Raw genomic sequence first — 55,527 nt, forward strand, 5'->3', positions numbered from 1 at the left:
CCCCAGCGGTCGGTGCGCTTGTTGGTGGCGGCGGCGATGAACTCGTTGACCAGGTAGCCCTCGGAGCCCATGATCTCGACGCCGTCGTAGCCGGCCAGCTTGGCGAGGCGGGCGGCACGGACGAAGTCCTCGACGGTGCGCTCGACCTCGATGTCCGTCAGCTCGTTCGGTACGAAGGGGCTGATGGGGGCCTGGATGGCGCTGGGGGCGACCAGGTCCTTGTGGTAGGCGTAGCGGCCGAAGTGGAGGATCTGCATCGCGATCTTCCCGCCCTCGGCGTGCACGGCCTCGGTGATCACCCGGTGCTCGGCGGCCTCCTCCTCGGTGGTGAGGCGGGAGCCGCCCTCGAAGGGGCGGCCGGCGTCGTTGGGGGCGATGCCGCCGGTGACGATCAGACCGGCGCCGCCGCGGGCGCGCTCGGCGTAGAAGGCCGCCAGGCGCTCGAAGCCGCCCGCGTGCTCTTCGAGGCCCGTGTGCATCGAGCCCATGATCACGCGGTTCGGCAGGGTGGTGAACCCGAGGTCGAGCGGGCTCAGCAGGTGCGGGTACGGGCTCATGGGTGGGCGTCTCCTCGCGCGGGGGTGATGAACCTGTTCTAGCGAGGAGGGACGGGTTTTGCAACTAGGTGCATAACCGAGGAGGAGCCCGCGCGGCCGCCGCCTCCGCCGGGAGCCCGCAACCCCGGGCCCGCACCCCCACCCCCTGTGGCGCAGTTCACGGACGGCCCCGGCACGGGTAGCGTCTGCCGGATGATCGATCGGCACTCGGTGACGGTGAACGGGATACGCCTGTCGTACGAGGTCTCCGGCCCTCCCGACGGCGACCCGCTGCTCCTGCTGCCCGCACTCGGCGAACGCGCCGGCGACTGGGCCCCCGTACGGGAGGCCCTCGACCGGGAGCGCCGGGTGTACGCCGTGGACCTGCGCGGGCACGGCCACAGCGACCGGCCCGGCGCGTACTCCCTGGAACTCATGCGGGACGACGTCATCGGCCTCCTCGACGCCCTCGGCCTGGACCGGGTGGACCTCGTCGGCCACTCCATGGGCGGGGTCGTGGCCCACCTCGTCGCGCAGGCGCGGCCCTGGCGGGTGGTCCGGCTGGTCCTGGAGGACGCCCCCGCGCCGCTGCCCCGGGAGGCCCGCCCGCCGGTCCGCCCCGAGGGGGAGCTGCCCTACGACTGGGAGATGGTGCTCGCGGTACGGGCCCAGCTCGACCGGCCGGACCCCGCCTGGCTGGCGGGCCTGGGGCGGATCACGGCCCCGACCCTGGTGGTGGCGGGCGGCCCGACGAGCCACGTGCCGCGGGAGCACATCGGCGAACTGGTCCGCCGCATCCCCGACGCCCGCCTGCGCACCCTCCCGGTGGGCCACCTGGTCCACACCGCGGCGCCGCGTGCATTCGCCTCGGTGGTCACGGAGTTCCTCGGGGAGCTCCCGGACGCCGAAACGGCCCGGCGGTGGCTGGCCGAGGACGGGATCACCCAGACCGGCGAGGAGACCTGGTACGACGCCGACCCCCCGGCCGCCACGCTGACCCGCGTTGACGTCGCGGAGGGCCTCGGCTGCATGGCGTTCACCGACGGGGCGCTCGACGCCGCCGGCCGGCTACGCGTGGCCATGGGGCTGATGGAGGTGCTCGGCGACCACATCCTGGTGATCGGGCAGATCCACCTGGCCCACACCGGCGCCGACGGCCCGCTTCCCGCGGAGGCGCTGTGGGGCGGCTACCGGCGGCGGCTGGAGGCCGCCCCGGAGTGCGAGGCCCTCCTCGCCTCCCTCTGGTACACCTGGTTCGAGGACCACACGACCTCGGCGGAGGCCTTCACCGAGGTCCTCGGCGCGGACCGCGAGCGGCTGGTGCCCGGGGCGCCGGAGCCGCTGCTGCGCCGGGCCCGCCGGGTCCTGGAGAACTCCGGCCCGGTCCCGTGGGGTGCCAAGGCCCCCACCCTCCGGGCCGCCGCCGGCGTCCCCGGGCTGCGGCACGCGGTCTTCCGCGCCCTCCTGCTCGGCTACCACGACGTCTACGGGGGCCTCGACCCGGCCGAGGCCCTCGTCCTCCTCGACCGGCTGGACCTCCCGGCCGGCACCCCGCACGCGGCGCCGCTGCGCACCGTACTGGCCGCCGGACACCGCAACCACCGCCAGGACCCGGAGGTCTGGAAGGCCGCCACGGGGACCGCCGCGGGCACCGGCGCGGGCGCTACAGGTCGATCGAGCGGAACTCCTCCAGCACCGTGAAGCCGGCGCTGTCGTACAGCCGCATCGCGACCTCGTTGCCGCCGAAGACGTTGAGCATCATCGCCTCGTCGCCGCCCTGCCGGGTGGCCCACTCGCCGACGGCCATCGCGGCCCGGCCGTAACCCCGGCCGCGGTGCTCCTCGTGGACCTCCAGCGAGAAGCCGAAGGTCACGCCCGGCAGGAAACCGTGGTTCACCCAGCCGGTGCCGATCACCTGCCCCTCGGCCTCCATCGCGTAGAAGGCCTGATCAGGGGTCCGGTACCCCTGCGGGAGGTAGCGGGCGAAGTCCTCGTCGGACTTCGCCTTCGCCTGTTCCGGGCTCAGCGCGCCGGACCGGACGATGTCCGCGACGTACGCGGCCTGCTCCTTGGCCAACCAGCCCGGGTACTCCTCCTCGGTGAGCCGGCGGACCGTCAGGCCCGCCGGCAGCTGCGGCCGCTCGGCCGCGGCGCGGATCATGTTCCGCCCCCGCAGGGGGTAGTCAGCGAAGGCTCCCGGGCCGCCCGTGAGGCGCACCTCCACCCGCTCCGCGCCGCGCTCGGCGCACCACCGCTCGGCCCACGGCCGCCCCCGCACCGCCGTCAGGTCGTGGATCCGGCCGAAGGCGGCCCCCGTTCCCCCGCCGTCCCCGTCCCCGTCCCCGTCGCCGCCGGCCAGCTCGACCGCGATCCAGCCGGTGCCGTCCGTGGCCACGGTCCAGTCCTCGATCCCCCGCACCGCCCGCTCCCGCAGGGCCCCGGCCAGTGGCTCCGAGCATCCTGCGGCCCGGTAGGCGGCCAGCACCCGGGCCTCGAAATCGGCACGCCACACGTCCCGGTCAGGGACGATCTCTATCCCGTTCATGCGGACACCCTACTCACGGGGGCGGCACAGGCGGACCGTGACGATCTGGAACGGGCGCAGGGTGAGGACGGTGGTCCCGTCGGCGGCCGGTGCGGCCACCGCCGTGCCGTCCAGGGGGCGTTCGAGGAGGTCGCTCTCGACCGCCGCCGTGATCGGGAAGGCCGGTGTGAGGGCGGCGGTGGCGCGGCCGCCCCGGGATTCGTAGAGGCGGACGATCACGTCGCCGCTGCGGTCCTCGGCCAGCTTGACCGCCTCGACGACCACCGCGTCCTCGTCCACCGCGATCAACGGGGCGACCGGGCCCGCGCCGGGGACCACCCGCTCCGGCAGGTTCAGCGCGTGCCCCTCGCGCACCGCGTCCTCGATCCGCGCGCCCGGCGCCAGCGAGAAGCGCAGGGTGTGGACGCCCTGATCGGTCTCCGGGTCCGGATAGCGCGGGGCCCGCAGGAGGGAGAGGCGGACCGTGGTCGTCTGCCCGCCGTCCGGCCGCACGTCGCGCGTCACGTCATGGCCGTACGTGGAGTCGTTGAGGACGGCGGCGCCCCATCCCGGCTCCGCCACGTGGATCCACCGGTGCGCGCAGATCTCGAACTTGGCCGCCTCCCAGGAGGTGTTGGTGTGGGTGGCCCGGTACACGTGCCCGAACTGGGTCTCGGAGGCGTACCGTTCGGCCTTCACGTCCAGCGGGAAGGCGGCCTTCAGGAACTTCTCCGTCTCGTGCCAGTCCACCTCCGTCACCATGTCCACCGTCCTGGCCCCGGCCCGCAGGGTGATCGACTGGACCACCGACGAACGGCCGAAGGACCGGCCGACGCGGATCGTCACCGCGTCCGGTCCGGTCTCCACCAGCGGCGGCGCGTCCACCTCCACGAGGTCGGTGACGTTGTTGCGGTAGAAGGCGTCGATGTCCCACGCGTCCCACATGTTCGGGAAGTCGGGGTGGATCTGGAGCAGGTTCGCGGCCCGTCCCGGGGCCACCGTCTCGCGGTCCGCCTCCAGGTCGTACGCGGACACGATCAGTCCGCGGCCGTCGATCCCGACCAGCAGCCGCCCGTTGTCCAGGACGTGCCCGCCACCGGGCCGCTCCCGCACGGCGACCGGCCGCCCGGGCGCCACCGGCACGCCCGCGCCGCCCGCCGGGACGCCGCGCCGGGTGTGCGGGGCGCAGTTGAAGACCAGCTCGGCGGTGCCGTCCCCGGCCAGGGCCAGCTGCGCGGCCAGGACGATCGCGCGCAGTTCCTCGCGCACCTGCGCGTACGTCGCGCGCGCCTCCCGGTGCACCCAGGCGATGGAGGAGCCGGGCAGGATGTCGTGGAACTGGTGGAGCAGGACGGTCTTCCAGAGGCGTTCCAGGTCCTCGTACGGGTAGCCGAAGCCGGGCACCCGCACGGCGGCCGTGGCCGCCCACAGCTCGGCCTCGCGCAGCAGGGATTCGCTGTGCCGGTTGCCCTGCTTGGTCTTGGCCTGGGAGGTGTACGTGCCTCGGTGCAGCTCCAGGTACAGCTCGCCGGCCCAGACCGGCGCGTCCGCGTACTCGGCGTGGGCCTTCTCGAAGAAGGCGTCGGGGCGTTCGATCTCCACGCGCGGGGAGCCTTCGAGGTCGCGCTGGCGGCGGGCCCGGGCCAGGTGCTCGCGGGTGGGGCCGCCGCCGCCGTCGCCCCAGCCGAAGGGGGCGAGCGAGCGCGAACCCCGGCCCTTCTCGCGGTAGTTGCGGGCGGCGTGCGCGAGCTGGGCGCCGCCGAGGTCGCTGTTGTAGGTGTCGACGGGCGGGAAGTGGGTGAAGACGCGGGTGCCGTCGATGCCCTCCCACCAGAAGGTGTGGTGGGGGAAGGCGTTGACCTGCGACCAGGAGATCTTCTGGGTCAGGAACCAGCGGGAGCCGGAGAGTTTGACGATCTGCGGCAGGGCGGCGGTGTAGCCGAAGGAGTCGGGCAGCCAGACGTTGCGCGTCTCGATGCCGAACTCGTCGAGGAAGAACTTCTTGCCGTAGAGGAACTGGCGGGCCATCGCCTCGCCGCCGACCATGTTGGTGTCGGACTCCACCCACATGCCGCCGACCGGTACGAACTGCCCGTCCGCGATCTTCTTCTTGACCCGTTCGAAGAGCTCGGGCCGATGGGTCTTGATCCAGTCGAGCTGCTGGGCCTGCGACATGGCGAAGACGAACTCGGGGTGCTCGTCCATCAGGGCGACCATGTTGGACGCGGTCCGCGACACCTTGCGCACCGTTTCGCGCAGCGGCCACAGCCAGGCCGAGTCGATGTGGGCGTGGCCGACCGCGCTGATCCGGTGCGCGGAGGCGTTCGCGGGGGCGGCGAGCACCGCGGTGAGGCGGGAGCGGGCGGCGGCGGCCGTGCCGGGGACGTCGTCGAGGTCCACCGCGTCCAGTGCGGAGTCGACGGCCCGCAGGATCGCGTAACGGCGGGCGTCGGACCCGTCGAGCTGGGTCATCAGGTCGTACAGGACTTCGAGGTCCTGGACGAGTTCCCACACCTCGGTCTCGAAGACGGCGAGGTCCATCCGGGCGATCCGGTACAGGGGCCGCTCGCCGCTGGTGAGCCGGTCGCCCTCGTACGTGGGGGCGTGGTCGACGAGGACCGGGTTGGAGGCGGCCTCGACGTACCACTCGACGCGTTCGCCGCCGGCCGCAGCGTCGGCCACCCGCACCCAGTCGTTGTAGGGGTTGAGCGCCTTGACCTCGCTCCCGTCGGCGCGGTGGACCAGCCCCTCGCACTGGAAGCCCGGCATCATGCGGTCGAAGCCGAGGTCGAGGACGGCCTCGACCGTACGGCCCGCCCAGTCGGCCGGTACGGAGCCGGTGACCCTGAACCAGGTGGTGCCCCAGGCCGGGCCCCAGGCGTCGCCCGCCTCGCAGGGCCGGTAGGGGGCGGCCAGGGCCTCGGCGACGGGGACGGGCTCGCCCGGGGCCTCCCAGCGCTCGACGGTCAGCGGGACCGGGCGGGTGCGGACGGCGGGCTTGACGCGTTCGTGCAGGACCCGGCGGAGGCGGTGTTCGGTGATGTTGCGGTCGTCGTGCATGACGGCGGCTCCCGTGGACGGAGGGTCGGACGGCGCGGACGGCGCGGACGGCGCGGACGGGCAAAAACGGCGCGGACGGCAAAAACGGCGCGGTCAGATCTTGACCGCTCCCTCGCCCACCCCCTTGAAGAAGAAACGCTGGAGGGCGAAGAAGAGCAGCACCATCGGCAGGAACGCGGCCATCGCCCCGGCCGCGATGATCCTCTGGTCGCTGGTGGTCGTGGCACCGGCGAGGGTCTTCAGGCCGAGCTGGAGGGTGTAGTGCTCGCTGTCGGTGAGGACCAGCAGCGGCCAGAGGAAGTCGTCCCAGGCGCCCATGAAGCTGGTGAGGCAGACGACGGCGAGGGCCCCCTTGGCCGCCGGGAGGAAGACCCGGGTGAAGCGGGCCCACTCGCCCGCCCCGTCCAGGACCGCGGCTTCCTCGATCTCCCTGGGGACGGCCAGGAAGGCCGCGCGCATGATCATGATGTTGAGGACCGAGACCGCTCCGGGCAGCCAGACCCCGATCAGGGTGTCGACCAGGCCCATCTCGCGGACCGTGAGGAACATCGAGATCATCACGGACTCGAAGGGGAACATCAGGGTGGCCACGAGGAGGGTGAAGACCGTCCTGCGGCCCTTCCACCCGGCCCGCGAGAGGGCGTAGCCGCCCATCGCCGCGAAGAGCATGTTCGAGGTGACCGCGAGGAGCGCCACCGTGAGGGTGTTGCCCACGTACTGCAGCAGCGGGAAGGACTCGGCGACGCGGAGGTAGTTGTCGAGGGTGGGCCGGGAGGGCAGCACTCCGTCGTAGACGTTCTCGGTGCGGCCCCGGAGCGAGGTCAGGAACTGCCAGACGATCGGCCCGAGGACGACCCCGAGCATCAGCAGCAGCGTGGCGTACCGGGCGGCGAGCCCGAGCAGCCGGCGCCGGCGGGCCTCCCGGGAGGGGGCGGGCGCGCTCACTCCTCGTCCCCCTTCGACAGGCGGCGTCCCAGCAGGCTGAAGACCAGGGTCAGCAGGAACAGCAGGATCGAGAGGGCGCAGGCGTAGCCGGTCTCCCCGGAGAAGCCGAGACCGACCTGCCGGATGAGGAACGGCAGGGTGCGGGAGCCGCCGCCGGGGCCGCCGCTCTCGCCGCCCAGGATGTAGATCTCGGTGAAGACGCGCAGGGCCGAGATGGCGGAGAGGGTGCCGACCAGCAGCATCATCGGCTTCACCTGCGGGACGGTGATGCTGAAGAAGCGGCGTACGGGACCGGCACCGTCGAGGGCGGCCGCCTCGTGGAGCGCTTCGGGGACGTTCCCCAGGGCGGCCAGGTAGAACACCATGTAGTAGCCGAGGCCCTTCCACACGGTCACGATCATCGCGGAGACCAGCAGCATGGTGCTGTCGGTGAGGAAGGGGACCGGTCCGGAGATCACGCCGATCCGCTCGAAGACCGTGTTGACCAGCCCGTCGCTGCGCAGCACCCACTGCCAGATCAGGCCGACGACGACGGCCGAGGCGATCACCGGGGTGTAGAAGGCGGAGCGGAAGAAGCCGATGCCGGGGACCTCGGTGCGGACGAGGACCGCGAGGGCCAGCGGCAGCAGGACCAGGCAGGGCACGACGACGGCCAGGTAGAGCACGCTGTTGCCGGTGGCCATCCAGAAGTCGGGGTCGGCGAGGGCGCGGGCGTAGTTGTCGAAGCCGACGAAGGAGCCGCCGCGCAGGATCTGCGCGTCGGTGAAGGAGAGGACGACAGTGTTGACGAAGGGCCAGAGGCTGAACAGGACCACCATCAGCAGCCCGGGGGCGAGGAACAGGTAGGGGGTCCACCACCTGCGGTGGGGCAGCCCCGTGTCGGCCCCCGTGGCCCGGTCGGCCGCGGGCGGGCGTCCGTCCCCGCGGGCGCCGCCGCGGGCCTCGGCCCGGGCCGGGGTCAGGGTCACTTCCGCACCGCCGCGGCCAGCAGCCGGTTGGCCTCCTCCTGGGCCTTGCGCACCGCCGTCCGGGGGTCCTCGTCACCCTTGACGGCCTTCTGCATCTCGCGCGCCACCGCGTCGCCGACCTGGCTGGTCCACTCGACGGGCGTGTTGGCGTCCAGGTCCGCGGTGGCGAGTTGCCCGGCGCCGATCGCGCGGGCGAGGGTCTCGGCGTCCTTGCCGTCGCCCCGGTCGGAGAAGTACGGGTCGGCCAGGCCCTTGGCGTTGGAGGGGTAGATGGTGGCCTTCTTGGAGAACTCCACCTGGTTGGGGCCGTTGGTCACCCACTTGGCGAACTCGGCGGCGGCGTCCGGGTGGCGGGTGTCCTTCCTGATGCCGAGGGACTGGGCGTAGATGCCGATGTGGCCGAGGGTGCCGGTGACCGCGCCCGCGACGCGGGTCTGCGCGTAGACCTGGGGGGCGTTCAGCCTGATGTCCTTGACGAAGCCCGGGGAGCCGGGGCCGAAGACCAGCTTGCCGCCGCCGTAGAGCTGGTTGATGTCGTCGGCCTTCAGGAGGGACTCCTTGGGCATGGCGCCCTTGGCGTAGAGGTCCTTCATCCGCTCCGCCCACGCGACGGCCTTGTCGGTGTCGAAGGTGAAGCGGTCCCGCGAGGCGTTCAGGAGCGGGACGCCCATCTTCTGCCAGTCCCCGGGCAGCCGGCCCTTGGGGTCGGCCATGAAGGCGGAGTACCGGCCGCCCGAGCGGGCGGCGATCTGCTCGGCGTAGTCGAAGAACTGCTCGACGGTGGTGGGGGGCTTGTCCGCGTCGAGGCCGGCCTGGCGGAAGAGGTCCTGGTTGTAGGTGAGGATCTCGGGGGTCACGTACCAGGGGTAGGCGTACACGCCGTCGCCCTTGCCCGGGAGTCTGAACTGCTCCCAGGCGCCGGGGACGTAGTCCTTGGCGACGGCCGCGTCGAGCGTGGCGACGTCGGCGAGCATGCCGCGGTCGCCGAGCAGCTGGAAGGAGTCGGTGGAGAGGTTGACCACGTCGGGGAGGGCCCCGGCCTGGGCGTCGGCGACGAGCTTCTCGTTGTAGCCGTCGCCCGGGACGTCCTCCCACTTCACCTTGACGTCCGGGTACTTGCGCTCGAAGGAGTCGATGACCCCCTGGACGTATCCGGTGTACACCGGCTTGAGCTGGAGGGTACGGAAGGTGATCTCCCCGGCCACCCTGCCGGTCTTCTCCGCCTCCTTGGTGTCCCCCGCGCCGCCGAGGCCGCAGGCGGAGAGGGAGAGGAGGGATCCGGCCACCAGCGTGGCGAGGGCCGTACGGGTCAGCTGTGAACGAGTCATCGTCGCCGCCTTCCGGGGGAGTTCCGGCCTCGCTGCCGGAACGCTCCGCCCACGCTGTCCGGAAACCGAGACCCCGTCAACGAGCCCGAAAGCCCGCTGGCCGACGGCACATACGTCCCGAAACGAGACGGGTGACCTCGCCGGCTCCTTCAGTCCTTCACCGGGCACGGCATCGACCTGGACTGATGCGCTTTAGTCCAAAGGGCTCCGACGAACACCTGCCTTCGGTAACGAAAATGATGGGGCGTCAATGTTTGACTTCTTATCGATGGTTGTCCCAGGCCGGTACTAATGCGCTTTATCCCCGGGCTCCCGAAACCGCTTTACCCGCCGGTACGGCCCGTCCGCCCGGCACCCCGTACAAAACACCTTGTGCGGAGCCCGGCCGCCGCCTAGGTTCGTGGCCGAACCACGGCGTGTAGCTCAGCAGCAGAGCACCGGGCTTGCTTCCCGGAGGGCGCAGGGGCAGGACCTGCCACGCCGGCCATGAACGCACACGCTGACCAGCAGCTCCCGCACCCGTCCCCGTCCGTCTCCGCGTCCCCGTCCTACGCGGCGGACCGGCTCGCCCGGGCCCTGCGGACCTCGCTCACCCACGAGGACGCGGCCACCCGCGAGCGGGCCGGGGCCCGTGCCTGCCAGTGGCGGGACGTCCTGTCCGGCATGGCCGGGGGCACCCTGTCCATCGGATCGCGGACCCCCGTCGCCGCGCTGCCCGCCTGGGTCACGCCGGAGGTGGTCACCGGAGGCTTCGCGACCGGCTCGGCCGCGGCGGGCGGGCCGCTGCTGCCCCACGAGAAGGAGACCGCCCGGCGGGCCGGCGTACCGGCGACCCGGTCGGACCTCTTCGCCCACCACCTCACCGAGGACGGCCTGCGCGACCTCTGGTCCCTGCTCGACAGCGGCCACTACGAGGTGCACGCGCCCGAGGAGGCGGCGCTGGCGACGGTGGCGTGGCTGGTGCGCGCCGGCCGGTTCGACTCGGCCGCCGAACTCGTCGCGGAGATAGGCCCGTTCGCCGACCGGCTGCGGTTCGCCCCGCGGCCCGCCGACCGGCCCGCGCCCGGCGCGGACTGCATGCACCGCCGCACCGCGGGCGAGGCCGCCGCCACGCTGGCCCGCCGGGGGCCCCACCCGCAGGTGGAAGCGCAGCGCGAGGCCCTGTCCGTGTGGCGGCCGTTCGAGGACGAACTGCTCGCGCACCGGCTGGCGGCGGCGGGGCCGGACGCGCCTCCCCCGGGCTGGCGCGCCGAGGGGGCCGCGCTGCTGTCCCGGTACACCGCCCTCGCCGCCACGCACACCCGCTGCACCAAGCACCGGGACCCGAAGTCGAACGCGGCGATCCTGCGCCGCGCCCTGCGGGAGGAGCTCGCGGGCCGCGCCCTCGCGCCCCGCCTGGCCGGGCTGCTGCGGGTCGCCGTCTCCTCGATGGTCGCCAAGCGCGGCGTACCCGGCTCCCCCGGGCACGCCCGGCTGCGCCGGGCCCGGGCCGAGCACGCGGCGCTGCCCTCGCACCACGCGCTGGCCGCGCTGGTGCTGCGGCGGATCGCCCCGCTCGACGGGGAGCGCGGGATCCCGGACCCGGAGGCCGCGGTGGCTCCGGTGAGCGAGCGCGAGGCCGCGGAGACCGGGCTGCCCGTGGGCGCGGTGGTGCCGCCGGCCGTCGCCGCCACCGTCCGCGGCGCGCTCAGCGCCCCGCTGGAGGTGCTCGTGGAGCGGGGGGTGGTGCCGTCCGCCGAGGTGCTGGCCTCCCTGGTGCCGCAGCTCGTCGCCACGGTCACCGCCGAACGCTACGCCGACGGGCCGCTGCGGACCCTGATGGCGGCGACGTACCGCGCCTTCCGCCGCCGGCGCTCCCTGCTGCTGCTCGACCTGCAGAGCCAGGTACGGATCGGGGAACTCCCCTGGGTCCGGGCCGTCTCCGGCCACCTCGGGGACGGGGCGGCGGACGGGGAGCCGGCCCGGGAGGCCCTGCGCCGGCTCGGCGAACTGGCCGTGTGCGCCTTCCCGGCCACCGTGCTGCCCAATCCGCTGGTGCGGGAGCTGGGCGAGCTCGCCCGGCGGGCGGAGCTGGGCGCGCCGTTCGTGGAGGAGCTGGCCGCCGACATCTTCATGGGGACCTTCAGCCCGAAGTTCCTCGTCGCCGCGCGCATCGCCGCCGACCTCCTCGAAGGGAGCCTGTACGCGCGCTACTACGGCATCGACTACGCGGCGGTGCGCCGGATGGCGATCGCGCAGGCCACCGACGGTGCGCTGCGCGGCCACCCGGCCCGCACCGCGCCGGAGTTCGCCGCCCTGTGCGCGCGGCGGGCGGGTACCGCGACGCAGGGCTGGTCCACGGCGGCGAACGGCACCGTGATCGAGCAGGCCCAGATCCTGACCACGCACAACCTGGCCACGCTGGCCGCGCGGGCCCGGATCGCGCCGCCGCCCGGCTGGGCGCGCCTGGCGCGGGACTGCTTCGAGGCCGTGTGCCGGCTGCTGGCCCGGGTGGAGGGCAACCCGCGGCCGATGCCCACGATCAAGGACGCGGCGTACGCGTGGCGGCAGATGCTGTTCCACCTCTCGCTGTGCGAAGCGGCGGAGCGGGAGGCGGCCCTGGCCTGGATGGAGGCGGAGGGCGCACGCCGGTCCGGGCACGTACGGACCCTGCTGGCCCCGGCCCTCGCCGGGCTCCGCCTGGTCGCCGACGGCGGTTCCTTCGGCGCGGACGGCACCGCCGACGGCGGCCGGGCCCGCCGGCTGCTGGGCTGGAGCACCGCCCGGCACTGGATGCGGGGCAGCCGACTGCCCGGGTAGCCGGCTGCCCGCGGGGGCGGGAGCGACGGCAGGGGGTCAACTCCCCTCCGGTGGGCGACGGAACCTCCGGGACGCCCGGGCGGTCAACCCCGTGCACCCGGTACGTCCACCGTCCGGGTGGTCGGCGCGTCCGCCGTCCCGGGAGACCGCCGGGCGGGGCGGCCGGTAACACGCGGAGCGGGCGGCCGGCGGGGCATCCCGCAGGGCCGACCCGAACGGATCATGGGTTTTGCCTTGATCAACGCAATGTGATGCATTGATCACCCACTGCTTCCGTCTGCTCCGTGAAGGAACCCCATGCGTACGGTCCGCGAGTCGGTCCTGGACGTCCTGCGCACCCGCGGGATGACCACGGTGTTCGGGAACCCGGGCTCCACCGAACTGCCCATGCTCAAGCACTTCCCCGAGGACTTCCGCTACGTACTGGGCCTGCAGGAGGCCGTCGTCGTGGGCATGGCCGACGGCTTCGCCCTCGCCTCCGGCAGCACCGCCCTGGTCAACCTGCACACCGGCCCGGGGACGGGCAACGCGATGGGCGCGATCATCAACGCCCGCGCCAACCGGACCCCGATGGTGGTCACCGCCGGGCAGCAGGTCCGGGCGATGCTCACCATGGAGGCCCTGCTGGCCAATCCGCAGTCCACCCTCCTGCCCCAGCCCGCGGTCAAGTGGGCGTACGAGCCGCCGCGTCCGGCGGACGTGGCCCCGGCCCTCGCCCGCGCGGCCCAGATCGCCGAGACGCCGCCGCAGGGGCCCGTGTTCGTCTCGCTGCCGATGGACGACTTCGACGTGGTGATCGACGAGGCCGAGGACCGGGCCGCGCAGCGGACCGCCGCGCGCACCGTCACCCACGCGGCCGTTCCGTCCGCCGAGGCGGTACGGGCGCTGGCCGCCCGCCTGGCGGGTGCCCGCAGCGCCGTCCTCGTCGTCGGCAACGACGTGGACGCCGGCGGGGCCTGGGAGGCGGTCGTGGACCTGGCCGACCGCACCGGACTGCCCGTGTGGTCGGCGCCCACCGAGGGCCGGTGCGCCTTCCCCAAGTCCCACCCCCGCTACCGGGGGACGCTGCCGCCGGCCATCGCGCCGCTCGCGCGCTGCCTGGAGGGCCACGACCTGGTCCTCGTCATCGGCGCGCCGGTGTTCTGCTACTACCCGTACGTCCCCGGCGCCTACCTGCCCGAGGGCACCGAGCTGGTCCAGCTCACCCGCGACGCCGAGGAGGCGGCCCGCGCCCCCGTCGGGGACGCGCTGGTCGCCGACCTGGCGCTGACCGTACGGGCGCTGCTGGCGGAGCTGCCGGAGCGGCGGACCCCCGATGCCGCGCCCCGCATCGAGCGGGCCGTCTCCTACGCGGAGACCGACGGGGTGCTGACCCCGCTCGCCGCGATGTCGGCGATCGCCCAGGGCGCCCCCGAGAACACCCTCTGGATCAACGAGTCGCCCTCCAACCTCGGCCAGTTCCACGACGCGACCCGGATCAGCACCCCCGGCTCCTTCCTCTTCACCGCGGGCGGCGGCCTGGGCTTCGGGCTCGCCGCCGCCGTCGGGGCGCAACTCGGCGCCCCCGACCGGCCGGTGGCCTGCGTCATCGGCGACGGCTCGACCCATTACGCCGTCCAGGCGCTGTGGACCGCGGCCGCCTACCGGATCCCGGTGACCTTCGTCGTCCTGAGCAACCAGCGCTACGCCATCCTCCAGTGGTTCGCCCAGGTCGAGCGGGCCCAGGGCGCGCCCGGCCTGGAGATCCCGGGACTGGACATCACCTCGATCGCCACGGGTTACGGCGTACCGGCCCACCGGGCGACCGGCGCGGGCGAACTCACCAAGCTCGTAAGGGAGTCGGCGCTCCAGCAGGACGGACCGGTGCTCATCGACGTGCCCGTCGCCACCGAACTCCCCTCGATGTAGCCCCAGCCCAGCCCCAGGCTCCGAGGCCACCCCCGCAGTCTCCCCGCACGTCCCGGAAGGCCGGCATGCCCCCCACCACCGACACGCCCCTCCTGCTGTCCACGCTCCGCTCCGCGCTCCCCGACGAGGCCCTGCTCACCGACCCGGCGGCGCTGGCGGCGCACTCCCGGGACTCCGCGCCCTTCTCCGCCTGCGGGACCCCGGCCGTCGTCGCCGTCCCGCGGACCGCCGAGCAGGTCGCGCACGTCATGCGCACCTCCTACGCGCTCGGCGTGCCGGTCGTACCGCAGGGCGCCCGGACCGGTCTCGCGGGCGCCGCGAACGCGGTCGACGGCTGCATCGTGCTGTCCACGGCCGCGATGGACCGGATCCTGTCCGTCGACCCGGCCAACCGGCTGGTGCGCTGCGAACCGGGGGTGACCACGCGCCGCCTGGCCGACGCCGTCGCCGAGCACGGGCTGACGTACCCGCCGGACCCCGCCTCCTGGGAGCGGTGCACCATCGGCGGGAACATCGCCACCGGCGCGGGCGGCATCTGCTGCGTGAAGTACGGGGTGACCGCCGACTACGTCCTCGGCCTGGACCTCGTCCTGCCCGACGGCCGCCGGCTGCGCACGGGCCGGGACACCGTCAAGGGCGTCGCCGGCTACGACCTCACCCGGCTGGTCGTCGGCTCCGAGGGCACCCTGGCCGTGGTCGTCGGGGCCACCCTGGCCCTGCGGCCCGCCCGGCCGCCGGCCCTCTCCCTCCTCGCGCAGTTCCCCTCCCTCAAGGCGGCCGGCGAGGCCGTCGCCGCGATCACCGCCGCGGGCCACACCCCGTCCGCGCTGGAACTCCTCGACCGGGCCACCACGGAGGCGGTCGTGGACCTCGGCCGCCACCGGCTGCTGCGCACCGGGAGCGCCGCCACGCTGATCGTGGAGAGCGACAGCGCGGACCCCTCGGCGGACCTGACCTCCATGGAGCTGCTCTGCAAGGAGGCCGGGGCCGACCACATCACCGCCGCCGCCACCGCCGAGGAGGCCCGGGAGATCATCGAGGCGCGCCGCCTGGTCAGTCCGGCGCTCGCCGCGTACATGGCCTCCCGGGGCGGTGGGCTGACCGCCTTCATCGAGGACGTGGCGGTCCCGCGGTCCGCGCTGGCGGAGCTGGTGGGGCAGATCGAGCGGATCGCCGGGCACCACCGGCTCCAGATCTTCACCCTCGGCCACGCCGGGGACGGGAACCTGCACCCCACCGTCGTCTTCGACGAGTCCGACCCGGACGAGTCGGCCCGCGCCCGGTCGGCCTACGACGACATCATGGAGGCCGGCCTGGCCCTGGGCGGGACGACCACCGGGGAACACGGCGTCGGCACCCTGAAGCGGGACTGGCTGGAGCGCGAACTGGGCCCGGTTTCCCTGGAGTTGCAGCGGGGCCTCAAGCGGCTCTTCGACCCGCGCAACCTCCTCAACCCCGGAAAGGTGGTCACGGCATGACCCAGTCCGCCGAGACCGGGACCGGGACCGAGATCGGGACCGCCGGGACCGGGGCCCGCCCGGCGCCCTCCCCGCTGCCCCCCGTCCGGGCGGGGCTGGCCGAGACCGTCCGCTTCGTCGCCACGCACACCCTGCCCGTGTTCGTCCGGGGCGTCGCCAACCCCCGGTTCGGGGTGATGTCCCTGTACTCCCGCGTCAACCAGCCGGCCTGGTCGAACGCGACGCTGCGCGCCATGAGGGCCCGGCACCGCGGGGCACCCGTCATGGTGCGCGCGCTGTCCGGCGAGATGCTGGTCCTGCTGGACCAGGCCGACGTCCGGCGGTTCTTCGAGGAGCCGGTGTCCACGCTCGCCATGGACGCGAAGGACAAGTACGACAGCCTCTCGGTGTTCGAGCCGACGGGCGTGATCTGCTCGCACGGCCCGGTGCGCGAGGACCGGCGGCGGGTCAACGACCACGCGCTCGCCGCCGACCGGCAGGTGCACCCCTCCTGCAAGGAGTTCCGTACGGTCGTCGAGGAGGAGTGCCGGCGGCTGACCGAGCGGAGCGTCGTCGGCTTCCCGCTCTTCTGGAAGACCATGACCCGCATCTCCCGGCGGGTGGTCCTCGGCGACCAGGCCGCCGAGGACCAGGAGCTGTCCGACCGGCTCGTGACCCTGCGCGGGCACGCCAACTGGATGGGCCGCCGGCGCCCGGAGGCGGCGAAGGCCCTCTACGCCGAGGTCGAGGACCGGATCGCCCGGTACGCGGCCACCGCGCCCGCCCACACCCTGGCGGCCCGCGCGCTGAGCGAGCCCTCCCCGGACGGCACGGACCCGCTCGGGCAGGCCCACCACTGGCTGCTCGGCGTGGACCTCGCCGCGCCGGTGGTGCTGCGCACCCTCTTCCTGCTGGCCCACCACCCCGCGGAGCAGGAGGCTGCGCACGCCGACGCGGCGGCCGGCACGGAGGGGCTGCCGCGGCTGCGGGCCTGTCTGGAGGAGTCGGTCCGGCTGTACCCGATCGTCCCGGACCTGGTACGGGTCACCCGGACCGAGACCGAGTGGCGCGGGGTGCGCTACCCGGCCGGGACCAACGTCCTCGTCCCGATGGGCTTCCACCAGCGCGATCCCGAACAGGTCGACGGCGGCAACCTCTTCGCGCCCGGCCGCTGGCTGGTGCCGGACGTGCACGGGGACACCCGGGTGGCCCCGTTCAGCCACGGCGGGGCCCGCTGCCCGGGCGAGCACATCGCCCTGCTGCTGACCTCCCTGGTCTGTGCCGAGGTGCTGCGCGGCCACCGCATCACCGCGGCCCGCCCGGCCCTCGACGTGGCGCGCCCGCTGCCCGGGATCCTCGACACGGCCGCCCTCCGCCTGCGCCTCACCCGCCGCTGAACCGACCCGTGAGCCAGGGCCCGGGCGCCCCGGAGGCGCACCGGGCCCCAGAGAGGGAGTGCCATGTCCCCAGCCGTCCCGTCCGTCACCGAACCGGACGTCGCCTCGTTGCACGCGGTCTGCGCCGAGCTGGCCGAGGCCGCCGACGCCGTGCGGGAGGCCGCCCGTTACGCCTCCCGCGTCGCCCTGGGCCCGCGCCCGCCGGCCGCCGCGGCCGGACCCCGCCGCCGCCGTGGCGACCGGCGGGAACTGGTGTCCGCGCTGACGGACCCCCGGGGCTTCGGCTGGGCCCCGCACGGCCGCCATCCGCTGGCCGGGGCGCTCTGGCTGGCGGGCGTACTGACCAGCAGGGAGAGCCTGGCGGTGAGTCTGGCCGTCGAGGGGCTCAAGGCCCGGATCCGGGCGGCGTCGGTGCGCCACCCGGAACTGCTGGAGAACCCGACCACCTCCAGGGTGCTGCGCGCCATCGACGAGGACCGGCAGGCCGAGGCGGTACGGGTGTTCAAGACGCTGCTGACGGAGAAGGGCGCCGAGTACGCGCTGGCGCTGCTGGCACCGTCCTTCGCCGACATCATGGCCTGGAACGCGCTGACCGACGAGAACCCCTTCAACGACAACGCGGGCTGGCAGATCGCCACGGGCCGCCCGCTGACCTCGGACTACTTCCTCGGGATCAGCTCGGCGCTCTGGTCGGTGCTGGACCGGGGCGCGGGACGGGCCGAACCGCACACCGCGTCGGCCGAACTGCTGGAGGGCCTCGACACCTCCGGCACGATCGTGGGCTACGTCCGCAACATCGGGCGCATCGGCACCGGTGGTCTGCTGCTGGTGCAGCAGGTGGCCGGGCCGGACGGCGTGGGCCGCTACGTCGTCCAACTGGCCGGCATGGGCGCGGCGTTCAACGCGCAGGGCCCGCAGGACCTGGTGGGCGCCATCGACGCGGTGGCCTCCCGCGAGACCCCGTACACCCGGGCGGTGGTCAAGGCGCTGCGCCGGCTGGTGCCCTCCGGCACGGAGGTGGCCCTGGTGGGCCACAGCCAGGGCGGGATCACCGCCATGAACCTGGCGTCGAGCCGGGACTTCAACGCGCTGTACACCGTGACGCACGTGATCGCGATCGGTTCGCCCGTCGACCACAAGCGGGCCGCCGACCCGCGGACGCGGGTGGTGTCCCTGGTCAACGAGCACGACATCGTGCCCAGCCTGGAAGGGCGTTCGGCGGTCTCCCCCTACGCGCCGCCCGCCGGGTTCACCGAGTTCACCTGGGCCGACGACACCCACGCCTTCCCGCTGTGCCACGCCGCCGAGCGGTACGCGCACAACCTCGAACACGACGTCCCGCACGCACGGGCGCACGTCGACTCCGAACTCGCCCCGTTCCGCGGCCGGGTCACCGGCACGCACCTCTTCACCCTCCACGACCGCTGAGGACCCCGATGACCGAGACCACCCCCCGGCCCGCCGAGCAGAGCGCTCCCCCGCCGCCCCCGCGGGCGCAGGAGCGGGACGGGAGCACGGACGGCGGGCCGCCGCTGCCCGGCCGGCCCCGCCGCACGCCCCCGCCACCGGAGCCGTACGGGCCGCCCGGGGTCCTGGAACGGCTGGAGTCCGCCGCCTTCTCCCTGATCAACCGCAGCTACGAGTGGCACGAACTGCCCGCTCCGATCGGACTGCTGAACCTGGCGGTGCTCCGCGAGGACCTGCGCCGGCACAATCTGCACGACACCTTCGGGGCGGGCGGCGAACGGGACCGGCGCCCCACCGAGCAGCCGGCGCCGTACCGTTCGTACGACGGCTCGGGCTACGACCCGTACGACGTGGACATGGGCCGGGTCGGCACCCGGCTGGACCGCAACGCGCCGCTGCACATGGCCTTCCCCGACGGGGAGGACCTGATGGCGCCCAGCCCCCGCGAGGTCAGCCGGCAGCTGCTGGCCCGGCGGGGTTTCGTCCCGGCCCCGACGCTGAACCTGCTGGCCGCGGCGTGGATCCAGTTCCAGAACCACGGCTGGGCCAACCACGGCGACAACGAGGAGGCCGAGCCGTTCACCGTCCCGCTCGCCGCGGACGACGACTGGGCGGAGCAGGGCGGCGGCTGCCCGATGCGGGTGAACCGCACCCGCCCCGACCCCGTCTCCCACACCACGCCCTCCGCCCCGCCGACGTACGAGAACACGGTCACCCACTGGTGGGACGGTTCGCAGATCTACGGCTCGGACGAGGCCCGCTGCCGCTCGCTGCGCACCGGGGAGCACGGGCACCTGATCCTCGACGACGGCCGGCTGCCCGCCGACCCCCGGCCGGGGATGGGCTGCCTGGACGCCACGGGCATGAACAGCGACTACTGGGCCGGGCTCTCGCTGCTGCACACGCTCTTCGCCAAGGAGCACAACTCCATCTGCGACCTGGTCCGTTCGCACCATCCCACCTGGGACGACGAGCGGCTCTTCCACACGGCGCGGCTGGTGAACACGGCGCTCATGGCGAAGATCCACACGGTGGAGTGGACCCCGGGGATCCTCGACACCCCGGTGCTGCGGCATTCGATGAACGCCAACTGGCACGGACTGCTGCCGCGCTGGGTGACGCGCCGGTTCGGCCGGATCGGCGGCGAGGCCCTGAGCGGCATCCTCGGTTCGCGCACCGACCACCATTCCGCGCCGTTCTCCATGACGGAGGAGTTCGTCTCGGCGTACCGGCTGCACCCGCTGATCCCCGACGAGATCACCGTCCGCGACCACCGGCGCGGCGAGAAGCGGGACGTCATCGGTTTCGACGACATGCAGGGGGCCACGACCCGCACCTCGGTCGACGCCTACGGGACGAGCGACCTGCTGTACACCTTCGGCGTCACGCACCCCGGCGCCCTGGTCCTGCACAACCACCCGGACGCGCTGCGCAACCTCAAGCGCCTCTCGGGCGAGCACGTCGACCTCGGGACCGTGGACATCCTGCGCGACCGCGAGCGCGGGATCCCCCGGTACAACGCCTACCGGCAGATGCTGCGCAAGCGGCCCGTGACCTCCTTCGAGGAGCTCACGGGCGGCCACCCGGGCGACACCCCGCTGCTGCGGGAGCTCTACGACGGCCGGCTCGACCGGGTGGACACCCTGGTCGGGAACCTCGCCGAACCGCGCCCGGCGGGCTTCGGGTTCAGCGACACCCTCTTCCGGATCTTCATCCTGATGGCCAGCCGGCGCCTGAAGAGCGACCGCTTCTTCACCACCGACTACCGGCCGGAGGTGTACACGGCGGAGGGGCTGCGCTGGATCGACCGGAACTCGATGGTCACGGTGCTGCTGCGGCACCACCCCGAACTGGCGCCCGCGCTGGCCGGGGTGAGCAACGCCTTCGCGCCGTGGAAGGAGCGGTCGTGAGCGGGCGGCCCGATCCGGCGGAGGGGCTGCGCGCCCACGCCGCCGCGCTGCGCGACCGGGCCCTGCGGCTGCGCGGCGCCTGTGAGCGCCTCGACTGGAAGGGCGCGCAGGCGGACGCCTTCCGGGCCCGGGTGGACGAGCTGGCCCTGCGCTGCGACACGGCCGCGGCGGGACTGTCCCGTTCCGCCTCCCGGCTGGACGGCCGGCCGGGAGGCGGGTGACGCCCCGCCGAGGGGCCTACTTCATGCGGTACTCGGCCTTGTCCGCGAGCTTCCCGTCCTTGAAGCAGAAGCGCAGCACGTCCTTGCCGCCGTCGTCGGTGGAGAGGTACCAGGCGCACGTGCTGCCCGCGGGCTCGGCCGGACCGCCCTCCTTGAGGGTCTCCTTGACGAAGCTCTCGCCCGAGGGCAGCTTGCCGCGGACCTGGTCCTCGGGGTCGCCGACCTTGGCCTCCGTGAAGACCTTCGGGTCGACGAGGGTCTTGTCGGCGACGTCGACGACCTTGGAGACGCCGAACAGGAGCGCGGCCGCGAATCCGATCCCCACCACCAGCGCCACGCCGCAGCCGATCAGACATCCCTTGCGCTGAGCCATCGCCCGTTTCCTCCGTGCCGTCGCGTTCCGGCGTTTTCCGCCGTCGTGCCGACCTTCGCAGCGGGCGGGGCGTGCCCGCTGTCCCCCAAAGTCTTCGGCCGCCGCGACGATCGTCGTTCGAGGTCGGGTACCCGGGGTCCGTGTATACAGGGTGGGAAGGACGATCCGGACGAACCGAGAGGAACCCACTGTGAGTGAGACCATCGAGCCCCTGATCGTCGTCGGGGTGGACGGTTCGGCCCACTCGAAGGAGGCGCTGCGCTGGGCGGTCGGCCAGGCCAGGGCCACCGGGAGCCGGGTGCACGCCGTCATGAGCTGGCAGTGGAACACCAATCCGTTCGCGGTGGGCACCGTGGAGCAGGCGGAGCTGGTGTCCGCCGAGGAGGGCGCGCGGCAGCGGCTGGCGGACACCGTCGCCGAGGCGGTCGGCACCTCGCCCGGCGTCCCGGTCTTCCGCCGGGTCGAACAGGGGCCCCCGGCCCAGGTCCTGGTGGAGGCTTCCCGGGAGGCGGAGCTGACGGTGGTGGGCACGCGCGGGTACGGCGGGATCAAGGGCGCCCTGCTGGGCTCGGTGAGCCAGCAGGTCGTCCAGTACGCCGCGAGCACGGTGGTCGTCGTCCGCGACGAGCAGGCCCCCGAGGGGGCTTGAGCCCGGCCACGGCACTAGGCCGTCCGGGCCTCCGCCGGTTCCCGCAGGTCGGCGGGGTCGGTGTTGGCGCCGCACAGGACGACGGCGACGCGCTCGCCCAGGGGCCGCTCCGCGGTGCGCAGGGCCGCGAGGGCGGTGGCGGCCCCGGCCTCGACCGCGATGCGGTGTTCCTCCCACAGGGCCCGGCGGGCGGCGGTGATGGCCTCGTCCGGGACCAGGACCGAGGTGGCGTTCCCGGCGCGGGCGGCGGCCAGGGCGTCGGCAGAGACCCGGGTGGCGCCCAGGGAGTCGGCGGCCACGGAGGAAACGGGGACGTCGACGGGGCGGCCCGCCTCCAGGGCGGCGTTCAGGGCGCGGCAGTGCTCCGGCTCGGCCGCGACCACCCGTACGCCGTGCGCGCGGGCAGCGGTGGCGACGCCGGCGAACAGTCCGCCGCCGCCGACCGCGACGACGACGGTGTCCAGGCCCGGCAGGGCGGCCCGGACCTCCTCCAGCAGGGTTCCGGCCCCGGCGGCCACGAGGGGGTGGTCGTAGGCGTGGCTGCTCAGGGCTCCGCTGCCGGCGGCGAACTCCCGGCAGGCGGCGAGCGCTTCGGCGTAGCGGTCCCCGACGAGCCGTACGTCGGCGCCGTAGCCGCGCAGCCGTTCCACCTTGACGCGCGGCGCGTTGACGGGGAGGAACACGGTGGCGGGAACCCCGTGCGCGCGGGCCGCCCAGGCACAGGCGAGGCCCGCGTTGCCGCCGGAGGCGATGGTGACCCCGGCGGCGGGCAGGGCGCCGGCCTCACGGTGGGCCGCGAGGAAGTTGTGGGCGCCGCGGGCCTTGAAGGAGCCGGTGTGCTGGAGGTACTCCAGGGCGTACCAGACCCCTTCGGCGGCGGGCACGACGGCGGCGGGGCGGATCGTCCCCGCCACCCGTCGGGCGGCGGCGCGGACGGCTGCGTGGTCGAGCTGCTGTTCCATGGTCGGACTGCCTTTCAGACGGCGGGCCGGGCGGCCTCGATGAGCTGGCGCAGGGCGCCGTAGTACACCTCGTGGTCGGTCAGCGGGGGCAGGACTTCGGCCAGTCCGCCGGAGAGCACCGGGAACTCGGCCGGATCCAGCGCGGCGAGCGCGGCGCGCGAGGCGGCGGTGACGGCACCCGGGTCCCGGTGGTCGACGAAGGCGGCGCTGCCCAGGGTGAGCAGGTACATGCGGCGGTAGACGGTCATCGCCTCGGCGGCGCTCATCCCGGCGGCGACGCTGTCGGCGAGGGCGGGTTCGACGAGGCGGGCCAGCAGCTGGCGGCCGAGCCAGGGGCGGCCGCCGCGCAGCACGAGGAGTCCGGGGTGGGCGGTGAGCAGCCGGTACAGGGCCCCGAACCGCCGCTCGGTGGCCTCGGCCCAGTCGGTGCCGGCGGGGATCTCGGGGAGCTGGGCGGCGAGGTGTTCGGTGCACAGGTCCAGCAGTCCGGCGAGGTCGGCGCAGCGGCGCTGGACGGTGGCGTGGGAGACGTCGAGCCGGTCGGCGAGGGCGCGGAAGCTGAGGGCCCCGGGGCCTTCCTCGTCGAGGATGCGCAGGGCGGTGAGGGCAATGGCCTCCGGTGTCGCCCGGTCCAGGGCGGTGGATCTCCTCGGCATGAGATACAGCGTATCAGCCGGTGGCACATACGCCGTATCACCGAGTCGGCGACTCCCGGTCCCGCTCCCGACTGCACCCATATTGCTGGTCATCGACGCGGAAACATCGACTTATGTTGACAGCGGGTAGTCGCACCGCTGCACTGGGCGCACGAACGCCCCCGCCGTACGCCACCACGCCAAGGAGACCCCGTGCCGTCTCGCCTGCGCGCCTCGCTCCCCTGTCTGACCGCGGCCGCCCTGCTCGCCCTCGCGCTCTGCCCAGCCCCGGCGGCCGCCGGGCCGACGGCGACCGGGGACACCCCGCTCGCCCTCACCCCGCCCATGGGGTGGAACAACTGGGCGCACTACATGTGCGAAATCGACGAGGCCACCGTGGTCGCCAACGCGGACGCGCTGGTCTCCAGCGGGCTCGCCGCCAAGGGCTACGACACGGTGACCGTCGACGACTGCTGGATGGAGAAGAGCCGCGACGCCCAGGGGAACCTGGTCGTGGACACCGCGAAGTTCCCGCACGGCATGGCCTGGCTCGGCGCGTACCTGCACGGCAAGGGGCTGAAGTTCGGCATCTACGAGGACGCCGGATCCCTCACCTGCGAGCGCTACCCCGGCAGCGGCGCCCCCGAGGGCGGCGGCGCGGACCACTACGCCCGCGACGCCCGGCAGTTCGCGTCCTGGAACGTGGACTACGTGAAGATGGACGGCTGCAACCTGTGGGTGCCGCCCGGCAGGACCAAGGAGGAGGCCTACCGCGACGCCTACAACTCCGTCGCCCGCGCGCTGCGCGACAGCGGCCGCCCGATGGTGCTCTCGGCCTCCGCACCCGCCTACTTCCAGCAGGGCGAATGGGGCGGCTCCGACTGGCACAAGGTGCTCGACTGGGTCGGCGAGACCGGCCAGTTGTGGCGCGAGGGCCGCGACATCAAGGTGTACAAGCCGTCCTCCCCCGCCACCTCGCGGTGGAGCTCCGTACTCGGCAACTACGGATACAACCGGTGGCTCGGCCGCTACGCGGGCCCCGGCAACTGGAACGACCCCGACTTCCTGATCGCCGGCGCCCCGGGGCTGACCGACGCGGAGAGCCGCAGCCAGGTCGGGCTGTGGGCGATGATGGCGGCCCCCTTCATCCTGTCCTCCGAGGTCTCCGAACTGACCCCGGGCGGGCTGGCCGCCCTCGGCAACACCCGCCTGATCGCCCTCGACCAGGACCCCATGGGCCGGCAGGGCGCGGTCGTCTCCTCCAACGCCACCTTCGACGTGCTGGTGCGGCCGCTGGCGAACGGCGACCGGGCGGTGGCCGTGCTCAACCGCTCCGCCGCCGCCCGGGACGTCTCGGTGCCGCTCGCCGACATCGGGCTGCGCGCCTGCACGGTGGACGCCGAGGACCTGTGGAGCGGGCGGACCGAGGAGGTCTCCGACGCGTTGACCGGGCGGCTCGCCGCACACGACACGGCGCTCTGGCGGCTCACCCCGCACGGCTGCGCCGAGGCCGTGCCCACCGGCCAGCTCAACGGCCTCGGTGCCGCGTGCGCCGACGGGGCCAACACCACCGGCGTCGGCGCGGTGGTCCTGGCCGGGTGCACCGCCGGAGGCGACCAGCGCTGGACGCTGGGCGGCGGCGGACGGGTGCGGCTGGACGGGAAATGCCTGACGGCGGGCGGGGGCGCGGCCGTGGAGCTGGCCGAATGCGCCCCCGGGCGCCAGGCGGGGCAGAGCTGGCACCACCGGCGCGACGGGGCCCTGGTCGAGGAGACGAGCGGCCAGTGCCTGACCGCCCCCGCCGCGCCCGCGACGGCGGACGCCGTGGCCGAGCGACTGCGGCTGGCCCCCTGCGGTGACCACCGCGCCGACCAGGCCTGGTCCCTGCCGGTCTGACGGGTCACTACCGCCGACTCGGGAGCGCCCCCGGGTCCGGATACCTCACTTAATCCGGAAGCGCTCGCGACACGCCGTATCGCTCACCCTCCCGGGGGATTCGTCCTACCCGGACGGGGGAGATCGGATCCGGGGACTCCCTCGCGGTGGAGGCGCTGGGTTGACTGGCCCGGACGTGCCGGGGGCGGCCGCCGCGGCGGCCGCCCCTTTCCGACGCCCACGGGCCAGAGGCCGACAGGAGTGCAGCGAGATGTCCGAGACCGAGCAGGAGCGGCCCGCCCCGGCCACCGCACCGGGTACGGCGGGTGACGCGGGCGGCGCGGCGACGCCCGCGGCGTCGGCCCTGGAGCTGCTGACCCTCCTGGTGGGCGGGCCCGACGGCCCCGCCGACGCGCGGTTACCCGGGCCCGCCGCCCCTGCCCATCCGGAGCGGCTCACCGACGGGGTGGTGGAGCTGCGCAAACGCGGGGAAATGGCCACCCGGCCGACTGGGCCTGAGGCCGGGGACCGCCTGGCGGAGATGGCCCGCCGGGCGGCGGAGCGGGCCGGCCGGCCCCGTGCCTGAGCGCCCCGCCGGACCCGGCCGCGTACGGGACCGAGCCGCCGGCGCGGCGGCTCCGAATCGTCCATGGGGCGTACGGGGGTCGCAACGGCCGCGCCCCTCACGGAGGATCGGTGCGTGAACGACATGACACGGGCCCGGGCCGACGAGGATCTGGCCGCCGCCCTCGGCAGGGTAGCCGGGGGTGACGAGGCGGCCTTCGTCTCGGTGTACGAGGCGGTGAGCCCGGCCGTGCTCGGCGTGACGAGCGCCGTGCTCCGCGACCGGGCGCAGGCGGAGGAGGTGACCCAGGAGGTGTTCGTCGAGGTGTGGCGCACCGCCGGGCGCTACCGCCGCGAGCGGGGCGGCGTACGGACCTGGGTGCTGACGATGGCCCACCGGCGTGCGGTGGACCGGGTGCGCTCCGCGCAGGCCTCGGCCGACCGGGAGCGGCGGGCGGCGCGGCTGGAGGCGGCGCTGCCGGAGTTCGACGAGGTGACCGAGGCCGCGCTGGAGCACGAGGAGCGGGCGCGGGTGCGGCGGTGCCTGGCGGGGCTGACCGACCTCCAGCGGCAGTCGGTGGTCCTGGCCTACTACCGGGGGCGGACCTGCCGCGAGGTGTCCGAGTCGCTGTCGGTACCGCTGGGTACCGTGAAGACGCGGCTGCGGGACGGTCTCCTGCGGCTGCGCGACTGTCTCGGGGTGAGCGGCTGATGGGCACGGAGAACCCGCACGAGGCGACGGCGGCGTACGTGCTGGACGCGCTGGCGGAGCCGGAGCGCGCCGCCTTCGAGGCACATCTGGAGACCTGCCCGGACTGCGCCCGTGAGGTACGGGAGTTCGCGGCGACGGCGGCCCTGCTCGGCGCCGCGGCCGCGGTGGAGCCCCCGCCCGCGCTCCGCGGGGCCGTGCTGCGGCGGATCCGGGAGCTCCCGGCCGGTGCGGAACCGGAGCCCGGGGCGGCCCGGGGCGCCGGTCCCGAAACGGAACCGGCGCCGGAACCGGAGCCGGGGCCGGCCCGGCACCGGGCCCCGCGGCACCGGGCGTGGTCCCGATGGGCCCTGGCGGCCTGCCTCGCGGTGGCGGCCGGGCTGGGCGGGGTCGCGGCCTGGCAGTACCAGCGGGCGGACACCGCGCGGCAGCAGGCCCGGGCCGCGGAGGCGCGGGAGGCGGCGCTGGCCGGGGTGCTGTCCGCCCCCGACGCCCGCCTGGCGTCCGGCCGGATCCCTGACGGCGGTACGGGGACCGTGGTGCTCTCCCGTGAACGGGACGGGGCGGTGTTCGTGCCCTCGGGGATGGCGGCGCCCCCGGCGGGGCGGGTCTACCAGCTGTGGTTCGCCGGTCCTGGCGGCATGCGCCCGGCGGGCCTGATGGACCCCGCCCGGCCCGGTGCCCCGGCGCTGCTGGCGGGCCCGGTGGGCGGGGCCACCGGGGTCGGCGTCACCGTGGAGCCCGAGGGCGGTTCCGCCGCCCCGACGACGGCTCCCCTGGTCCTCCTGGTCCTGCCCGGCGCCCGGACCGCGTAGCCGGCCCGGCAGGTTCCGGTTCCGGCGTCCGGCGTCCGGCGTCCGGCGCGGAACAGTGGAAGGGTGGGGAAGGACCGGCTCCGCGCGGCGGTGCGTGCCCGCCGGGAGCGTGCGGTGGAGGTGAGCGGCGATGGAACCCGTGGAACGTGCGCGCGGTGCCCGCCCGCTCTGGCCGGCCGGAGCCGTCTGCGGGCTCGTGGCGGCGTTCGCCGGACTGGCGGTGGCATCGCTGGCGGCGGTGGCCGTCCGGCCCGAGTCGGCCCCGCTCACCGCGGTCGGCGGGGCCGTGGTGGACCGTACGCCGGCCGCGGTCAAGGAATGGGCGATCCGGACCTTCGGCACCTCCGACAAGCCCGTGCTGACGCTCGGGATCACGGTGGTGCTCGCGGTCCTCGCCGCCGCGACGGGCGTGCTCGCCGTGCACCGGCTCCATACGGGCCTGGCGCTCGCCGGTGCGGTGGGCGTCCTGGGGGCGGTGGCCGCGCTCGGCCGCCCGGAGGCGAGCTGGCGGGACGCCCTGCCCTCGCTCGCGGGCGGGGCGGTCGCGGCCGGAGTGCTGTACCTGCTGGTGACCACCCTGCGGCGGCCCCGCCCCGCGCCGGGGCGGCCCGGCGGCACCTGGCCCATGGACCGGCGGGGCTTCGGCCGGATCGTGACGGCCACCGTCGCCGCCTCGGCGGTGGCCGGCCTCGCCGGGCGCCGCCTCGGCGCCCACGGCTCGGCGCGGGCCACCGCCTCCCGGGCGGACCTCGTCCTGCCGCCTCCGGCCGTCCCCGCGCCGCCCGTACCCGCCGGGGCGGACCTGCCGATCCCCGGCCTCTCCCCGTTCATCACCCCCACCGGGGACTTCTACCGCGTGGACACCGCCCTGGTCGTCCCCCGGGTGGACGCCGGCACCTGGCGGCTCACGCTCCGCGGGGACGGGGTCGCCCGCCCCCTGAGCCTGGACCTGCGGACCCTGCTCGCCCGGCCGCTGGTCGAGCACGACGTCACCCTGACCTGCGTCTCGAACGAGGTCGGCGGCCCGTACGCGGGCAACGCCCGCTGGCTCGGCGTCCGCCTGGCCGACCTGTTGCGCGAGGCGGGTGTGCGGCCGCCCTCCGAGGGCGGCCCCGCCGACCAGTTGGTGGCCCGCTCGGTCGACGGGATGACCATCGGAACGCCCGTCGAGGCCGTCATGGACGGCCGGGACGCGCTGCTCGCCGTCGGGATGAACGGCGCGCCGCTCCCCTTCGCGCACGGCTTCCCGGTCCGGATGGTCGTACCGGGCCTGTACGGGTACGTGTCCGCCTGCAAGTGGCTGACCGAGCTGCGCCTCACCACCTTCGCCGCCTACGACGCGTACTGGGTGCGGCGGTCCTGGGCGCAGCAGGCCGTCGTCAAGACGCAGTCGCGGATCGACACCCCGCGTCCCTTCGGCCGGGTGTCACCCGGGCGGGTGATGGTGGCCGGGGTGGCGTGGGCGCAGCACCGGGGGATCTCCCGGGTGGAGGTGCGGGTCGACGACGGGCCGTGGAGCCCGGCCCGGCTGGCGGCGGCCGACGGCGTCGACACCTGGCGGCAGTGGGTGTGGCCCTGGGACGCCGTTCCCGGAGGGCACACGCTCCAGGTCCGGGCCACGGACGGCTCGGGACGGACCCAGACGGGCACCCGCTCCGGAACCCTCCCGGACGGGGCGACGGGCTGGCACACGGTCACCGTGGACGTCCGCCCGCTGTGATCCGGGGCGGCCGGGGACGGCGGCGGGTCCGTCCCGGCGCCCGCGGCGACACGGCGCGGGCCCGCGCCCCGGGCCCGCGGGCGCCGTACATTGAGGGCCCCGTCAGGACGCCGCGAGCCTGCCGTCCCGCCCTCCCGCACGTCAGGAGCCGACGCCGTGGAGCTGACCAGTACCGCGTTCCTCGTCACGCTGATCGCGGTCACGGTGCTGGCCGTGCTGCTGGCGCTGCTGCTGTGGAACCGGGTCCCGGGGCCCGCTCCGGTGCGGTGGACGGCGCGGGTGCTGATGATCGGGCTGTGCCAGCTGACGGCGATCTGCGTGGTCGCCGCGTGGATCAACGGCAGCTTCGGGCTGTACGCCTCGTGGGACGACCTGCTGGGCACCGGGAACGGGCAGGACGCCTCCGCGATGACGGGGCCGCCGGTCGGCCGGGCCAAGTTCACGCAGGGCGCCGACGGCACCCTCAGCACGTACGTCCGGGGCAGTCACTCGAAGCTCGCCGGGCAGGTGATCGTGTGGACTCCCCCGGCCTACGACGCGCCGGGGGCGGACCGGACCCGGTTCCCGGTGGTGATGCTGCTGCACGGCTACCCGGGTACGCCTCGTTCCTGGATGGACCTGGGGTCCATGCCCGGGGCGCTGGAGCGGCTGGTCCGGCTCGGCGAGGCGCGCCCGTTCATCCTGGTGATGCCGGAGATCTATCCGGGCGGGGTGAACACCGACTGCAGCGACACCCCGCAGCGCAAGATCGCGACCTGGCTCGCCCGGGACGTGCCGGACCTGGTCGCGAAGAACTTCCATACGCTGCCCGAGCCGAAGGGGTGGGGGCTGATGGGCGTGTCGACCGGGGCGTTCTGCGCGGCGAAGCTGCCCTTGCAGTACCCGAAGGTGTTCCGGGCGGGCGCGGCCCTGGACCCCGATCCGCTGACCGGGGACGCGGGGGTGCTGGCCGATCCCGGGCTGCGCGAACGCAACAGCCCGGCGTGGCTGCTGGGGCACACCAAGGGGGCGGACGTCGGGCTGTTCCTGGCCACCTCCGCCCAGGACAAGGAGAGCCCGCCGCGGCAGCTGGCGGACTTCGCCCGCGCGGCGCGGGGCACCGGCGTACGGGTGAAGACGCTCGTCCGCCCGGCCGGCGGGCACAACTTCCAGACGTGGAGCGGGATGTACCCCGACGCCCTGGGCTGGCTCAGCACCGAACTCTCCCCGCCCGCGCCCGCCTCGTAGGGCGGTACGGGACCCGCCGCGGACCGGTCAGGCCAGGCGGACCGGGAGGGCCTCGACGCTGTTTCCGATGAAGCTGCGCTGGTGCGGGAGCGCGGCCTCGGGCACCGCCAGGTCGAGGCCGGGGAAGCGGGTGAAGAGGCGTTCCAGGGCGATGGTGGCCTCCAGCCGGGCGAGGGGCGCCCCGACGCAGTAGTGCGCGCCGTGGCCGAAGGAGAGGTTGCGGGCGGCGGTGGGCCGGGTCAGGTCGAAGCGGTCGGCGTCGGGGCCGTGGAAGGACGGGTCGCGGCCCGCCGCCGTGTAGCCGGCGAGGACGGGGGTGCCCTGCGGAACGAGGGTGCCGGCGACGGTGAGGTCGCGGGTGGGGTACCGGAAGGGGAACCAGCTGACCGGCCCGTCCCAGCGCAGGGTTTCGTCCACCACGTCCGACCAGGTCGCCTTGCCGTCCATGACCAGGGCGAGCTGGTCCCGGTGGGTGCACAGGGCGCGGACGGCGTTGCTGATGAGGTTGAGGGTGGTCTCGTGGCCCGCGACGAGCATCAGCCGCATGGTGCCGATGAGTTCGGCCTCGCTGAGCCGGTCTCCGTCCTCGTCGCGTGCGGCGATCAGGGCGCTGGTGAGGTCCTCGCCGGGGGCGGCCCGGCGGGCGGCGGCGATGGTGGCGATCAGCTCCACCAGCTCGCGCACGGCGGCCATCACCTCGGCCGGGGTGGTGTCGGTGGAGATGATGACGGTGTTGGAGAGGTGGTGCAGGCGGCCCCGGTGCTCGGGGTCCACGCCGAGCAGTTCGCAGATGACGCTCATCGGCAGCGGCAGCGCGAAGTGCGTGCGCAGGTCGGCGACCCCGTCGGCGGATCCGGCGGCGGCCGCGGCGAGGTCGTCGAGGAGGCCGTCGGCCAGGTCCTGGACGCGCGGGCGCAGCCGCTCCACCTGACGGGCCGTGAAGGCGTTGCCGACGAGGGAGCGCAGGCGCCGGTGGTCGGCGTCGTCGGCGGTGTGCATGCCCTGGGCGTTGGCGAAGACCCGCAGGGGCCAGTCGGCGGGGATGGTGCCGTCGTGGAGGGCGGGGAAGTGGCGGGCGTCCTTGGCCACGTCGGGGTGGGCGAGGAACTCCTTGAGCGCCTCGTGTCCCAGGACGACGGCGCCGGGCACCCCGCCCGGGAGGACGACCTCCGCCACGGCGCCCTCGGCGCGCAGCCGGGCGTTGAGCGCGTGCGGGCAGCCGCCGGCGGGGTCGATGACGTGCCGGGGGGAGGTGTGCGGCGACAAGGCGGTCTCCTGGTCAGATGGACGACTACCGGCCAACAGTGCGGCCTGAAGGGGCTGTTGTTCAAGCGGTCCGCCCGCTTCGCCCGGGATGCCGTCGGGCCGACCCGCCCCTGCATTCCGCTGTACGCATGCCGCGTACAGCGTCCGCAGGCGGATAAGGTGGGCTCATGTCCCCCTCAGAGCAGCAGTCCCCCGCCCCGGTCCCCGTCCCCTCCGTCTGGACCCGGCCGAGGCGCCAGAAGGAACAGGCCCCGCTCAGCCGGGAGCAGATCGTCGCGGCGGCGGTGCGGCTGCTCGACGCCGAGGGCATCGAGGCGCTGAGCATGCGCAAGCTCGGCACGGAGATGGGCACGGCCGCCACCTCGCTCTACCGGCACGTGGCCAACAAGGACGAGCTGATCGAACTGGTCGTGGACGAGGTCTACGGCGAGCTGGAGCTCCCCGAGGCCGGCGGTCCGGACGGATGGCGCGCCTCCCTCTCGCACAGCGGGCACAGCCTGCGCGACATGGTCCTGCGCCATCCCTGGGTGGCCTCGGTCCTCGGCCAGGTGGGACTGGCCCACCTGGGCCCGAACCTGATGCGGATGTCCGAGCGGATGCTGCGGCTGGCCAGGACGGCCGGCTTCCCGCCCGGCGAGGCCGACCTCGCCATGAAGGCGGTCATCTCCTACGTCATCGGCGCCACGACCAGCGAGGCCTCCTACCTCTCGCTGCTCGCCCGCAGCGGCATGAGCGAGGCCGACTGGCTGCGCTCCCTGGCGCCGGCGGCCCAGCAGGCCCTCGACGAACACCCGCTGACGCAGGACCACTACGCCACCCAGCGCGACCGGGACCCGGCGCGGCTGCGCGAGGAGAACTTCGACTACGGGCTCCAGCGGGTCCTGGACGGCCTGGCGACCCGGATCGACCGGGACTGACCGGGCGCCGCGGCCGACCGGGCGCCGCGGCGGACCGGGCGCCGCGGCCGGTGCGGCGCTACGGGAAGGTCAGTTCGCGACCCTCGCCGAGCGGGGCGAAGAACCGCTCCACCGCGGCCGGCCGCACCTGGAACAGCGCCGCCGGCGACCAGCGCGGGCGGCGGTCCTTGTCGATCACCTGCGCGCGGATGCCCTCCACCAGGTCCGGCACGGACAGGGCGGCGCTGGAGACCCGGTACTCCTGCTCCAGGACCCGCTCCAGGGAGTCCAGCGCACGGGCCCGGCGCAGCGCGGCGAGGGTGGCCTTGAGCGCGGTGGGGGACTTGGCGTGCAGGGTCTCGGAGGCCTCGCGGGCCGCCGGCAGGCCGGTGCCCAGCAGCCGGGAGTGGATCTCCTCGACGGTGTCCGCGGCGTAACACCGGTCGATCCACTCCCGGTCGGCGGCGAGTCCGCCCGAGCCGCCCGAGCAGGGGGCGGGGAGGGCGTAGCGGTCCACGACCTTGTCGGCGGGGGCGCCGTCGGTGCCCTCGGTGAGGTCCCGGACGAGTTCCTCCAGGAAGTCCGAGGGCACGTACCGGTCGGCGAGCCCGCACAGCAGGGCGTCGGCCGCGCCGACCGCGGCGCCGGTCAGGGCGAGGTGGGTGCCGAGTTCGCCGGGGGCCCGGGAGAGCAGGTAGGTACCGCCGACGTCGGGGACGAAGCCGATGCCGGTCTCGGGCATCGCGACGCGGGAGCGCTCGGTGACGATGCGGACGCTGCCGTGGGCCGAGAGGCCGACGCCGCCGCCCATCACGATGCCGTCCATGAAGGCCACGTAGGGCTTGGGGTAGCGGGCGATGCGGGCGTTGAGCCGGTACTCGTCACGCCAGAAGTCGAGGGACCCGGTGGTCCCCGCCTTCGCGTCCGCGTGGATGGCCCGGATGTCTCCGCCCGCGCACAGGCCGCGCTCCCCGGCGCCGCGGATCATGACGTGGTCCACTGCGGGGTCCTGTTCCCAGGCCGTCAGCGCCTCGGCGATCCGCAGCACCATGGGGTGGGTGAGGGCGTTGAGGGCCTTCGGGCGGTTGAGGGTGACCACCCCCGCACGGCCATGGGTCTCGATCACAACGGTGTCGTCTTCGATCATCACACCGGTCAGTATGTCGTCTCGACTGTAGGGAGAAGATCATTTCTGACGACCTCGATGATCTTTCGGGATGTACGGGGATCTGGGGGGTGTACGGCCGGTTCGCGCCAAACCCTCCGCACGGCGGGTGCAGGCCCGGCGCGTGCCCGAAGGCGCGCCCGAAGGGCTCGGCCAGGATCCGGTGACGGCCGTGGCGAGGGACGTCGGCCCCGGTCCGGGAGTCGGGGCGATCGCGGCCGGCGAGGGCGCACCGGGCCGCGGACCGGCCGTTTTCGGACCGGCGGCCCGTGCGCACCACCCGGTGCCCCCTCGGGAGCGGGACCGGTCCGCCGGGGTGGTCCCCGCCCGGCGACGTCAGCCGATCCAGTGAATGCGGACCCTCTTTCCCCCGTTCCTCCGCCGGATATGGAGCCCTGGCCGCCCGGGACTCAGCCCCGGGGCCGGGACCGGTGGTCCCGCCAGGCCGCGAGGGCCTCGGTGCGGGAGCCGTCGGGGTGGCGGGAGTGCCAGTCGCGCAGGAACCGGTTGAACTCGAACTGGGCGCCGACCGGCTGGGGTTCCGCGGCCTGCCGGCGGGTGGCGTGCCAGTGGGCGACGGCCTCGTCCAGGGTGCGGCCCGCGCCCTGGGCCACGTAGTCCCTCATGAAGGCGTCGAAGTGGAAGCCGGGGCCGATCTCCCGCACGAAGAACTCCCGCAGGACCTGACTGCACCGCTGCCCCTCGGGGATCACCGTGCCCCCGTCGACGGGGGCCGCCAGCCGGCGGCCGGCGCGCCGAGGGGTGGCCGCGGGCGGCGGGGGCGCGTGCCCGTCGAGCGCCGCGGCGAGCCGTCGCGTGAGCACGGCCTTGCCGCCGCCGGCCGGGACGCCCAGCCGGCGGGCCAGCGCGGTCAGCTCTTCGAGGGTCCAGTACCAGCGCAGCAGTTCGGCCCCGCTCAGCTCCGGGCCCGGCACGGGCCGGACCTCCCCCACACCCTGAATATTCGTACTCATGTTCCCATCCTAGGGTGCGGGCAGATGGCACGGGCACGGAAGGATCATCAGGATGCCTTGTAAGTTTGCCTGTCGTTCTTTAGGGTCGGGGTATGACATCGCGACCATCGGGACCGCAGCCGCGCGCCGGGATCCACGACATCGCCGAGGAGCTCCAGCTGGCCGTGGGCATGCTGGTGCGCCAGGTGCGGGCCTCGGCTGCCGGGGGCGTCAGCCTGTCGCAGATGTCCGTCCTCAAACGGCTCGACCGGGACGGGGCGGCCACCGCGGCCGATCTCGCACGGGCCGAGAAGATCCGGCCGCAGTCCGTCATCGCCACCGTGAACTCCCTGCGGGCCGAGGGGTACGTCACCCGGACCCCGCACCCCACCGACGGGCGTCAGCTGCTCGTCTCCCTGACCGACCGGGGGCGCGCCCTGGTGCGCGAGCGCCGTGAGGCCGGGCACGGCCGGATCGCCGAGCTGATGGCGGGCCGGCTGACCGCCGAGGAGCAGCGGCTGCTGGCCGAGGCCGTGCCGCTGCTGCGCCGCCTGGCCGAGGACTGACCGGCCGCTCCCCTCCCCAGTAACCCTGCGAACAGCGACCTAGGAGCCCGAGCATGACCACCTCCCCCTCCACCCTGACCCTGGACTCCGGCACCGCGCTGGTGCTGATCGACCTCCAGCGGGGCATCCTGGGCCTGCCGACCGCCCGTCCGGGCGAGGAGATCCTCAAGAACGGCATCGCGCTCGCCGAGGCCTTCCGCGCCCACCGGCTGCCGGTGGTCCTGGTCAACGTCGCCTGGTCTCCCGACGGCGGCGACCTGCCCACGACCGACGTCGACACCCCCGGGCCGGCCACCGCCCCGCCGCCGGCGTTCTCCGAGATCCCGGACGAGCTGGCCGCGCTGGGGGACGTACGGGTGACCAAGCGCCACTGGGGCGCCTTCACCGGGACGGAGCTCGACCTCCAGCTGCGCCGCCGCGGCATCCACCGGATCGTGCTGGCGGGCATCTCGACGAGCATCGGCGTCGAGTCCACCGCCCGTACCGCCTGGGAGCACAGCTACGGGCTGGTCTTCGCGGAGGACGCCACCGCCGATCTGGACGCGGCCTCGCACGCCCACTCCTTCGACAAGATCTTCCCCCGGCTGGGCCGGGTCAGCTCCACCGGCGAGATCATCACGGCGCTGGACGCTCTGGGCTGAGCCCGGCGGCCGGCCAGGGCACCTCCAGCCAGACGCACTTGCCGAGCGCTCCGGGCCGCGAACCCCAGGCCCGGGCCAGCCGTTCGACGATCAGCAGTCCGTGGCCGCCCGGCCGGGCCGGGTCCGACGGGAGCCCGTGCCCACCGGGCTCGGGCGGTGCCGGATTGGTGTCGGTGACCTCGATGCGCAGCCGCTCGTCCGTACGGTCCAGCACCAGCGCACCGGGCCCACCGCCGTGCAGGCAGGCGTTGGCCACCACCTCCGAGACCAGGAGCAGGACGTCCTCCGCCGCCTCCCGTACGGCCTCGCCCTCGGCCGGCAGCCACTGCCAGGCGGTCAGCGCCCGGCGGGTGAACTCGCGGCTGCGGGTGACGGGGTCCGGGAGCCCGTCGAGGACCAGGAGCCAGTTCCGGTCCGCCGACCCGCGCTGCCCCATGGCCCTTCGCTCCCTCTCGCTAAGAATGGTCCGGCCGCAACGCCCGTGCCACGTCCGCGTGGACCGGGAAGACGCCGTCGGCGCCGGTGATGCGGAACATCCGGGCGACCGGCCCGCTGAGCCCGGCCAGTTCCAGCCTGCCCCCGGCCTCCTGGACCGAGAGCCGGGCGTGCAGCAGGGCGTTCAGTCCGGTGGAGTCGCAGAAGTCCAGCCCCGCCATGTCGACGACCATCCGGTCGCCGGGCGCCAGCGCCGCCTCCAGGGCCTCGCGCAGGGGCTCGGCCGTGTCGTGGTCGAGCTCACCGGCGAGCGTGAGGACGGTCACCCCGTCCACCCTGCTCACCGCGACGGCGAACCGCCCGTCCTCCGGTTCCGACACCATCCGACATCACCTTCCGTCCCGCTGGACCTGCACCTGCCCGGGTGCGGCCGATCCATGCACGGCTCCCCCGGGCGGAGCGCTGTCCGGGGCCCCGGACAGCGCCGAGGGCGCCGCCGCCGGGCAGTACCCCGACCCCCCGGGCCACGCATACCATACAAAACCGAACGGTCGGGTGGCACATGCCAGGGGATTTCCGGTTTCCCGCCTTGGATGATCCACCTAGACCGACACGCCCGCAGGGGCGGGATTTCGTAGCCGGAACCAGTCGCCGATCAAGGTCGCCGCTGGTTGACTGGTGCGGACGCCCCGCCCGGACTGCTTGGCGGCTCTCGCAGCCCGGGACGGCGTGACGAAGGAAGCCCCTGTTCGCCGATCAGCGGTGTTCGACGGACAGGGGGCTTCCGACCCGGCTCACACCAGCTCGGGCTGCGCCTCGCGCCGCGGCTGGGGAAGGCGCACCGAGGCCGCCTCGCGGTCCCAGAGCCTCGTGGTCCGTACGTAGCCGTAGATCACCGAGAGCATCGACAGGATGATCAGCGGTCCGAAGAGCCAGGGAAGCCCGGCCATCTCCACCGACAGGTAGCGGTACGAGGCCAGGAGCGCGGCGAAGACCGCGGCGCCGTAGCCGACGATCCAGGTCGCCGACCGGTCCCAGCCGTGGTCGATCGCGCGCAGCGCCGCCTCGATGGTGAGCGTGAAGACAACACCGGCGACGATGTCCGCACCGTAGTGGTAGCCGAAGCCCAGGGTCGCGCCGAGGGTGGCGACCAGCCAGAACGTGCCCGCCCACCGCAGCGCCCTGGGGCCCTTGCGGGAATGGACGAATATCGCGGTGGCCCACGCCGTGTGCAGACTGGGCATGCAGTTGCGCGGGGTGATCTCGTCGAAGGGCATCGGGGCCGGGGTGCCGAGCGGCGGCGGCGTGTTGGGCCACAGGTCGGCCAGCGCCCAGTGCCCCCCGTCGGCGCCGTAGGCGAGGATCGGCCCGACCACCGGGAAGATCATGTAGATGCCCGGCCCGAGCAGGCCTATGACCAGGAACGTGCGCACCAGGTGGTGGCCGGGGAAGCGGCGCTCGGCGGCCACGTGGCGCAGCTGGTACAGCGCGACGGCGACCGCGGCCACCGCGAGCTGGATGTAGACCCAGTCGAGGACGTGGTGGCCGACCGAGCCGGTGGCCTGCACGATCCGGCCCGCCAGCCACGACGGGTTGCCCAGCGCGTGATCGGCGGTCGCCACGTACTGGTCGAGGACCATGGGGCGGGTCTTGGACGTGATCAGCAGCCAGGTGTAGCCGGTCTTGCGGCCGGCCACCAGCAGCAGGGCGAGTCCGACGCCCTTCAGCAGCAGCGCCCGCTCCCGGCCGGTGCGGCGCGTGACGGCGATGACGGCGCAGCCCAGGGTCACCCACAGCGCGCCGTTGCCGGCCATCATCTGGGCGCCGACCATGCTGCGCACGATCCAGAAGACGAGGTCGATGCCGACAGCGGCGCCGAGCGCGATGAACCGCTCCCGCCAGGTGAGCACCACCATCATCAGCGCCATGCTGACGTACAGCACCGTCCCCGACCTCGGGGCGAATATCACCTCTTGCGCCTGGCTCGTGATCGGTCCGGGTTCGCCGTAGTGGCGCGCGGCGATCTCCAGCGCGATGAAGAATCCCAGGGCCACCACACCGACCGCGGCCCACAGCATGACGCGCGGTCGACGCCATTTCTTAGATATCAATTTTCAACCGATTTATATGTTTTCCAACGCCGTCGTTATGAGCTCGAACATGTTAACGGAAAGGGTGCGTTTCCCTGATGACGGGCTGGACGTCAGATGAACGCCTGCCCGATCGGGCAGGCGTTCCTCACGCTTTCGCGAGGTAGGCGGGGGCGGCCCACGCGATCGTGTCGACCGCGAGCCAGGCGGCACCGGCGACGGCCGTCGGCGTCACCCCGGCGAAGGCCCTGACGTCCTGGTGGAGGTGCGACTGGTCGGCGTAGCCGGTCTCCGCGGCCACCCGTCCCGCGGCGAGCCCCGCGGCGAGCCGGTGGGCGGCGTCGTCGAAACGGACGAGCTGGGCGGCGCGCTTGGGGGTGAGGCCGATCTGGGAGCGGAACCGGGACCACAGCCGCTGACGGCTCCACCCGACCTCCGCGGCCAGCCGTTCGACCCGGACCCCGCCCCGGTGCGCCACGAGCCGTCCCCGGACGAAGGCCACCTCGGGGTCGACCGTGCGCCCCGCCTCGTACCGCCGGGCGAGCGCGGCGTCGGCGATCTCGAACCGCTCCCGCCAGGATCCGGCGGCGCGCAGCCGCTCCTGGAGGCGCTCGGCCTCGCGGCCCCACACGTCGCCCAGCGGGACGACCGCGCCGCCCAGCTCCGCCGCACCATCGAGCACGGCGTGCGCCACCGGCGGCGACAGCCTCAGCTGCAGGCACTCGATGCCGCGGCCGCGGCCGTGCACGCCGCTGGGCGCGAGCCCGACGACGACACCGCCCTCGTGCCGCCCGCCGCCGTCCTCGACGGCGAGGGGGCCGCCGCCGAGGTCGAACGCCACCGTGACGGCCGGGTACGGGACCACGCTCAGATCGACGGGGTCCGCGGTACGGGCGCGGAATCCGGCCATGTCGACGCCCGGTAGCAGACCGGGCCGCGACGGGCTGGTGATCTCCCACAGCCCGGCGGCGTCACGGCGCGGATCGGCGGCCCCCATGTGGTCAGCGTACGCCCGGAGTTGGCGACATTCGTCCAAGACCCCCGCCCCGGGGGCGGCCACCGTGGAGCCCAGGACAGTGCCCCGTACCCGAGAGGACCGCTCATGACGCACTCGCCGGTCGACCCCTTCACCCCGGCCGTCGAACTCGCCGCGGCCATCAGCCGCAAGGAGGTGAGCCCGGTCGAGGTGGCCGACTGCTACCTGCGCCGGATGGACGGGCTCGACCCCCGGCTGAACGCCTTCTGCCACCGGGCCGACGCCGACGTCCGCAAGGCCGCGGCCACTGCCGCCGACGCGGTGGCACGGGCCTCCTCGCCCGACGACCTCCCGCCCTTCCACGGCGTCCCGCTGCCCGTCAAGGACTTCCTCGACGTGGCGGGCTGGCCCACCACGTACGGCTCCGCCGGCGCCGACCGGACCCCGGCCGCGGCCTCGGACCAGTTCGTACGGCGCTTCGTGGAAGCGGGGTTCGTACCGCTCGGCAAGACCACCACCTCGGAGTTCGGGTCGCTGCCGTTCACCGAGAGCGAGGCCCTGGGCATCTCGCGCAACCCGTGGGACCCGGGGCGCACGCCCGGCGGCTCGTCCAGCGGTGCGGGCGCCGCCGTCGCCGCCGGGATGGCGCCCCTCGCCCACGCCGAGGACGGCGGCGGGTCGATCCGCATCCCCGCCTCCTGCAACGGCCTCGTCGGCCTGAAGCCCACGCGCGGCCTGGTCGCGCGGGCGGCCGTCGTCGTGGAGGGCCTCGCCGCCAGCGGCGTCCTCACCCGTACGGTGGCGGACACGGCGGCCACCCTCGACGTGCTCGTGCGCCACGACCCGGCGGCCTGGTGGTCTCCTCCCACCCCGCGCGGTTCCTTCGCCGAGGCGGCGGGCAACGACGCGCCGGCCGGACTGCGCGTCGGAGTGCTCACCGACTCCCCCGTGGCGGGCATCCCGGTGGACCCGGCCTGCGCAGCGGCCGTCGAGCTCACGCTGCGCGCGCTCGAAGCGGCCGGCCACCGGATCGTCGACGCCCGGCTGCCGCTGCCCGCGACCGACGAGCTGGTGGCGTCGTTCACGACCCTGTGGAACGCGCTCCCCTGGTCCGGCCGCCGCCCGCCCGTCGACCTCGACCTCGACCTCGGTCACGACCTCGACCTCGGCCTCGACCCCGGTCACGGCTGACCCGCGGCCGACCGCGGCGCGTCGTTCAGCGCGGGACCACCCAGCCCGGCACCCAGGTCCCGGGGGCGTCGCGGCCTGGGCGCGTGGCGGCGAGGTGGGCGCGCAGGGCGGCCAGCGCCGGGTGGGGGTTGTCGCGGTGCCACAGGAGCGAGTGCGGGTAGACCGGGGTCGGGTCGGTCACCGGGATGCGGCGCAGGCCGTGTCCGGCGGGCCAGACGACGCGCGTGTGCTCGCCCATGAAGGTGGCCAGGGCCGGGGTGTCGGCGACCGTGTCGAGGAGTGCGTCGGAGCCGAAGTTGGGGCCGGTCGCCTCGATGGTGAGGCCGAACTCCGCGGCGAGGTCGTCGTAGTAGGCGCCCCACTCGGTACCGGGGACGATGCCGGGCATCCAGATCCGGTGCCCGGCGAGTTGCGCGAGGCCCACCGACCGGGCGCCCGCCAGGGCGTGGGCGGGGCCGGTGAGGAGCTGGAGGGGTTCGTCGAGCACCCGGACGGACTCGATCTCCTCGGGCAGGGGCCGGCCGGGCACCCCGACGGCGCGGAAGGACGCGTCGACGGCACCGGAGCGGAGGGCGGCGACGGCCGTCTCGATGTCGAACAGCATCACCACGTCGAGCTCGGTGCCGGGGTGCGCGCGGTGGAAGTCACGCATCATGCCCGACGGCGCGACCCGTGAGGCGATCACGTCGACGCGCAGCGGCCGGCGGCCGGGGCGCACGGACGCGACCGCGCGCTCGGCGACGCGCAGCAGCTCGCGCGCGTGGGGCAGGAACGCCTGCCCGTCGATGGTGAGCTCCGCACCGCGCGGGGTGCGGGTGAACAGCCGTACGCCGAGGTCGCGCTCCAGCGAGGCGATCCGCTTGGAGACCGCCTGCTGGGTGACCGCCAGCCCGGCGGCGGCCTCCTGGAACCGGCCCGCCTCGGCGGCGGCGACGAACGTCCGGATGGTGTCGAGGTCCATGCCGGCACCCTATGGGCACAACCCGTGGTTGTGGGCGGGCGGCCCAGTGGTTGTTTGACCCCGTGTACGGCTTCGGCCTTTGATGCTTCCGGTCGCGGATCGGTTGTACGGGTGGAGCGAGGGGGAGGTCGGCCATGGGGAGCGGGCAGCGGCTGGGGCGGCGGTTCGGGTGGCTCTGGGGAGCGTACGGAACGAGCGCGCTCGGCACCTGGCTCGCCTTCGGCGCCTTCCCGCTGATCGCCGTCCGGGAGCTGCACGCCGGGCCGGCCGAGGTCGCCGCCCTCTCCTGCGTGGGGGCCGCGGTGGGCGCGGCGGCGGCGGTGCCGCTCGGACCGTGGGTGGAGTTCCGCCGCAAGCGGCCGGTGCTGATCGCGACGGACCTGGTGCGGTGCGGGGCGCTGCTGACGGTCCCCGCCGCCTTCGCGCTCGGCGTGCTCACCTTCGTCCAGCTCCTGCTGGTCTCGGCCGTCGTCGCGGCGGCCGACATCGGCTTCCGCGCCGCTTCCGGCGCGTACCTGAAATCGCTGCTGCCGGGCGAGGACCTGCTCGTGGCCAACGCCCGGTTCGAGTCCACCGCCTGGACGGCCACGATCGTCGGACCGCCGCTGGGCGGCGTGGCGATCGGGCTCCTCGGTCCGGTGGCGACCGTGACGGCCGACGCGGTCAGCTACCTGCTCTCGGCCCTGGGCATCCGGGCGATGGGCGGGCACGAGCCCCCGCCGGGGCGCCGGGAGGAGGCCGGGCGCATGCGGGTCGGTGACCTGCTCGACGGCTGGCGGTACATCCTCTCCGACGCGGCGCTGCGGCCGCTGTTCTTCAACACCGTCCTGTTCAACGGCCTCGTGATGGCCTCCCAGCCGCTCCTGGCCGTCCTGATGCTCGGCCCGCTCGGCTTCGCACCGTGGCAGTACGGCCTCGCCTTCGCCGCGCCCTCGGTCGGCGGGCTGCTCGGTTCACGGCTGGCCCGGCCGCTCGTCGCCCGGTTCGGACAGCACCGGGTCCTGTCGGTGTCCGGGGCCCTGCGCGCGCTGTGGCCCGTGGGCCTGGCCCTCGTGGGCCCGGGCACCGGGGGGCTGCTGCTGGTGATCGGCGTCGAACTCGGTCTCATCTTCTGCTGCGGGGTCTTCAACCCCGTCCAGGCCACCTACCGCCTCCGGCGCACCGCGACCGACCGGGTCGCCCGCACGCTGTCCGCCTGGGCGGTGACGACCAAGGCCTCGACGGCGCTCCTGACGGCCGTCTGGGGCGTACTGGGCACCCTGCTCGGCCCGCGCACGGCCATCGGACTGGCCGGCGCGGTCCTCCTGGCGACCCCGCTGCTGCTCCCCCGTCGCACGGCGGCCCTTCCCTCCGGACCCGCGCGGCTCTCGTAGGGCCGACCAGCGCCGCCGTCCGGTAGCGGTCCAGCGCTGGATGATCGTCCGGTGATGCCGGGCCCACGGCCCCTGTTAGGACCGCGTCAACGGTGCGCGGGACGTGGTCGTACTGGACTTCGAGTCGCTGCCGGCGCCGTACGAGACGGGCTTCGCCCGGACCGTGGCCGTCGGGGACGGTCCGGAGCGGCGTCGTCTCGTGGGCGACCTGGCCGTGGTGGCCGACGCCGCACGGGAGGCCTTCCGCGCGGACGAGGGCATCACCGGGCGGGAGCTCCACGCGCGGATCAGGGCCCTGGCGGCCGAGGCCGGCCGGACCCCGGGTGCCTGGCACGCCGGGAGGCTGACCGGCACCCCTCCGGCCACGCACGCGGAGACGACGCGGCCGGAGGCGTTCATCGGCCCGGACGACGACCGGCCGCTGCGCCGCACGCTGGAGGAGGGGTGGCGGGCCCACTGGATCCTGGAGATCCACCTCGTCGACGAGGCCCACGGCCACGCCGGCGTCCACACGGAACTGCTCGACCTCGTCTGAGCCGGCGGATCAGGCGACGGCGAGGGAGACCTCGGTGGCCTTCACCAGGGCCTTGGCGGCGGTGCCCTCGGCCAGGCCCAGCTCCTTGGCGGCATCGGTGGTGATGGCCGCGGTGATGTCCTGACCGCCCTCCAGGCGGACCTTCACCGAGGACATGACCTCACCGGCCGTTATCGAGGTGACGGTGCCGGCGATCTGGTTGCGGATGGACAGGCTCATGAAAACCACGCCTCATCGGAATTCTCGAAATTGCGGAGGCCTTTCACGCCGCGCCGGAGGAAAGATTCCGGACTCACGGTGTCCGGACCAGCATCGCGGTCAGCACCAGGCACAGGAGGGCGAGGTATCCCCCGGCGTGGAGGCGGTCCGCGATCCGCGGGGGCCTTCGGCGCAGCAGGACCACGACCGGGAGCGCGCCGAGCAGGAGCAGGGCGGCGGCGCCGAGGTCGACGGACCCGAAGGCCGACATCAGCGCCCGGGTGTCCGTCCCCTGGGCGGTGGCGAGGAAGACCGCGCACGCCGGGGCGCTGACGCAGGCGGTGAGGGGGTTGGCCAGAGCCGCCGTGACGCCCATCGGGAGTCCCGACCGCCGCAGCAGCGGAACGGTCATGACGCTGCCCCCGACGCCCAGGAACGCGGCCACCGCGCCGATGGGCAGGCCGGAGGCGGCGGGGACCGCGAACGCCCGGCGCCCGGCGGCGGCAGCGGCGGGGGCCGGACGCAGGAACCCCGGGCGGGCGAGTCCGTCGACGACGGTGACCGCGAGGTAGACCACGAACCCCCAGTGGATCAGCCGGGCCGGCGCGGAGCAGGCGGCAACCGCGCCGCCGAGCCCCCCGATCCCGAGCAGGACCAGCAGCGGAGCGGTCCCCCGCAGACGGCGCAGGACCGGCCGGGGCGTGGCCGCGGTGGCCACCACCGCGTTGACGACCATGACCAGAGACGAGGTCGCCACCGCGACGGTCGCCGCGGCCGGGCCCGCGGCGGCGTCCACCCAGACGATGACGGGGACCGTGACGAAGCCCCCTCCGAAACCGAACACCACGGTGGTCAACCCGGTCAGGACCCCGACGACGACAAGAACGAGAGCACTCATGGACCCAGTCCAGTCGAGACGACGGGTGCCGACGATCGAGCGGGAGTCCGATCCCTTCGAGTTTCGGCCATAGGCTCCCGCCATGCGCAACGTTCCCCTCGCGCGCGTCGACCACCTGCCCGCCGAGGTGCTGCCGATCGCGACCGACTATCCGCCGGACACGCTCCTCGCCTGGCACGAGCACCGCCGGGCGCAGTTCCTGTACGCCGCGACCGGCACGATGCTCGTGGAAACCGACGACGGGGCGTGGACCGTCCCGGGCGAACGCGCGGTGCTCATCCCACCGCGGACCCGCCACCGGGTGCGGATGCTGGACACGCAGACATCGAGCCTCTACGTCGAGCCGTCCGCCGTGCCGTGGTGGCCCACCGCCTGCCGGGTCGTGGAGGTCCCGCCGCTGCTGCGGGAACTGCTGCTCGCCGCCGCCGACCTGGACGCGGACTACGCCGCGGACCGCCGCGGCAGCGCGGTGATCGCGCTGATCCTCCTGGAGACGGCCGCCCTCTCCGAGGTCCCCCTGCACGTCCCCCTCCCGCACGACCAGCCGTTCTCACGGTTGTGCCGCGACTACCTCGCCCACCCCGACGTGGCGGTGACCAACACCGACTGGGCACGTACCGCGGCCATGAGCGAACGCGTGTTCACCCGGCGCTTCCGGCACCTGACGGGGACGAGCCCCGCGGCCTGGCGGTCCCGGGCCCGGCTGCTCGCCTCGATCCCCCTCCTGCGCCACAGGACCGTGACCGAGGTCGCGACCCTGCTCGGCTACGCCTCCCCGGCGGCCCTCTCCTACGCGTTCGCCCGCGCCTTCGGCGTACCACCGTCCTCCATGAGGCACCACTGACGGCCGTCCCGCCGCGCGGCACGGCCGCTCCTGGGGAACCAACCGACACCGGCGGTCCGCCCGGCCGGCGTGATCCTGCGCCGCCCCATGGAGCTCCACGCCGACCGGTAGGGCAAGCCCCCGAAGCCGGGTTCCCGGGAAGAGACCGCATGGTCGTTCTCTCGTCATGGACCGGAACCACGGTCGTCGGCACGCTGCCAGGCGTGATAGCCGGCGATTGCCGTCGGCAGGGTCGGGTAGATGCGGTTCGCCCCGACCTCTGCGGTGAGACCGTACGCGTCGAGGGGTTCGCGAAGCTCCTGCTTCACACGGGCGAAGGCGAACACGATGTCCCGCTGGACGAGTTCGGAGCGCAGGGCCTCGACGGCGTCGAGGGCGGTGATGTCGACCTCGACGTTGGCCTCGGTGTTCAGGACGAACCAGTGGACCGGTCCGTCCTGCTCATCGACGGCCGCCACGGCGCGGCGGCGGAAATCCTCGGCGTTCGCGAAGAACAGCGGGGAGTCGTACCGGTAGATGAGCAGGCCGGGGATGGTGCGGGCGGTCGGGTAGTCGTCGATGTCGTGCATGCCGGCCAGGCCCGGGACGATCCCCAGCACGGCATCGTGCGGACGGGCAACCCTTGCGAGCAGATCGATGACGGAGAGGGCCACGGCCACCAGCACGCCGTACAGGATGCCCAGGGCGAGGACGCCGAGGGTGCAGCCGATGGCCAGGAGCAGTTCGCGGCGACGGAAGGCTGCCAGCCTGCGGAACTCGCCCACCTCGATCAGTCGTACGGCGGCGTAGACGACGATCGCGCCGAGGGCGGCTGACGGGGTGTGGGCCAACAGCGGGCCCAGGAAGAGCAGGACGGCGGCCACACAGGCGGCGCCGACGAGGGAGTACACCTGGGTGCGTGCGCCGGCGGAGTCGGCGAGGGCGGTGCGGCTGGCACTGCTGCTGACGGGAAAGCCGTGCAGGACTCCGGCGCCGATGTTCGACACGCCGAGCGCCAGCAGCTCGCGGTTGGCTGCCAAGGGGTGCGGATCGTCGTGCCGGGCGAAGGCGCGCGCGGTCAGGACGACGTCCGAATACCCGACGAGGAGCACTCCGACGGCCGGCAGGACCAGGTCGGCGTAGTCCGACGGATCGGGCAGGGCGAAGCCCGGGAGGCCGCTCGGGACCGCTCCGATGACGTTGATGCCGTGGTTCTCGTCGAGGGCGAAGCCCACCACCACTGCCGTGGCGAGCGCCAGCACGACGAGGGGCCCGGGCAGCGGGCGCCACAGCAGGGGCAGGGCGAACAGAAGGACGAGGCATCCGGCGGCGAGCACGGCCGTGGGCCGGTGCACGTCACCGAGATGGTGGAGGAAGGAGAGGAGTTGGGGGAAGAAATCCGATCTGCTGCCGCTGGTCCCGGTCAGGCGGGGAAGCTGGGCCACGATCATGATCAGGGCGACCCCGGCCAGGTAGCCGACGAGGACCGGTCGGGAGAGGAGATCCGCGAGGAAGCCCAGCCTGACGGCCCACGCGACGAGGCTGAGCAGTCCGACCACGACGGCCAGGGCCGCTGAGAGCACCGCGTAGCGCGCGGGATCGCCGGCCGCCACCGGGCCCACGGCCACGGCGGTCATGAGGGCCGTGGTGGATTCCGGGCCGACGGACAGCAGGCGGGAGGACCCGCTGAGGGCGTAGAGGACCATGGCCGGGAGGGCGGCCCAGAGGCCGACGACCGGGGGCAGGCCGGCAACGCCGGCGTAGGCCATGACCTGCGGTACGAGATAGGCGGCGACCGTGATGCCGGCCGGCACGTCACCCCGGAGCCAGGCGGCCCGGTAGCCGTGGAGGGCAGGCGGGACCGCCGCGGCCCGACCGGGCTTCGGCATGGCACCTCCGGGACTCCTGACGGGCGTGTGCCACACCATCGTGACGTGCGGAGGGCGGCGTGGAGGTGAAGCGCGCGAACGGGAGCCGCTACGGGCCGCCCTCGCGCAAGCGGAAGCCGGTGACGAGGTCGGGTCGGATCCGGATCGCTCCCGATGCGCTGCCCGCGGCCCAGGGCTCCAGGAGGCCCACGTACCGCTCGATCTCGTCCGGGTCGGTGACAGCGGTGGCGTAGCCGGTGGCGACCACGCTCCAGCCCAGGTGTTCACCCGGATCGATGTCGTCGGCCTCGTAGGCGACGACCACGCCCGCACCCTGCTGGGTCGCGAGCAGCGCCGCCAGCGTCGATCCGTCCTGGACGCGGACGATGATGTCGCCGGCATCGAGAACGTGGTTGACCGGGCGTACGGCGGGCAGTGCGTGACGGGTGAAGACGATCCGGCCCAGTTCGGCGGTGCCGAGCAGCTGCAGCGCCTCGTCGGCCCTGAGCTCCTCCATCTGCCGTCCCGGCACACTGACGGCGGGCGAAGCGGCGGTCGCACCGGCCTGGTGGCTTTTCATCGTGGGCGTCCTTCGTCGAGCGAGCGGGCCGCGATCCGGATGGACGGCACGGTGGGGGAGGCGAAGCCCTCCGGTCTGCCCGTGCCGTGCCCGTTCCCGTACGTCCCGCGCCTGCCGGTCGGACAGGGGCGAAGGCCGTGAACGGGCCGTCTGCTGCCAGGATCTCCGCATGCGCCGATCTCGGGCATGGGCCGATCGGCCCCTGGACGGGACCACAGGGCCCATGCTCGGGACCGGCGGGGAGGGCAAGACTGAAGACGGACTCGAACAGGAGGCCGTCCATGAGCATCCCTTCACCCACCCGTATCTCCGAGGCGCTGCCCGCCGACTGCCGCTCCCGCCTGATGGAACTGGCCCGAGAGGTCAACTTCGAGGAAGGGACGCGTCTCTTCCGCGAGGGCGGCCACGCCGACCGGTTCTGGATCGTCCGGTCCGGCACCGTGACCCTGGACGTCCATGTGCCCGGGCGGCGCGCCGCGGTCATCGAGAGCCTCGGCGCCGGCCAGCTGGTCGGCTGCTCCTGGCTCTTCAAGCCGTACTCCTGGCGCCTGGGCGCCGAGGCGATGTCGCCCGTCCGCGCGTACGAGTTCGACGCGGAGCGCGTGCGGGCGCTGATGGACGCCGACACCGCTTTCGGCTCTGCCCTGGGCCACTGGGTCGGGCAGGTCCTCGCCAACCGGCTGCAGGCCGCCCGTGTGCGCCTTCTCGATCTGTACGCGCCCTACGGGAGCGGCAGCTTCCTCTGATCGTCCGTACGGCGAAGGAGCCGTCATGCCCGCATCCCGCTACGCCGTCAGTGACGTCATGACGCACACGGCCGTCGCCATCGGCCGCGAGGCCTCGTACAAGGAGATCGTCGAGCTCATGCACGAGTGGAAGGTCAGCGCGGTCCCCGTCCTGGAAGGCGAGGGCCGCGTCGTCGGAGTGGTCTCCGAGGCGGATCTGCTGCCGAAGGAGGAATTCCGGCGTACGGACGCCGCTCTGCCCGATCAGCTGGAGGAAGCGTCGAAAGCCGGCGGGGTGCTGGCCGAGGAACTCATGTCCAGCCCGGCGATCACCGTGCACCCCGACGCGCCCGTCGCCGAAGCCGCCCGGATCATGGCGCGCAGGCACGTCAAACGCCTGCCCGTGGTGAACGCGCTCGGCATGCTCGAAGGCGTGGTCAGCCGCAGCGATCTCCTCAAGGTGTTCCTGCGGCCCGACGAGGAGCTCGAAGAGGAGATCCGCCGGAGCGTGCTCACCGAGCTGACACCCGGCGCGAACGTGGACTTCGCCGTGCAGGACGGGGTCGTCACCCTGAGCGGCCCGCTGCGGGACCGTGCCCTGGTGCCCCTCCTCGCACGGGCGATCCGTGCGGTCGAGGGTGTCGTGGACGTCCGGATGGAGCTGGAAAGCACCGTCGCTGCCTAGCGGCCCTCCGCGCCGGCCACAGGGTGCGTTGCGCGCCTTGCTGCGACAATTCTGGGAAACGCGTAGACCGGACCGAGCCAGGGGCGACCATGTCCGACGATCCGAACGCCTCCGCGGGGGCGCCGATCAAGGTGTTCCTCCTCGACGACCACGAGGTGGTCCGACGCGGGCTGCACGACCTCCTGGACGCAGAGCCGGACATCACCGTCGTGGGTGAGGCCGGCACCGCTGAGCAGGCGCTCGCCCGCGGGCCGGCGCTCCGTCCGGACGTCGCCGTCCTCGACGTGCGGCTCCCTGACGGCGACGGCATCACCGTCTGCCGCGAGCTGCGCTCGCGAATGCCGGGACTGGCCTGTCTGATGCTGACCTCGTTCGACGACGAGGACGCCCTGCTGGACGCGATCATGGCAGGAGCTGCCGGCTACGTCCTGAAGCAGATCAAGGGCTCCGACCTGGTCTCGGCCGTACGCACGGTCGCCACCGGCCAGTCCATGCTGGACCCGGCGACCACTGCCCGCCTGATGCACTCCCTGCGCGACCCGGAGACGGCGAAGGCACCGGAAGACGCACGCCTGGCGGTGCTGTCCGAACGGGAGCGGGCCGTCCTGGAGCTCATCGGCGAGGGCCTTACCAACCGGCAGATCGCCAAGCGGCTCTACCTGTCCGAGAAGACGGTCAAGAACCACATCTCCCGGCTGCTGGGCAAGCTCGGCGTGGAGCGACGGGTCCAGGCAGCCGTGATCGCCGCCCAGGTGCACGAGCACGACACCGGGACGGCCGAGCGGTAGGAACGCCGACGCCGGTCAGCGTGGCGGGACGAGAGGTACCTGCCACTCCAGGCGAGTGCCCCGCTCCCCGTCGCCCCGCGCCGCGACCTCCATCCGACCGCTGAGCCTTTCGGCACGCTCCGCCAGGTTCCGCAGACCGCTGCGCCGACCGCCGCCCGCGGACAGGCCGACGCCGTTGTCGGTCACGGTGACGACCAGGCTCCCGTCGGCCACGGCGATCGACACCTCCGCCCGCGTGGCCCCGGCATGGCGGGCGACGTTGGTGAGGGCCTCCCCCACGACGGCGAGGGCCTCCTCCGCGACGGCCGACGGTACGTCGGTGTCGATCAGCCCCTCCATCCGCAGGGCCGGGGCGAATCCCAGGGCCGCCGAGGCCTCGTCCACGGCCTGGACCAGACGGGAGCGCACCCTGGACGCCTCACCCGGGGCCGCGTGGTCCCGGAGTCCGAAGATGGTCGACCGGATGATCTTGATGGTGGCGTCCAGATCGTCCACCGCCCGCGCGAGGCGTTCGGACGCCTGGGGATGGTCGACGAAACGCTGGGCGCTCTGGAGGGTCATGCCCGTGGCGAAGAGGCGCTGGATGGCCAGGTCGTGCAGGTCACGGGCGATGCGGTCGTGGTCCTCCAGCAGGCTCATCTGCTCGGCGTCGCGGCGCCGGTCGGAGAGCTCCAGAGCGAGGGCCGCCTGGCCCGCGAAGCCCGGAAGTGCGGCGACCTCGGCGGGTGCGAACACGGGGCGACCGCGCCTCCTGACCAGGATCAGGACCCCGCTCAGTCTTTCCTTGGTGCCGACGGTGACGGCGACCGCCGGGCCGAAGCCCGTCCACCTCTCCGGTTGCACGGTGACGCGCTCGTCCCTCGCCACGTCGGGGACCGAGATGAGGCCGTCGCGGGCCAGCGCGGCCTCGGCGAGGGTGCCCCGGGCGCTGGGCAGGACGATCCCGCGGTGCGCCTCGGCCCCCTCTCCCAGAGCGAGGGAGCCCCGCAGCTCACCGCCGGACCCGAGCAGGTAGAAGACGCCCATGTCCGCGCCGGTGATGTCCTTGGCCCGCTCCAGCATGCCTTCGAGGACCTCGCCCTCGGGCGCTCCGGAGAGCAGGGCGCTGGTGATGTCCGAGCTGGCCTCCAGCCAGCGCTCACGCAGCCGGACCTCCTCGAACAGCCGGGCGTTCTCGATGGCGATGCCGGCCGCGACGGCGAGGGTGGACAGGACCGCCTCGTCCTCGGCGTCGAATTCGGCTCCGCCGCGCTTCTCGGTCAGATAGAGGTTGCCGAAGACCTCCTCGCGGACCCTGATAGGGACACCGAGGAAGGAATGCATCGGCGGGTGGTGGTCCGGGAACCCGTACGAGGCGGGATGCTCGGACAGCTCCGAGAGCCGCAGCGGTTCGGGGTGGCGGATCAGCTCGCCGAGGATGCCGTGGCCGGACGGCAGGTCCCCGATCTGCGCGCGGAGGCCGTCGTTGATGCCGACGGGAAGGAACTCCGCCAGCCTCTTGTCGTCGCCGATGACGCCGAGGGCCCCGTATTCCGCGTCCACGAGTACCACCGCGGCTTCGACGATGCCGCGCAGGACCTGCGGCAGGTCGAGTTCCCGGCCCACGGACAGGACGGCTTCGAGCAGACCGTTCAGCCGGTCCCGGGTGCCCCTGACCTCGTCGATCCGTACCTGGAGTTCGTCGAGCAGTTCGTCGAGGCGCAACCGGGGAACACCGCTCCGGGTGGGGTGCTCGCCTCCGCTCATGCCCACCTCCGGCCGGAAGCGATGGCGTGATGGCCATCGCCTCCACGGTATCTCCGGCCGGAGGGCCCGGCCTTCCCGTTCAGCGGGCGATTGCCCCGTATGGCCGCTGCTCGTGCCGAGAGGTAGCGGTGCCGTCGTGCAGGTGTCGGACGTAGGCGTCCGGGCCGGGGAAGAACACGGTGGTGCGGCCGGTGTCGGACCAGCGCACGTCGTAAGGCGGGGTGCCGTCCTCATGGTGCAGGGCGGTGACTTCGCCGTCACGGCCGGGCCTTCCGGCGGTGGGTCCGCCCACGACGATCTGGTCGCCCACTTCGGCGTGGATCCCGTGTCCGTGCTCGGGCGCGTACTCGTTCATGGTCATGCCTTTCTGTGGAATGCGCCTCGCAGGAGCCGGGCGGTGACGAATGCGGCGAGCGCTGCCGCGACGGCGAGTCCTGTGCCGGTCCAGCCCACCGGCCGGGTGTCCAACAGCGACTGCAGGGCGGGAACGTACAGGGCAGCCATCGCAAGGAGGGCGGATGCCGCCACGGAGGCGGGGAGGAAGAGGTTCTGGGTGGTGAGCAGCCGGGCCCGCAGCCCCAGGGCCACGCCCAGCTGGGCCCCGAGCAGGGACAGGAAGAGAACGCTCTGCCAGGGCAAGCCGATGGAGTGGGCGCCGATGCCGGCCATCAGGCTGAACGCTGTGACGGCAGCAGCCAGGACGAGGAGGCGTTGCCACGCGCCTGCGGCCAGGATGTGCTGTTCCGGCGGCCGTGGCGGGCGCCGCATGGCCTGGGGCGCGGCCGGTTCGGCGCCCATGGCCACACCCGTGAGGCCGTGGGTGAGGAGGTTGATCCACAGGATCTGTCCCGCCCGGAGCGGGAGGGCCAGCGCGGACGATGTCCAGCTTCTGCTGTGGATCGGTCCGGGCGAAGACGCGGACCGCGGTCAGGTCGGTGTCCGGAGCCGCGGCCAGCGCGGGTCCGGTGACGGCCGTACCGGCGGGACCGTCCTCGACGAGTCCGATGCGTAGGGCGATGGCGTGGGCCGTCGCGGGGTGGTCGCCGGTGATCATGACCGGTGCGATCCCGGCAGCGCGGCAGGCTGCCAGGGTGGCAGCTGCTGCCGCTTTCGGCGGATCGCTGATGGCGACCAGGCCGAGAAGGCTCAGTCCGTGTTCCGCCTCGGCGGCGGGGCGGCTCCACTGGAGCCGTTCGGCGCCCGCCACTGCCAGGACCCTGAATCCGTGCGCGGCCATCTCGGCAGCCTGTCGGCGGGCCTGGTCGAGGATCCCGGCCGGCTCGGCGAGCACCGTGGGAGCCAGGACGGCCTCGGGCGCCCCCTTGAGGCAGACCAGGACGTTGCCGTCGGGCAGGTGATGAAGAGTGGTCATCCGTTTGCGCAGGCTGTCGAAGGGCGCCTCTCCGAGCCGGGGACAGTCGCGGTGCAGCACGGCGGGGTCGGGGCAGCCCGCCTTGGCAGCGGCTGCCAGCAGCGCGGCCTCCATGGGATCACCCAGGGCCGTCCAGACGTCGGACCCGCTCCCGGGCGGCCTGAGGCTCGCGTCGTTGCACAGGGCCGCCGCGGTGAGCAGTTCCTGCAGCGGGCGGAGCTGCTCCGGGGTCAGGGGGCGTTCGGCACGGGTCAGGTCTCCGCGGGGCTCGTATCCGTTGCCGGACACGTCCGCTGCTCCGGCCGGCGTCCACACGTGCTGGACGACCATGCGCCCCTCCGTAAGGGTGCCGGTCTTGTCCGTGGCCAGCACGCTCACCGAGCCGAGTGTCTCGACCGCCGGAAGGCGTCGGATCAGGGCGCCCCGGGCCGCCATGCGACGGGCGCCGAGGGCGAGGGCGAGGGTGACCACGGCGGGCAGGGACTCGGGTACCGCGGCGACGGCCAGGCTGATGGCTGTGATCGCCATCGTGCTCACGCCGAGACCGCGTATGAGCCCCAGCGCGAAGAACAGCACGCACAGGGCAAGAGTGACGGCGGCCAGGACGCGGCCGAGGGACGCGAGACGGCGCTGGAGCGGGGTCGGCTCGTGTTCCCCGTCGAAAAGCGCCGCGATCCGGCCGAGGGCACCGGAGGATCCGGTGGCCGTGGCGGTCGCGACAGCCCGGCCCCGCACCACGACGGTGCCGGCGCTGACCGTGTCACCGGCGTCCTTGGCGACGGGTTCCGATTCTCCGGTGAGCATGGACTCGTCCGTCAGGAGAGCGGACGCCTCGGTGAGATCGGCGTCCGCGGCGACGCTGTCCCCCTCACCCAGCAGCAGGCTGTCACCGGGCACCACGAGCGCCGCCGACACCTCGTGCGCTCCGCCGTCGCGCCGCACCCGGGCGTGTGGGGCTGCCAGAGCGGAGAGCGTGGCGACCGCGCGGTCCGCCCGGACTTCCTGGGTTACTCCCACGGTCGTGGTGAAGACGACCACCAGGCCGATGACGACGGCGTCGGGGTGGTCGCCGATCGCGATGGTCAGGAGTGCGGCACCGAGCAGCACCAAGATCAGCGGGTCGCGCAGCTGTGCCAGCACCCGGCGGTGGAGGGGCGTGGGTCGCGGCGGTGCCACCTCGTTGCGTCCGTACCGGGCCAGCCGGCGTTCGGCTTCGGCCTGCGTCAGCCCCGCCGACGCCAGGGGGTCGGCAGACCGCATGTCGATCGCGCGGCCGGTCATGGCGGGCTCAGTCGGTGGGGACGGTGATCACGGGGCAGTGCGCACGGTGCAGGAGGCCGTGGACGACGGATCCGATCCGCATGCCGGTGTACCCTCCGCGGCCGCGACGGCCCACGACAACGGCCAGGGCGTGCTCGGCCGCCCGGGCCAGTTCCTCGACCGGGTGGCCGGTGAGGACCTCGTGGGTGACGTGCACGCCCGGGTACTTCTCGGGCAGGCCGGCAGTGGCTTCGGAGAGCAGGGTGCGCTGCGCCCGCAGTGCCACCTCCTCGTCGTCCAGCATGATCCGCGGCCGCTGCCACACGCAGACGGCCCGCAGCGCCGCACCTCGGAGGTCGGCCTCGTCGAAGGCGAAGGTCAGCGCGGCCGTGGCGGACGCGCTGCCGTCGCTGCCCGCCACGATGTAGGGCGGCTGCTGGCTGATGTGCTCGGCGTCGCCCACCACGGCGACCGGGCAATGGGCCTGGGCGGTGACGGGTACCACGAGCGAGCCGGCGCTGAAGTACTCGGCGGTCCGGCTCAGGTGCCGGGAGCCGAGGACGATCATGCGGGCCTCCCGCGCCGCGCCACCCAGGACATGGGTGGGGAGGCCGCCCAGCAGATCACCGGAGACGCTCACCTCGGGGTGGCGGTCACGCACCCAGTTGCACGCTTGTTCGAGTCTGTCGGATCCGGCCTGCCGCAGGGCGGTCTGGTCGGGGGTGTCGTCGACGTGACGGGTGTCGTGCCGGGGCGGCACCGCGAGCACCAGGCGCAGCGGAAGCCGGCGCCGTTGTGCCTCGTCGGCGGCCCAGGCCAGGGCGAGGTGCCAGTCCTTTTCAGGGTCGATGCCCACGACGATGTCACGGCTCCCTGCGGGGTGGACGGTCATGACCGGCTCCCGAAATCACTGCCGGTCCGGGGGATGAGGAGGACGGGGCAGTGGGCGTGGTGCAGCAGGCTGTGCGTGGCCCTGCCCAGGTTGGGGGCGAGTCCGAGGCGCCCTGGGACCCGGCGGCCGCCCATGACGAGCAGGTCCGCGTGACGGGATGCCTCGACGAGGACGCCGGCCACGGAGACGCTCTTCTCCGCATCGGCCTGCAGCTCAAGGTCGGGGAACTCGTCGCGGACCACGTCCGTGACGGCCCGCAGGGCCTCTGCGTGCCCACTCGCGATCTCGTCGACGCCGTCGAGCATGCTGACCACCTCGCCGACGGACTGGAGCACGTTCCACACGTGCAGCAGCCGCAAGGAGGCCTTGTGCAGCTCGGCTTCCCTGGCGGCGTACCGGGCGATCAGGAGGTCGTCTTCGTCACGGACCGCCGCGAGGACCGTGCCGGTCTCCTCCGTCCCGTCGACGCCTCGGACGACGATGACGGGCGTCATCGCGACGGCCGCGGTTCCCAGCCCGACCGAGCCGAGCATGAGCGAGTTGAACCCGCCCAGACCGCGGTTGCCGACCACGACCGTGCCGTGGAGTCCGCCGG

The 55,527-nt window shown here is 73.9% G+C and carries 50 protein-coding genes, 1 tRNA gene and 2 pseudogenes (2 of these 53 only partly in view); 26 read left to right on the plus strand and 27 right to left on the minus strand.

The features are described 5' to 3' along the window. Positions 1–557, minus strand: the 5' portion of a protein-coding gene (locus SLAV_RS43075; RefSeq protein ID WP_030224414.1) for an NADPH-dependent 2,4-dienoyl-CoA reductase. It extends 1,459 nt beyond the left edge of the window; the window shows 557 of its 2,016 coding nt (coding positions 1–557); it begins with the start codon at positions 555–557; the stop codon falls past the left edge of the window. A gap of 192 nt (positions 558–749) precedes the next feature. Between SLAV_RS43075 and SLAV_RS43360 the strand changes: the two genes are divergently transcribed. After that, entirely contained in the window at positions 750–2,237 is a 1,488-nt protein-coding gene (locus tag SLAV_RS43360) for an alpha/beta fold hydrolase (RefSeq protein ID WP_078950060.1), read from the plus strand. Here SLAV_RS43360 and SLAV_RS06710 read toward each other — a convergent pair. The 5 genes from SLAV_RS06710 to SLAV_RS06730 form a co-directional block, all read right to left on the minus strand. Then, positions 2,200–3,081: a GNAT family N-acetyltransferase gene (locus SLAV_RS06710; RefSeq protein ID WP_030224420.1), complete on the minus strand. Its 882-nt coding sequence runs from the start codon at positions 3,079–3,081 to the stop codon at positions 2,200–2,202. The two genes, SLAV_RS43360 and SLAV_RS06710, sit on opposite strands and share 38 nt — an antisense overlap. Positions 3,082–3,090: 9 nt before the next feature. Then, on the minus strand, positions 3,091–6,120 hold the full coding sequence (locus SLAV_RS06715; protein WP_030224422.1) for an alpha-mannosidase: 3,030 nt from the start codon (positions 6,118–6,120) through the stop codon (positions 3,091–3,093). A 93-nt stretch (positions 6,121–6,213) separates the two neighbouring features. Continuing rightward, the gene (locus tag SLAV_RS06720; protein WP_030224424.1) at positions 6,214–7,065 is read right to left on the minus strand and encodes a carbohydrate ABC transporter permease; all 852 of its coding nucleotides are present in this window, start codon (positions 7,063–7,065) and stop codon (positions 6,214–6,216) included. Further along, entirely contained in the window at positions 7,062–7,883 is an 822-nt protein-coding gene (locus tag SLAV_RS06725) for a carbohydrate ABC transporter permease (protein ID WP_234333351.1), read from the minus strand. Before SLAV_RS06725 ends, SLAV_RS06720 begins: the two co-directional genes overlap by 4 nt. A gap of 146 nt (positions 7,884–8,029) precedes the next feature. Next, positions 8,030–9,361, minus strand: a complete 1,332-nt coding sequence (locus SLAV_RS06730; protein WP_051840094.1) for an ABC transporter substrate-binding protein — start codon at positions 9,359–9,361, stop codon at positions 8,030–8,032. Between the two features lie 412 nt (positions 9,362–9,773). Between SLAV_RS06730 and SLAV_RS06735 the strand changes: the two genes are divergently transcribed. From SLAV_RS06735 to SLAV_RS06770, 8 genes are all read left to right on the plus strand, one after another. Beyond that, positions 9,774–9,848: transfer RNA gene (locus tag SLAV_RS06735), tRNA-Ala, on the plus strand. Continuing rightward, positions 9,848–12,160 carry an ATP-binding protein gene (locus SLAV_RS06740; protein WP_030224430.1) on the plus strand — a complete coding sequence of 771 codons (2,313 nt, stop codon included), beginning with the start codon at positions 9,848–9,850 and terminating at the stop codon, positions 12,158–12,160. Before SLAV_RS06735 ends, SLAV_RS06740 begins: the two co-directional genes overlap by 1 nt. A 297-nt stretch (positions 12,161–12,457) precedes the next feature. Beyond that, on the plus strand, positions 12,458–14,068 hold the full coding sequence (gene mdlC, locus SLAV_RS06745; protein ID WP_030224433.1) for a benzoylformate decarboxylase: 1,611 nt from the start codon (positions 12,458–12,460) through the stop codon (positions 14,066–14,068). Between the two features lie 65 nt (positions 14,069–14,133). Beyond that, complete coding sequence (locus tag SLAV_RS06750) at positions 14,134–15,546, plus strand: FAD-binding oxidoreductase (protein ID WP_030224434.1); 1,413 nt, start codon at positions 14,134–14,136, stop codon at positions 15,544–15,546. Beyond that, on the plus strand, positions 15,543–16,922 hold the full coding sequence (locus SLAV_RS06755; RefSeq protein ID WP_030224436.1) for a cytochrome P450: 1,380 nt from the start codon (positions 15,543–15,545) through the stop codon (positions 16,920–16,922). Before SLAV_RS06750 ends, SLAV_RS06755 begins: the two co-directional genes overlap by 4 nt. Positions 16,923–16,985: 63 nt before the next feature. Continuing rightward, entirely contained in the window at positions 16,986–18,350 is a 1,365-nt protein-coding gene (locus SLAV_RS06760; protein WP_030224438.1) for an alpha/beta hydrolase family protein, read from the plus strand. An 8-nt stretch (positions 18,351–18,358) separates the two neighbouring features. After that, positions 18,359–20,299, plus strand: coding sequence for a peroxidase family protein (locus tag SLAV_RS06765; RefSeq protein WP_199922103.1), 1,941 nt, complete (start codon positions 18,359–18,361; stop codon positions 20,297–20,299). Beyond that, the gene (locus tag SLAV_RS06770; protein WP_030224442.1) at positions 20,296–20,520 is read left to right on the plus strand and encodes a hypothetical protein; all 225 of its coding nucleotides are present in this window, start codon (positions 20,296–20,298) and stop codon (positions 20,518–20,520) included. Before SLAV_RS06765 ends, SLAV_RS06770 begins: the two co-directional genes overlap by 4 nt. 16 nt (positions 20,521–20,536) lie before the next feature. Here the strand turns inward: SLAV_RS06770 and SLAV_RS06775 are convergent, their stop codons facing one another. Next, the gene (locus SLAV_RS06775; RefSeq protein ID WP_030224444.1) at positions 20,537–20,893 is read right to left on the minus strand and encodes a hypothetical protein; all 357 of its coding nucleotides are present in this window, start codon (positions 20,891–20,893) and stop codon (positions 20,537–20,539) included. A 190-nt stretch (positions 20,894–21,083) separates the two neighbouring features. Here SLAV_RS06775 and SLAV_RS06780 point away from each other — a divergent pair, with 190 nt between their 5' ends. After that, positions 21,084–21,542 (plus strand): universal stress protein, encoded by a 459-nt coding sequence (locus SLAV_RS06780; RefSeq protein ID WP_030224446.1) that lies wholly within the window; start codon positions 21,084–21,086, stop codon positions 21,540–21,542. A gap of 14 nt (positions 21,543–21,556) precedes the next feature. Here the strand turns inward: SLAV_RS06780 and SLAV_RS06785 are convergent, their stop codons facing one another. Further along, complete coding sequence (locus tag SLAV_RS06785; RefSeq protein WP_030224449.1) at positions 21,557–22,504, minus strand: serine/threonine dehydratase; 948 nt, start codon at positions 22,502–22,504, stop codon at positions 21,557–21,559. A gap of 14 nt (positions 22,505–22,518) precedes the next feature. Beyond that, the gene (locus SLAV_RS06790; protein ID WP_030224451.1) at positions 22,519–23,160 is read right to left on the minus strand and encodes a TetR/AcrR family transcriptional regulator; all 642 of its coding nucleotides are present in this window, start codon (positions 23,158–23,160) and stop codon (positions 22,519–22,521) included. 192 nt (positions 23,161–23,352) lie between these two features. On the opposite strand from SLAV_RS06790, the gene SLAV_RS06795 reads away from it, so the two are divergent. The 6 genes from SLAV_RS06795 to SLAV_RS06820 all read left to right on the plus strand — a co-directional run bounded on the left by SLAV_RS06795 (position 23,353) and on the right by SLAV_RS06820 (position 30,049). Continuing rightward, positions 23,353–25,035 carry a ricin-type beta-trefoil lectin domain protein gene (locus SLAV_RS06795; RefSeq protein WP_234333340.1) on the plus strand — a complete coding sequence of 561 codons (1,683 nt, stop codon included), beginning with the start codon at positions 23,353–23,355 and terminating at the stop codon, positions 25,033–25,035. 250 nt (positions 25,036–25,285) lie between these two features. Next, the gene (locus SLAV_RS06800; protein WP_030224456.1) at positions 25,286–25,600 is read left to right on the plus strand and encodes a hypothetical protein; all 315 of its coding nucleotides are present in this window, start codon (positions 25,286–25,288) and stop codon (positions 25,598–25,600) included. A gap of 123 nt (positions 25,601–25,723) precedes the next feature. Continuing rightward, positions 25,724–26,290, plus strand: a complete 567-nt coding sequence (sigK, locus tag SLAV_RS06805) for an ECF RNA polymerase sigma factor SigK (RefSeq protein ID WP_030224458.1) — start codon at positions 25,724–25,726, stop codon at positions 26,288–26,290. Next, entirely contained in the window at positions 26,290–27,102 is an 813-nt protein-coding gene (locus SLAV_RS06810; RefSeq protein ID WP_030224463.1) for an anti-sigma factor, read from the plus strand. The genes sigK and SLAV_RS06810 overlap by 1 nt, the downstream gene beginning before the upstream one ends. A 130-nt stretch (positions 27,103–27,232) precedes the next feature. Further along, positions 27,233–28,822, plus strand: coding sequence for a molybdopterin-dependent oxidoreductase (locus tag SLAV_RS06815; RefSeq protein ID WP_051840097.1), 1,590 nt, complete (start codon positions 27,233–27,235; stop codon positions 28,820–28,822). 156 nt (positions 28,823–28,978) lie between these two features. Then, positions 28,979–30,049, plus strand: coding sequence for an alpha/beta hydrolase (locus SLAV_RS06820; protein ID WP_030224466.1), 1,071 nt, complete (start codon positions 28,979–28,981; stop codon positions 30,047–30,049). A gap of 27 nt (positions 30,050–30,076) precedes the next feature. Here the strand turns inward: SLAV_RS06820 and SLAV_RS06825 are convergent, their stop codons facing one another. After that, complete coding sequence (locus SLAV_RS06825; protein WP_030224470.1) at positions 30,077–31,315, minus strand: cytochrome P450 family protein; 1,239 nt, start codon at positions 31,313–31,315, stop codon at positions 30,077–30,079. 167 nt (positions 31,316–31,482) lie between these two features. Between SLAV_RS06825 and SLAV_RS06830 the strand changes: the two genes are divergently transcribed. After that, the gene (locus SLAV_RS06830; protein ID WP_030224472.1) at positions 31,483–32,232 is read left to right on the plus strand and encodes a TetR/AcrR family transcriptional regulator; all 750 of its coding nucleotides are present in this window, start codon (positions 31,483–31,485) and stop codon (positions 32,230–32,232) included. A 58-nt stretch (positions 32,233–32,290) separates the two neighbouring features. Here SLAV_RS06830 and SLAV_RS06835 read toward each other — a convergent pair whose 3' ends face one another. Further along, positions 32,291–33,358 carry an enoyl-CoA hydratase/isomerase family protein gene (locus SLAV_RS06835; protein ID WP_037686025.1) on the minus strand — a complete coding sequence of 356 codons (1,068 nt, stop codon included), beginning with the start codon at positions 33,356–33,358 and terminating at the stop codon, positions 32,291–32,293. A gap of 428 nt (positions 33,359–33,786) precedes the next feature. Continuing rightward, a complete protein-coding gene (locus tag SLAV_RS06840; protein WP_030224477.1) occupies positions 33,787–34,350 on the minus strand; it encodes a DUF6434 domain-containing protein in 564 nt (187 codons plus the stop codon). Between the two features lie 92 nt (positions 34,351–34,442). On the opposite strand from SLAV_RS06840, the gene SLAV_RS06845 reads away from it, so the two are divergent. Further along, positions 34,443–34,895, plus strand: a complete 453-nt coding sequence (locus SLAV_RS06845; protein WP_030224479.1) for a MarR family winged helix-turn-helix transcriptional regulator — start codon at positions 34,443–34,445, stop codon at positions 34,893–34,895. 53 nt (positions 34,896–34,948) lie between these two features. After that, positions 34,949–35,536, plus strand: a complete 588-nt coding sequence (locus SLAV_RS06850; protein WP_030224482.1) for a hydrolase — start codon at positions 34,949–34,951, stop codon at positions 35,534–35,536. Here the strand turns inward: SLAV_RS06850 and SLAV_RS06855 are convergent. From SLAV_RS06855 to SLAV_RS06870, 4 genes are all read right to left on the minus strand, one after another. Continuing rightward, the gene (locus tag SLAV_RS06855) at positions 35,511–35,972 is read right to left on the minus strand and encodes an ATP-binding protein (RefSeq protein WP_030224486.1); all 462 of its coding nucleotides are present in this window, start codon (positions 35,970–35,972) and stop codon (positions 35,511–35,513) included. The two genes, SLAV_RS06850 and SLAV_RS06855, sit on opposite strands and share 26 nt — an antisense overlap. A gap of 19 nt (positions 35,973–35,991) precedes the next feature. Continuing rightward, positions 35,992–36,354 (minus strand): STAS domain-containing protein, encoded by a 363-nt coding sequence (locus SLAV_RS06860; protein ID WP_030224488.1) that lies wholly within the window; start codon positions 36,352–36,354, stop codon positions 35,992–35,994. Positions 36,355–36,765: 411 nt separating this feature from the next. Further along, positions 36,766–38,049, minus strand: a complete 1,284-nt coding sequence (locus tag SLAV_RS06865; protein ID WP_030224490.1) for a phosphatase PAP2 family protein — start codon at positions 38,047–38,049, stop codon at positions 36,766–36,768. Positions 38,050–38,209: 160 nt separating this feature from the next. Further along, positions 38,210–39,058, minus strand: coding sequence for a helix-turn-helix domain-containing protein (locus SLAV_RS06870; RefSeq protein ID WP_030224492.1), 849 nt, complete (start codon positions 39,056–39,058; stop codon positions 38,210–38,212). A 105-nt stretch (positions 39,059–39,163) separates the two neighbouring features. Between SLAV_RS06870 and SLAV_RS40935 the strand changes: the two genes are divergently transcribed. Next, a complete protein-coding gene (locus tag SLAV_RS40935) occupies positions 39,164–40,228 on the plus strand; it encodes an amidase (protein WP_051840099.1) in 1,065 nt (354 codons plus the stop codon). Between the two features lie 25 nt (positions 40,229–40,253). Here the strand turns inward: SLAV_RS40935 and SLAV_RS06880 are convergent, their stop codons facing one another. After that, complete coding sequence (locus SLAV_RS06880; protein ID WP_030224497.1) at positions 40,254–41,189, minus strand: LysR family transcriptional regulator; 936 nt, start codon at positions 41,187–41,189, stop codon at positions 40,254–40,256. A 134-nt stretch (positions 41,190–41,323) separates the two neighbouring features. Between SLAV_RS06880 and SLAV_RS06885 the strand changes: the two genes are divergently transcribed. Together SLAV_RS06885 and SLAV_RS06890 are read left to right on the plus strand one after the other, a co-directional pair. Then, positions 41,324–42,562 (plus strand): MFS transporter, encoded by a 1,239-nt coding sequence (locus SLAV_RS06885; RefSeq protein WP_030224499.1) that lies wholly within the window; start codon positions 41,324–41,326, stop codon positions 42,560–42,562. 103 nt (positions 42,563–42,665) lie between these two features. Beyond that, positions 42,666–43,097, plus strand: coding sequence for a hypothetical protein (locus tag SLAV_RS06890; RefSeq protein WP_051840102.1), 432 nt, complete (start codon positions 42,666–42,668; stop codon positions 43,095–43,097). An 18-nt stretch (positions 43,098–43,115) separates the two neighbouring features. Here the strand turns inward: SLAV_RS06890 and SLAV_RS06895 are convergent. Together SLAV_RS06895 and SLAV_RS06900 are read right to left on the minus strand one after the other, a co-directional pair. Next, a pseudogene (locus SLAV_RS06895) lies at positions 43,116–43,316 on the minus strand (TOBE domain-containing protein); the annotation flags it as partial. 73 nt (positions 43,317–43,389) lie between these two features. Then, a complete protein-coding gene (locus tag SLAV_RS06900) occupies positions 43,390–44,193 on the minus strand; it encodes a TSUP family transporter (protein ID WP_030224504.1) in 804 nt (267 codons plus the stop codon). A gap of 82 nt (positions 44,194–44,275) precedes the next feature. On the opposite strand from SLAV_RS06900, the gene SLAV_RS06905 reads away from it, so the two are divergent. Beyond that, a complete protein-coding gene (locus SLAV_RS06905) occupies positions 44,276–45,037 on the plus strand; it encodes an AraC family transcriptional regulator (RefSeq protein ID WP_030224505.1) in 762 nt (253 codons plus the stop codon). A 164-nt stretch (positions 45,038–45,201) separates the two neighbouring features. Here the strand turns inward: SLAV_RS06905 and SLAV_RS06910 are convergent, their stop codons facing one another. Continuing rightward, positions 45,202–46,905, minus strand: a complete 1,704-nt coding sequence (locus SLAV_RS06910; RefSeq protein ID WP_051840103.1) for a SulP family inorganic anion transporter — start codon at positions 46,903–46,905, stop codon at positions 45,202–45,204. Between the two features lie 88 nt (positions 46,906–46,993). Next, positions 46,994–47,464 carry a pyridoxamine 5'-phosphate oxidase family protein gene (locus SLAV_RS06915; protein ID WP_037686027.1) on the minus strand — a complete coding sequence of 157 codons (471 nt, stop codon included), beginning with the start codon at positions 47,462–47,464 and terminating at the stop codon, positions 46,994–46,996. Positions 47,465–47,745: 281 nt separating this feature from the next. On the opposite strand from SLAV_RS06915, the gene SLAV_RS06920 reads away from it, so the two are divergent. From SLAV_RS06920 to SLAV_RS06930, 3 genes are all read left to right on the plus strand, one after another. After that, the gene (locus SLAV_RS06920) at positions 47,746–48,210 is read left to right on the plus strand and encodes a Crp/Fnr family transcriptional regulator (protein ID WP_030224512.1); all 465 of its coding nucleotides are present in this window, start codon (positions 47,746–47,748) and stop codon (positions 48,208–48,210) included. A 25-nt stretch (positions 48,211–48,235) separates the two neighbouring features. Further along, a complete protein-coding gene (locus SLAV_RS06925) occupies positions 48,236–48,874 on the plus strand; it encodes a CBS domain-containing protein (protein WP_030224515.1) in 639 nt (212 codons plus the stop codon). A gap of 89 nt (positions 48,875–48,963) precedes the next feature. After that, complete coding sequence (locus SLAV_RS06930) at positions 48,964–49,662, plus strand: response regulator (RefSeq protein ID WP_030224517.1); 699 nt, start codon at positions 48,964–48,966, stop codon at positions 49,660–49,662. 15 nt (positions 49,663–49,677) lie between these two features. Here the strand turns inward: SLAV_RS06930 and SLAV_RS06935 are convergent, their stop codons facing one another. The 6 genes and pseudogenes from SLAV_RS06935 to SLAV_RS06955 form a co-directional block, all read right to left on the minus strand. Then, entirely contained in the window at positions 49,678–51,408 is a 1,731-nt protein-coding gene (locus tag SLAV_RS06935; RefSeq protein ID WP_030224519.1) for a sensor histidine kinase, read from the minus strand. 79 nt (positions 51,409–51,487) lie between these two features. Then, positions 51,488–51,769, minus strand: coding sequence for a DUF1918 domain-containing protein (locus tag SLAV_RS06940; protein ID WP_078950042.1), 282 nt, complete (start codon positions 51,767–51,769; stop codon positions 51,488–51,490). Beyond that, positions 51,766–52,212, minus strand: coding sequence for a cation transporting ATPase C-terminal domain-containing protein (locus SLAV_RS42255; RefSeq protein WP_051840108.1), 447 nt, complete (start codon positions 52,210–52,212; stop codon positions 51,766–51,768). Before SLAV_RS42255 ends, SLAV_RS06940 begins: the two co-directional genes overlap by 4 nt. Before the next feature lie 250 nt (positions 52,213–52,462). Continuing rightward, positions 52,463–54,061, minus strand: a pseudogene (locus SLAV_RS06945) (cation-translocating P-type ATPase); the annotation flags it as partial. 7 nt (positions 54,062–54,068) lie between these two features. Beyond that, the gene (locus SLAV_RS06950; RefSeq protein WP_030224524.1) at positions 54,069–54,932 is read right to left on the minus strand and encodes a universal stress protein; all 864 of its coding nucleotides are present in this window, start codon (positions 54,930–54,932) and stop codon (positions 54,069–54,071) included. Beyond that, on the minus strand, positions 54,929–55,527 hold the 3' portion of the coding sequence (locus SLAV_RS06955) for a universal stress protein (RefSeq protein ID WP_030224527.1). Its footprint extends 310 nt past the window's final position; only the last 599 of its 909 coding nucleotides appear in the window; its start codon lies beyond the right edge, outside the window; its stop codon occupies positions 54,929–54,931. The genes SLAV_RS06950 and SLAV_RS06955 overlap by 4 nt, the downstream gene beginning before the upstream one ends.

It is taken from the genome of Streptomyces lavendulae subsp. lavendulae, from assembly GCF_002803845.1.
Lineage (GTDB): Bacteria > Actinomycetota > Actinomycetes > Streptomycetales > Streptomycetaceae > Streptomyces > Streptomyces lavendulae.

Coding starts and splice junctions, on each gene's coding strand:
- SLAV_RS43360 (WP_078950060.1), top strand. CDS start 750: ATGATCGATCGGCACTCGGTGACGGTGAACGGGATACGCCTGTCGTAC.
- SLAV_RS06710 (WP_030224420.1), bottom strand. CDS start 3,081: ATGAACGGGATAGAGATCGTCCCTGACCGGGACGTGTGGCGTGCCGAT.
- SLAV_RS06715 (WP_030224422.1), bottom strand. CDS start 6,120: ATGCACGACGACCGCAACATCACCGAACACCGCCTCCGCCGGGTCCTG.
- SLAV_RS06725 (WP_234333351.1), bottom strand. CDS start 7,883: ATGGTGGTCCTGTTCAGCCTCTGGCCCTTCGTCAACACTGTCGTCCTC.
- SLAV_RS06730 (WP_051840094.1), bottom strand. CDS start 9,361: ATGACTCGTTCACAGCTGACCCGTACGGCCCTCGCCACGCTGGTGGCC.
- SLAV_RS06740 (WP_030224430.1), top strand. CDS start 9,848: ATGAACGCACACGCTGACCAGCAGCTCCCGCACCCGTCCCCGTCCGTC.
- mdlC (WP_030224433.1), top strand. CDS start 12,458: ATGCGTACGGTCCGCGAGTCGGTCCTGGACGTCCTGCGCACCCGCGGG.
- SLAV_RS06750 (WP_030224434.1), top strand. CDS start 14,134: ATGCCCCCCACCACCGACACGCCCCTCCTGCTGTCCACGCTCCGCTCC.
- SLAV_RS06755 (WP_030224436.1), top strand. CDS start 15,543: ATGACCCAGTCCGCCGAGACCGGGACCGGGACCGAGATCGGGACCGCC.
- SLAV_RS06760 (WP_030224438.1), top strand. CDS start 16,986: ATGTCCCCAGCCGTCCCGTCCGTCACCGAACCGGACGTCGCCTCGTTG.
- SLAV_RS06765 (WP_199922103.1), top strand. CDS start 18,359: ATGACCGAGACCACCCCCCGGCCCGCCGAGCAGAGCGCTCCCCCGCCG.
- SLAV_RS06775 (WP_030224444.1), bottom strand. CDS start 20,893: ATGGCTCAGCGCAAGGGATGTCTGATCGGCTGCGGCGTGGCGCTGGTG.
- SLAV_RS06785 (WP_030224449.1), bottom strand. CDS start 22,504: ATGGAACAGCAGCTCGACCACGCAGCCGTCCGCGCCGCCGCCCGACGG.
- SLAV_RS06790 (WP_030224451.1), bottom strand. CDS start 23,160: ATGCCGAGGAGATCCACCGCCCTGGACCGGGCGACACCGGAGGCCATT.
- SLAV_RS06800 (WP_030224456.1), top strand. CDS start 25,286: ATGTCCGAGACCGAGCAGGAGCGGCCCGCCCCGGCCACCGCACCGGGT.
- sigK (WP_030224458.1), top strand. CDS start 25,724: ATGACACGGGCCCGGGCCGACGAGGATCTGGCCGCCGCCCTCGGCAGG.
- SLAV_RS06810 (WP_030224463.1), top strand. CDS start 26,290: ATGGGCACGGAGAACCCGCACGAGGCGACGGCGGCGTACGTGCTGGAC.
- SLAV_RS06815 (WP_051840097.1), top strand. CDS start 27,233: ATGGAACCCGTGGAACGTGCGCGCGGTGCCCGCCCGCTCTGGCCGGCC.
- SLAV_RS06830 (WP_030224472.1), top strand. CDS start 31,483: ATGTCCCCCTCAGAGCAGCAGTCCCCCGCCCCGGTCCCCGTCCCCTCC.
- SLAV_RS06835 (WP_037686025.1), bottom strand. CDS start 33,358: ATGATCGAAGACGACACCGTTGTGATCGAGACCCATGGCCGTGCGGGG.
- SLAV_RS06840 (WP_030224477.1), bottom strand. CDS start 34,350: ATGAGTACGAATATTCAGGGTGTGGGGGAGGTCCGGCCCGTGCCGGGC.
- SLAV_RS06845 (WP_030224479.1), top strand. CDS start 34,443: ATGACATCGCGACCATCGGGACCGCAGCCGCGCGCCGGGATCCACGAC.
- SLAV_RS06850 (WP_030224482.1), top strand. CDS start 34,949: ATGACCACCTCCCCCTCCACCCTGACCCTGGACTCCGGCACCGCGCTG.
- SLAV_RS06855 (WP_030224486.1), bottom strand. CDS start 35,972: ATGGGGCAGCGCGGGTCGGCGGACCGGAACTGGCTCCTGGTCCTCGAC.
- SLAV_RS06860 (WP_030224488.1), bottom strand. CDS start 36,354: ATGGTGTCGGAACCGGAGGACGGGCGGTTCGCCGTCGCGGTGAGCAGG.
- SLAV_RS06865 (WP_030224490.1), bottom strand. CDS start 38,049: ATGCTGTGGGCCGCGGTCGGTGTGGTGGCCCTGGGATTCTTCATCGCG.
- SLAV_RS06870 (WP_030224492.1), bottom strand. CDS start 39,058: ATGGGGGCCGCCGATCCGCGCCGTGACGCCGCCGGGCTGTGGGAGATC.
- SLAV_RS40935 (WP_051840099.1), top strand. CDS start 39,164: ATGACGCACTCGCCGGTCGACCCCTTCACCCCGGCCGTCGAACTCGCC.
- SLAV_RS06880 (WP_030224497.1), bottom strand. CDS start 41,189: ATGGACCTCGACACCATCCGGACGTTCGTCGCCGCCGCCGAGGCGGGC.
- SLAV_RS06885 (WP_030224499.1), top strand. CDS start 41,324: ATGGGGAGCGGGCAGCGGCTGGGGCGGCGGTTCGGGTGGCTCTGGGGA.
- SLAV_RS06900 (WP_030224504.1), bottom strand. CDS start 44,193: ATGAGTGCTCTCGTTCTTGTCGTCGTCGGGGTCCTGACCGGGTTGACC.
- SLAV_RS06905 (WP_030224505.1), top strand. CDS start 44,276: ATGCGCAACGTTCCCCTCGCGCGCGTCGACCACCTGCCCGCCGAGGTG.
- SLAV_RS06910 (WP_051840103.1), bottom strand. CDS start 46,905: ATGCCGAAGCCCGGTCGGGCCGCGGCGGTCCCGCCTGCCCTCCACGGC.
- SLAV_RS06915 (WP_037686027.1), bottom strand. CDS start 47,464: ATGAAAAGCCACCAGGCCGGTGCGACCGCCGCTTCGCCCGCCGTCAGT.
- SLAV_RS06920 (WP_030224512.1), top strand. CDS start 47,746: ATGAGCATCCCTTCACCCACCCGTATCTCCGAGGCGCTGCCCGCCGAC.
- SLAV_RS06925 (WP_030224515.1), top strand. CDS start 48,236: ATGCCCGCATCCCGCTACGCCGTCAGTGACGTCATGACGCACACGGCC.
- SLAV_RS06930 (WP_030224517.1), top strand. CDS start 48,964: ATGTCCGACGATCCGAACGCCTCCGCGGGGGCGCCGATCAAGGTGTTC.
- SLAV_RS06935 (WP_030224519.1), bottom strand. CDS start 51,408: ATGAGCGGAGGCGAGCACCCCACCCGGAGCGGTGTTCCCCGGTTGCGC.
- SLAV_RS06940 (WP_078950042.1), bottom strand. CDS start 51,769: ATGACCATGAACGAGTACGCGCCCGAGCACGGACACGGGATCCACGCC.
- SLAV_RS06950 (WP_030224524.1), bottom strand. CDS start 54,932: ATGACCGTCCACCCCGCAGGGAGCCGTGACATCGTCGTGGGCATCGAC.